The following is a 48,294-nucleotide window of genomic DNA, read 5'->3' on the forward strand; positions in this document are numbered from 1 at the left end:
ACCTCTGCGAGAGCACCGTGAAGGTTCATATCCGCAACATCATGAAGAAGCTCAATGCGACGAACCGCACGGAAGTTGCCTACAAGATCCGGGAACTCGTGCAGTAACGCTTTTCATCGCGCCGGCGAGCTTTGGTTGCGCCCACCATGTGGCATCGCCAAAGATAGCGATCGTCGGCGTGAACTTGATATGGCGACAGACGAAGCGGCCTCAGCCAAGGCATGCGTCATCGCCAACGCCGGATTTTGCGGCTTGAAAAGATTTGAGCCGCTGGGCAGGTCGACGCCGGCCCGCTAGCGCAGCGCTACAATTTCATGACATTCCGGCGCTTGTCGGTTTCATTCTATGCGGCATTCAGGTGAATGCAGCCTAGGAATTTCAAATGGACACCCGACTGCGGCGGAGACTTGAGCTTGCCCGTGACAAAGGTCAGCCTCTGCGATTTTCTCTTCTTACAGTTCTTTTTGAAGCGGAGAGCGCATGGGCGGTTTTCGTTGCGCCAACGCGGTCTTGCTCTGGATCATAGAAGCATATTTGCTGTCTGTCAGATCGCTTCCGGGCATTGAGGGCGACGTCAGCTTTTCGGATCAGCTCAGTGTAGTCCATGGGAGAAGAGCGCCTCGACCCTGCGCAGGTCCGGGCTGCGCGCGTGCCGGGTTGGTCCAGGTCACAATTGGCAAGGAAAGCCGACATCTCGTTCCCGGCGATCCGCCGAATGGAAATTTCCACTGCAAAGGATCGAAACGAAGCGCCGGCACCTGTCCGCCAAGCCTTCGAGCTTCAGGGAATACGTTTCCTTCGCGACGGCAAAGGACGAATCTCCGTCGGATTGGGCGTAAATCACAGCCATGAATGGGATGGATTTTTCCACACACCGGCGAACGACTATGATGGCCTCGCCGCCCGAGCAGGATGCGTATCCGGTTCAATACTGATCTGGTCGCGCCCCTTCATTTTGGCGGCGTAAAGTGCGAGATCGGCTCTTCGGTAGAGCTCACCGACGTCGTCGCCACGCACGGCACAGGCAATACCGGCGGAAAACGTATAGCGAAAGCCAGCGTGCTCAGGTAGCGGCCGTGACTGCCGCACCGCGAGCAGCATACGATGGACGATCACCTCCGCCTCGTCCGGGGTCGTGTTCGGAAGAATGAGGACGAACTCTTCGCCACCGACCCGCCCGAAAATATCCGTCCTGCGGACCAGTCTTTGCAGCGTGATGGCGAAATCCTTCAGGATCACGTCGCCAAAAGCGTGGCCGAAGCGGTCGTTGATGTATTTGAAATTGTCGAGGTCCAGCACGGCAAGACATCCAACCGGCTCCGCAACACCGCCATGACTGCGCACCAGCTCGTCAAGCTTGGACATGACGAACCGCCGGCTGGGAATCCCTGTCAATTCGTCTGTCTGTGAAGCCTTGAGCGCGAAGTCGCGATCTTGCCGGAGTGTTCTTTCATCGGACCGGATGGAGGTGATGTCGCTTGCAACACACAACATCCAGCCGCTGGGCTGCATGGTCTCCGTCATCCAAAGCCAGCGGCCGTCATGGAGATCCGTCTCGAATGCCCGAAACCCGCTCTTGCCGCGCCTGGCCAGCGTTGTCAGCAACCAGCTCTCGAAATCGTCGGTCTTGATGATCGTCCCGCGACCAGCATGGAAGTTGCGCCGCATGAGCTCTGGCCATAGCGGATACTCATCCTCCTCTATGAACCACGCCGAGCGAAACGCGCGGTTGGTAAAGCGAACACGGTCATCCTGGTCGTAGACCGCAACCAGCACCCCCGCAGCTTCCATCAACTGCGCAACCTGTAGCATCGTTTCATTATCGACCAAGGCCGTCATGCCCTCAGAATGGATCGTCTCCGCCCAAGCTTTAATCGCGAGCGATGAAAAAACAAATAGGCCGGCCATGCAAAACCAAACAAGCGCCCAAGACCGGGCGGGAAACTTCCCACGCTCATCGTGATCTGCACAAGGCCTGTGGGCGAAAGTCATACCGCAAACGTCAAATTGGCGAAGCTCGATTGAACGCTTCCCCTGTCTCAATCGTGACATCGTCGAGCGGGCAATCGCACCCAAAGAGGCTGGATTGCCGGGTGCTAGTCAACGATCGCCGGCCCGGCTCTCGCGGCTGCCTGTATGAGATCGGCATGGCCTGGTGCCGGCGTCGCGATCAGGATCGCATCGACATTTGGGGACTTGATGACGTCGGCAACCTCGGCGCCCGTGCGGTCGTGAGGCGGCCAACCTCGCCTCGATGCACGAACGAATGCGGCCGGGCTGAGACACGTTTCAGCCCGGCCGCATGATCGAAGGCTCTTGGCGCCGACGTTAGGATGCCAATGCGTAGAGACGGGACCCGGGGACCGCGGCACTGCGTGTCTTGAACCGCTGCACGAGGTCCGCGAGGTTTTCCGTCTCCTGCGTCAGGCTCTGGGCAGCCGCCGTGGTTTCCTCCACCATGGCTGCATTCTGCTGAGTGACCTTGTCCATCTGATCGCCGGCGGCCGAGACCTCTCTCAGGCTGGCAGCCTGTTCACGCGCGGCAACCGCGATTTCCGCAACCGTGCTGCTCATCGCGCTGACTTGCTCGACGATCTGCGCAAGCGACGTTCCGGATTCGCCGACGAGTTCCACGCCTGCCTTGACCTGCGCGGAAGAGGTCGAGATCAACGCTTTGATCTCTCTCGCGGCACTGGCCGATCGCTGGGCGAGCTCACGCACCTCCTGGGCGACAACGGCAAAACCCTTCCCCGCCTCGCCGGCTCGCGCGGCTTCCACACCCGCGTTGAGGGCAAGAAGATTGGTCTGGAAGGCGATCTCGTCGATGACGCCGATAATATTGCCGATCTTGGACGATGAACTCTGGATTTCCGTCATAGCCGCGATCGCACGGGCGACGATCGCCCCGCCGTTCTCGGCATTGGCGCGCGCGGTCGCCACCGCGTTCTGAGCATGACTTGCCCCCTCCGCCGTGCCATTGACGCCGCGCGTCACATCGCCGAGGGCAGCCACCGTTTCCTCAAGCGAGGCAGCTTGCTGTTCCGTGCGGCGGGCAAGATCGTTGGAGGCCGTCGAGATTTCCGAAAGGCCAGATTTGATCGTGCCGACTGCGCGGATGACGGAATCGAGAGCCTCTTCCAGACTGGAGACCGAGTTGTTGAAGTGATCCCGAATACGGACGTAACGACCGTCAACCTCGCCGACACGCACGGTAAGGTCGCCCTTCGAAAGTGCATCGAGACCCAGAGAGATCTGCTGGAAGGCGTGCTCCATCACCTGCGCATCGGCAAGCCGCTCGGCTTCCTGGCGCAGGCGCTCTTCTTCGGCCGCAAGGCGAGCCCGTTCGGCATTGGCTTCCGCCATGAGCTTGCCGCGTCCCGTCTCCTGGAAGACCTTCAGCGAGCGCGCCATGGCGCCGAGCTCATGACGATGCTCGGTACCGTCGACCACCATTGTGTCGTCGCCGCGAGCAAGCCGCTCCATCGTCTGCGCCATATTGCGCACGGCCGAGGAAATCAGCTGACCGACGAAATAGGCGAGCACGAGACCAATCACGATCAGCAGGCCACTGAACATGAGCGTCGAGCGCGTGGCGGAGGCAACCGTCGTCTCGACCGAGCCATCGAGCGTCTTCTGTCCATCGATGATTGTGGCCTGCAGATTCTGGAAACCCGTTGCGATTTTCGGTGCCAGAACATCAAGCTCGCTCGCACGGATCTTGTTGGTCTGCAGCAAGATATCCCTCACGTCGCCAAGACGGCTCGTGTAGTTCTGCATCAACTGACCAGCGCCCAGAACGCGCTTATGCTGCAGTTCACCCTTTGCCACCTTGGCGGCGGTGTCGTTCAAAGCCATCGCGTCGTTCAGCGCCGATTGCGCAATGTCGTAAGATGCTAGATCACCGGAGTAGATGAAGCGCTCCGAGAAATAGAGGCTGCGATTCAAGGCCTCGAGTGTTGCGGCGGTCGCATGCAGGAGAGCGACGTCGTTCTGTCGCCAGGCGCTACGCATGACGTCATTGAGCGCGATACTGGTCCAGGGGCCGAACTCGGTAACCTTGGAGATCAAGGCTTCGCGCCTTGCATGCAGGGAGACGATCTGCTCGAAGGCCGTGCCATAGGCCGCAACATCCTGGCGGATGCTTGCCATTCCTGTCTGCAGAGCGTTGTTTTCGGCAAAGCGCTGGTCGTCGGCGGCAAATGCCTTAACCCCGGCACGGAACCGGCTCACGACATCCTGCGTCGGGGTGGATCGGAAAGCTTCCACCGACATCTGGATTTCGTGCAGCTGATTGCTGTAGTCGGAAATAGCAAGGCTCTGGCCGGCGGTGCTGCGGTAGGAAGAGAAGATGGACGAAAGTCCGTCCATGCCGGAAATCGCACTGACCGAGAGTAGGCTCATGAGCAGGATCAGCGGCAGGAAGCCGGCCGTTATCTGCGCGCGGATGCCAAGTTTATTCCAAAAGCGCAACATCATAATCCTCGTTTGCTCACTGGGTCTTCGGCAAGTATTGGGCGATGTTCTGGGGCGTGACGAGCTCGAAGGGCACGTTGTTTTCTCGTGGCACCTTTTGCCCGCTTATGAGCTTGATTGCAGCATCGACCGCTGCAGCGCCCTGCCCGGAGGCACTCTGAAGGATGGTGACATCCAGATCGCCCGCTTGCATCGCCGCCAGCGCATCATCGGTCGCATCGACGCCTGCGACGACGATGTCCTTCATCGACATGCCGTTTCGCTTCATGGCACGGATCGCGCCGACCGCCATCTCGTCGTTATTGGCGATAACAGCGTCGAACTTCACGCCAGCCGACAGCCATTCCTGCATTTGCTGATCGGCGTAGTCGCTCGACCAATAGGCCGCCTGCCGCTCCACGATCTGGAGACCTTTGCAATCAGGCGTGGCGATGACATTGTCGATGTCCTGAGTGCGTGCCCGCGCGGCTGCGTGGAAGGGTTCGCCCATCAGCACCACGACGCGTCCCTTGCCTTTCAGGAGCGAGCAGACTTCCTTCGTCTGCATGGTTCCCGATTCCGCTTCGTTTGACGCGACCACGACCTGGTTTTCCGGGAGATCCGACAGGTTCGAGGGGACGTTGTTGATATAGACCAGCGGAATATGGGCATCGGCGGCAAGCTTGGTCATCTGCGGGCCGAGGTCGCCATCGGAAACGGCCAGGATGATGGCGTCGACCTTATCGGCTATGAACTGCTGGATCTGCGCCTTCTGAGCCTCGTTGTCGCCCTTGGCGTTCTGCACGACAAGTTTCAGCCCAGGAATCGTCTTTCCCTGCGAAAGGACTCCGTTGAGCAATGCGGTTCTGAATTTATCCAGACCGGACATCGACACGCCGATCGTCTGTGCGCTTGCAGTCGAGGCGGATATCGCCATCACGAAAGCAGCAAGTATGGCTTTTCTCATTATCCATCTCCATAAGACGCGCACCGCGTTGAAGATTTATAATGAGTTTTTAGTTAAATTTTACTTTACGATAACCAATCTAATTAAGAATATCATAATGTATTCAATGCAATCAGCACAATATGTTATTTGCAAAAAGCTTTTCTTTGGTTGTATTATTCGCAGGCAATATTCTCCATTAGAGAAAGATTGCGTATTGGCCCACTCTATTTAATCTTCGAGGTCTTCGTTGCTTTGGACTGGAGCTGGACAGCCAAGCTTCGAGAGCGCAGCCGTTCGAGGCGCCTTACAGGTAGCTTCCGCAGTATGGCCGTAAGTTTCCCTCAATTCCAAAGTCCCCCCACTTTCGTCGTTGCCGACAGAGGTGAACCTCTTCGTCACAAACAGTCGTATCTGAGGCGCATCCTCCAAACGGATGATGCGAAGATCAAGCGTCCCTTTTCCCATTCAGCTCTCCCTGATTGCAGCCTTGCAACGCCTGTATGATTCAACAATGTCAATAGACCCCGGAGTTCGCGGGTTGCCCGAAGAGCGGACAGGATTTTCGTGGTCGCCAAAATGACCATTTCCTAAGTCTGAGAGCCTGAAGCCGCTCTATCCCATGGCAGACCGGATGATTTTCGAAAGGCGCAAAAGGAACTTAGGTCTCGACGAGGCGACAAGCTTCCAGGACAGAACGGCTTTCGCCATGCGGCGAGGCAGGATGCCTGCTGAGAGAAACCAGGCTGCCTGCATCGCACGACGTCGTAGGGATGTCTTCATTTCCAGACTTGCGACCGCCCCGGCAGTCGCCAAGGAGAACCTGGAATCATCGGTTATGGGGTGCTGGTCCCGATCGATGCAAAGGGATGCCAAACGCTCTTCCAAATGAACGGGATCGCGGAGCCCGATATCCGGCGGCACCTCCAAGCCGATCTCCGTTGCCTGATCCGACAAGGCTTCCAGCCGATGAAAATCATGCTGTATGCGCCAGCGCGCGCGTTGGCCGAGCTTTTCGGCGAAGACCGAATGATTGGCTCCATGTATGCGGTAGGCGCCAAGGCAGTCGTCGATCGATGTGACGTCCCCATGCAGCGGCGCGACGGTTGCCAGATACCCGTCGGCCCCTTGCCTGAAATCCTGCTCCGGAACCGGCATGATCCTGTCCAGGACCGAGCGCTTGAACGCCAAACCGCTCGTGACGGTCGTCTGATAGCGCCCCTTCCGCAGCAGCTTCGGGGTGACGTCACCGGAATCAAACGGCAGCTCCGAAGGCGGAAACACATCCTTCACGTGCATATGTTCATCGACGATATGCAGCCTGAACTGCATCTGGGCAGTCTTCTCTTCCCAAGCGTCGACGACCTCGGATATGGCGTTTGGATAGAGATAATCATCGGCATCGAGAAACAGCACGATCTTGCCGCTGCTCGATGCAAAGCCGGTGTTGAACGCAGCGGCATGCCCGCCGTTCACTTCCCGCAGACGAGTCTTGATTCGCGGGCCATAGGACGCAACGACATCGGCCGTGTCGTCCGTTGAAGCATCATCGACGACAATGACTTCCGTATCGTCGTAATTCTGCTCCAGCGCACTATCGATGCTGCGCCGGAGAAAGCGGGCGTAATTGTAGTTCGCAATAACAATGGAAACTGGAACACGGTCTTGGATGGAATACATCGCATTGAACCTCGCAGATTTGCTTTGGTTGCGGCGAACCTTCTCATTCAGGTCCTTATGGATAGGTAGGTTCCCGGCAAGCGCAGCTTTTGGGGCGCAAATGCTGTCTCAGAGACATGCCGAGCAACAGGTGCCAGGGATCATGCTCGATCCGTTTGCACCTCTGCGAGCCTCTTCAGTTTTGTGGCTTTTGAATGACTGGCCAAGAAATAGGACTGCCTTGACGATGCATTCTTCGAATAGGCGGGTGTTGCGACGACTGCGCGCGTTTGATTAGCGTGGACACAACGACTGGATGCAATTCTACTCGCAACACGACAGGTGCATCCTGCCCATGGGTAGCTAGGATGGCCTCATGACTGCCCGTTCGGGTGGGTTAAATAAACTTCTAGTAGATGGTAGAATAAACGCTACCGGGTCGGATGCCACCCCCAACCCGGCCAGTGCCGCGTCCGACGAGACTACACCCCCAGCAGTGTCGTCGGACGCACCCATGCACAGGCGATGGGTCATCCAAGCTCTTGAAAACAATTATGCCGTCTTTGGGAAGGGCCAAGCGGGGACACTCCGCAATACCGGCCCTTTGTATTTTGCGCGAACACTTAGATCGCAGATCGCGTAACCCCAGCTGACCAGTTCGTTCGATACGTCGTCACCGAGATTGCTTAACCGGGTAGGTGCGCCCGTAGGGGGCGAGACTTGCAATCGCCCCTCGGTGGAAAGGGGCAACGCATCAATAAGGTTCATGGACCATCGCCTCGTTGTCGGGGCAGGCAATTGCCGCGACCAGGATCATCAAGTCTTCAATGCGAGAAGAGAAGACGATCCTTTGCGGCTTGAGAACCCGCCGTGTAGAAGCGACGAAACCAGGCATCTTGCCCGGCAGCCGGGGGTCGCGCGAGCGTCAAGCTGTTGGGCGCGCCCGAACCCTGCATTGCGGCACGAAAATGCAGATGGTCGAATATCCGCAGGGCCTCGATGGCGTAGGATGTCGCAACCCGCTGATCCTCGATCATGACAAGATTGTCGCCATTGCCCGTTTCGCCGCTCGGCGACAGATTGGACGATCCGGTGAACACCTTGGCGGTCGGCAGGTTGAAATCCGTCACGACGAACTTGTCATGCTGATGAATGCCGTTTCCACCACCCCATTCGGTCTTGAAGGGCTCCGGCGCGTGGCTTGCGAGATAGCTGAAATCCACCAGGCCGACAGTGCCGTCGGGCTTGCGGATTTCGAGCCCCCCTTCCTTATCGGAAATGCCATAACTGAACACGTCCTTGCCCATCAGCCGATCGACCGCCTGGCGCACCGAGCCCGAGCGAATCTGATTGAGGAAGGCGATCGCATAGAACACCGACGACGACGCCTGGTCGATCGCCGCACCCACGGGACTGAGCGACAGATCGCTCGACTTGTGCGGCGAGAAGCAGAAATGCGCGGCAGGCATGCCGGCGGCCTGAACGAGGTTCCACTTGCTGCTTATGCTGTCCTGGCTGAAGGCCGCCAATCCCTGGAAGGTCAGATCGAAAGCACGGCCAAACAGCTCGGCCGCGTCGCTCGAATGAAAGACGAGGGCATTGTTTGCCTGTATGTAGAGACCGCGGTAACTGAAATTGGTGGAGCCGAACAGCACCTTGATGGGTTGGCTGCCGCGCCGGACGACAAAAACCTTGTTGTGCTGCAAGGTCTTGAAATGCATCCGTTTTACGGCATTCGACCCGGCCGAGGCGGCGAGGCGCGCAGCCGCCTGCGATTCAGCGCTGCCTGCTGGCTTGTGTGATCCCGAATCGTCTATGATGGCGCGAACCCGGGCACCGCAACTCTCAAGTTTGGCAACGATGTCGCGTTCGTTGAAATCATAGGCGAAGACATCAATGGCGAGATTGGGATCGTTCACCACCTCGTCCAACAGACCGAATATGAGGTCATAGGCTTCGAAGCCGAGCCATTGGTAGACGTCGCCCTGCAGCTTCGTAAATGTCAGGCCCTGATCAGGATCGCTCGGGATTACATTCGGATTGTTGCCGAATTTATCGGCATAGGCCTGCGAGGAGGCGAAGTTGCGGGTGAAACCGACGTCGAGATAATCGCTGTACGTCATGTGGTCGAGCGAGATCGGAAGGTCGGCGACCTGATCGCCACTGCGCAATGCGCCGGCGGCGTTCATGTGCATCTTGGTCACCCTATAAAGATAGTCGCCATCCGTTGGATCATAGGGAAAATCGATCCAGCGGAACTTCTGGAAGGGCGCAGAGGTCGACGGAAAATTGCGGAAGCCGTCCACGCCCTTCCCTCCAGGGGTATTGTAGTCAAAATTCAAGCGGTTCTTCAGGGCAGCATAATCGGCCGAACCCGGACTCTTCACTTCGATCGCGAAGCCGACGAAATCGTCCTCGGGGTCGGTAACGTCCATCCCGATGAGACACATGCGTTCGCCTCGCCAGAGCTTTACCGCAAGGCTGCCGTTGGTACCTGTGTTCGCAAAAGCCATCTCAATCCCCTCGTTTCGTTGTAAAGAAGGTGATGCTCGTCTCACATGCGCGGCTGCTGAAGGCTGCGAAGGCCTGTTAAGATCAGACTAGAATGGTTCGGACACGTCCGAGACAGTGGGCACGCCATCGCGGAAATCAGCGACAAGAACCAGATTGAACACGGTCGGCACCCATGGATCGGGATAGCTTCCCTCGGGCGCGCCAAGCGCCTGCATCAATCCGGGAATATGACCATGATGCCAACAGATCAGGATCGTGCCGCCGTCAAATTTACGCTCGGAAAGCAGCGCCTCGGCCAAGGCAGCATAGTTCTCATCGGCATAAGGCGTGTACAATTCGCGGCCCAAGGCATCGGCGAAAGGCTGCACCGTCTGAACGGGTCGCTCGCTGTGTTTCGATATGGCTGCGGCGAATATGAAATCGGGGGGACCAAAGGTTTCAGGATACCAGGTGACAAGGGCTTTAGCCCGATCCTGACCTTCAGGCGCCAGATTTGGATCGGCCTGGTCGCCGGGCTTTTCGGCATGCCGCATGATCAATATTTTGACAGGCGCCATTTCATCCCTCCTTGGCTGCTGTCACCCTCCATCACTACCTTAGACTGGATTTACGATATTCGCTCTGCAACCAAGAGCAATGGCAATTGTTGGGTTTAACAAAAGTTTCATCTGGCTGCAGTCTTTGCAGCAGCCAACTGACTTGCTGCCTTGGACGTCGCCGCGCCCGTAGGGACCAAAGCTCCGGCTCATGGTGGCGTGGCTCCCGGCACATTGGGAACCGGCGCAGGCTTTTGAGGACTTCCAGGCGTGTTGGCAGCGCCGGAACCTGTTTGCGTCGACCCGGTTGCGGTCGAGGTCTGCGATTGGCCCTGCTTTGCATTCGTTGCGCCGACGCTCGGCGATGCCTTCATGGTTGCCGCCGTATAGAACTGAAAACCACCGAAAATGATAAGGATGACAACAAGCACGCCGTAGACTGTGCCGACAATTTTCCGAACCCGATTATAGTCCGACACGCTCTTCTGGATCGGCGTCTCGCTGAACTCCTCGATTTCAGAGGCCGTGAGCACCTGGTTCAATCGCAGGGTCCATATTGTACGGGCCTTGTCCTGGCCTGCGAAGTAGCTGCCGTTCACGAATGTCTGGACGCGAAACGACAAGATCAGGAACACAGCGGCGCCAATGGCAAATAGGCCAGCAATCCAGGCGTTGGGTGTCCTCGAGGCGTCGGAGAGAATCTTGATCACGAAGGGCGTTGTCGCAACGGCTAGATCCTTCCACAATGCGCCCGTCATATCCTGCGCTCGCTGGGTCGCTTTCTGCGCTTCGTCCACGACTGTCTTGCGCAAGTCGGCAAGCGCCTTCAACGTTTCCTTGCTGCCGGCCTTCACATAGGCCGCGTAGGCTGCCTTCGCGGATTCAAGACTCCCGTCTCCGAACGCGGCGAGTACCCCTTGACGATAGCTGCGCGCCCACTCCGCCGCGAGCAGCACGTGACGGGTTTCCGTGTCCCTTTCACCGCCTGTAAACACCCAAAGCACACCGTCACTAAGCCGCTCAAACAGCACAACCAACTCGGCAGCGGAGGCGCTGACCTTTCGGCTGGGCGGACCGGAAAGCTGATAGACCGTGCTGGCAGCGTCCTTGTAAACCTGGTCTGAAAGCGCCGCCATCAGTCGGGGAGCCGCCAACAAGCGCCAGGCCGCGAAGGTGGGCGAGGATTGCTGCGGATGATCCTGAAGCAGCCACGGGCGTATGTCCCCGGGCACGAGCCCTACGCTGCTGGCATCATGACTTATACTTCGAGGATTGGGAAATTCCGTCGCCCGATCGAATGGGATTGGAGGCTGCTCGGTCCAAGGCTGAAACCTCGCACCATAGGAGGTGAATGCCTGATCCGCGGTCAGGTCTGCAGCGCACACATGAAGGCAGCTATCCAGGTTTTTTGCCGGGCTGATCAAGGATTTTCCGTAGAAAAGCCGGAGAACGGCAGCATCCATGGCCTTGTTGAGCGTAATGGCGAAAACCGCGTTCGCAAGCGGCACCTCGTCGTCATTGAGGGCGGTGTCCGTCCCCTCTCGCCTGATGGTGACGGAGCTGAGAAAGGCAGGCATATTGGCGCGCAACCTCTGCCACTCTGCACGCAAACCCGCATCATCAAGTCTTGCCCTGATGGTGATCAGCTCCGCGTGCTCTTCGACCTCCTTCGTCGGACGCGTGCGAAGAATAAGATCGAGGATCTCAGTTGGGGTCATCGGTTTCAACCACCAGCTTGTCGTGGATGACAATCATGCCGTCGTCGGTCTTTTCGATCAGCGCGCGGAATTCGTTCGGAACCCGGATCTCGATACCGTTTGCGGTCTTGTAGTACAGGGTCTTTGGTCCCTTCACCTGATCGGGAACAAGCTTCATCGGTACCCCTGAGATTCGCTCGACACTGAGGGCACGGTTGAACTTGCCGAGCAAGGCGTTGTCGTCCGCAAGCTTGTGCCCGACGACTGTCTCGAGAAACGACCGCTGGTCTTCGCTATCGATCCTGCCGCCACCCGAAGCAGCGTCGTAGGTCCGCTTGGTCAATTCCTTGACCACCTCGCCATCGACGAGTTCGGGATTATCGCCGATCACCTTGCGCGTCACATCCACGAGCTTCTTCGTCAGCTCCGCATCGCTTAACGTCTGGCGCGCGCCAAGAAAGGCTTCGAAATATTGCGCGACCTTTTGCTGGTTGCGCCTGTCCAGCACCGTTAGCTCGCCACCCTTGTCCGTGAGTTTGATGAGGGCCGCCTTTTGCAGCGCCGCCTTGTTCTGGACGAAAGTTCGCTGAATGGCTTCAAGGCTGACCGTCTTTCGACCGCCACTGCCATCCTTCAGGTCGTAGGCGACAACTGTTTCATCGTCATATTTGAGAAGCGCGAACGATCGCGTTGCTTTTGCCTTCAGGACAAATAGTAAAATCGCACCTTCAGCCGCGGTCCCGCCATGATGGCTTTGAAAATCCTCGGCCAGCTTTTCGCTTTCCTCCTGGAAGAGCCCGCCGTTCGATGCGATGCGGCCAAGACGCTCGCGCGTCGAAGATGCATCCGAAAAAGCATAGGGCAAGCCACCATTCACAGACCTGATGCGGTCGACGAAGAAACTCTCGAACTCGCCGGGATTGACTTCCTCCAGTTTGACCAGGCCGTTCTTCGGCCCGACCAGGTGGAAGATCATCCTTTCGATCTTGAGCTCATTCAATTCGCTGTCATCGAAAAAAGCCAAGCGCCCCTCCCAAACCTACCGGTGAACACTCAGAAAACAGGATCAAAGTGATATAAGGCGATCATCAAGCCTGGATGACGTTGCTCGTGCAGCCATGCTTTGTGCCACATGCCGAGACACATGGTACGGTGCTCAATGGTACTGCCGGCGCAGCCGTCCAGCCGGCGACGGCGCTTTCAAGATGCACTGCCAAATTCGCCCCGTTCGAGTGAGACGCCGTTGCCAGAACATCGCCGCCCGCGACGACCTGCGCCGGTGTGGTGAGCGACCATGCTCCGTGTCTCCATCCGGCACCGTCGTGTGCGGTGACCGCGACCGCCGTCGGGTGGCTGATCGACGTCTTTCCGTGCTTGTTGTCCGGCCCAAAGCTGTAGAACAGCCTTGCATGCAGAGCCATCGCAGCGGGAGGCGCCCCCTTATGGCTCATATCGGCGCCATGATGAGGGACCGTCAGCGCCGTCAAGGTATAAGCCGGGCCGGCGCCGATCTCGCCATAGCCTGCGTCGCCCGTCAAAAGCCAGCTGGCCTGACAGTTATCGTCGTCAAGGTAGCAGGCGATCCCGCTGCCGTTTCGCGAGGTGCCGCTGCAGCGCTTGATCGATAGGGTCTGCCCAGGGCCGTTGCTGATCGACCGTACCTTCCCCGGCGCTCCGGACCAGATATGGAGCGTGCCACCATTCTTGAGGATGCGGTGAGCAAATGCGTGATGGCGCGGCCCCAGATTATATTGGCGCGGCGCAAGCCATTTTCTTGCCCTTGCTCCATGATCGCTGTTTTCCCCGGCCCAATGATCGGTATCCCAGTGCGACAGGACAATCGAAGGAGAACCGCGCCAGCAAAACCGAAGCGGCCTTGGTCGTGTTTGACGATTGCCATAGGCGCCCGCGCCGAGGTCGAAATACAGCCGGGCGGTCTCGGAACTATCAAGCAGACCGATAGCGCTGCCCTGCCCGATATCATACATCGCAAGCATGTCGATCGTACCGACACCGGACAGAATAGCGTCAACGTCCCCATCGGCAGCGTCAGGCCACGCATCCACGTCGAATGCATTCGACAGTGCCGCCGCCGTATCGCCCGTAACCTGCAACAAAGAGAGCAGGTACGCTATAACCGGGGCTGCCAGTAGCGATCCATAGACATCGACGGGAAAACGTCCTGTGTCACCGAGCTCGATATCGAGCCAATCCTCTTCCCCGAAAGCGATCAGGACGTCCCAATATCGATCACCCTTCTTCGACGTTACCTCGATGTTGTATATCGGCATTTCATCGAAGGGGTCTTTAGGGGGACCAAGGTAACCTTTAAACAATTGTGACCAGAAATCACGCATCTCGTCGCGCGTATCAACGGGCTTTCCCAAATCCATCCGTTCATTGAGCGGAAATCCGAACCAGCCAGCATCGACGGCGTCAAACGAGAAAACAGCCTCTTGCGCCGTCGTTAAGTCGTCCGGCTCGTGATGGTCGAGGCGAGCGTAAGATCTCAGCGGAAAGTCCGGCCACGCATCCTCGGGATTGATTGAGAAGATCCGATTCATTGCCCTTCTCCTGCAATGCCGAAATCCGCCCTATATTTGCTCGTCATGCAAGAATAAGCAAGTTTATATTTCGCGCGGAAATAATTATCTTACCTGCCGATAGTATCTAATTTTCAAAATTCAGTTGTGTTCGCAGCATCCTACACAGGCTGATTGGCCTGATCGGATGACAGCCGGCAAGCCGGCCTGGAGATTGCCTTGGCGCACGCTTTCTGAGTTTCCGGAAGTCACACCAATTCACCTGCGATCTATCTTCGGTCGACTTCGCCATGAACTCGCAGGCAATACACTCTGCGCCTAGGGGCGCAGGTCATTCGACGGATCACAAACCTGTAACTGGCATTGGCGTCCGCCAGCGGAGTTCAGGGCAAGGCGCTCGGTAAGCTTGCTTGGGCAGCGATCCGGGCCATCGACAAATCGGTCAAACAATGGGACGCCGCGTGGAGATGAGTAGTGAATAACCACAGCTCCACGCTGACGAATGGCCGTTTGAAGTGACTCACAGCTTGCGGCAACGGAGGGAGCCCCTGCCTCCGCAACGGCAGGCGCAATACATATCGCGAAGACGAGCATGCCAATCGAATGTTTCATGTTGATCTCACAATTGTCGTTCGAGAAAGTTGCAGACAACAAAGCATATGGAGAACCATGGAGCACTCCGTTTATTGCTGCGAAACCGATATTGGCCGGATAATACTCGAATAAATTACAGCTCACATTGGAATGTCAAATTTTGACGAACCGGTCTGCCGCGCCCGGGATACCCAGGCGCGGCGTCCTCGATCATTTAACCTGAGTGACGACGAGCTTGCCGTTCACGCGCTCGGCAACGAACTCGATGGCTGCACCTTCCTTGAGCTTTTGCAGCAGCGCGGGGTCTTCAACGCGGAAGACCATCGTCATTGCCGGCATATCGAGGTTCTTCAGATCCTCATGCTTGATGGTAACCTTCTTCGCCTTGGCATCGACCTTGTTGACCACGCCCTTGGTGAATTCCTGAGCAAATGTCCCAAAGGCTGTGCTCAGCAAGAGCAAGGTGGCAATAGCGGTCGTGATTGCGATTCTCATATCTTCGTTCCTCCGTTCAATTGTTATTTCGCCGCGACCATGACATCGCCATGCATGCCGGCCTCGTAGTGACCCGGCACGAGGCAAGCGAACTTGAACTGGCCATCCGTTGTAAACTTCCAGATGATGTCACCGGATTGACCGGGAGAGAGCCGGATCGAATTGGCGTCGGCGTGTTCCATTTCCGGGAATTTCTCCATCTGCACCTTGTGCTCGAGAATCTTGCCCTGCTGATCAAGCACGAACTCGTGGTCGACGGTTCCGGCATTCTTGAGCGAGATTCTGACGGTCTGATCCTTGCGCACCTTGATGACATCAGGGGTGAAGATCATTCTGCCGTCGTCCGTCTCTTTCATGGTGACGCGGATAGTCTGTGTCGCCTTGGCTTTATCTCCGGCCTCGCCGACGGCCATCTTTTCGTCATGGCCGCCGGCGTGACTGCCAGAGGCGACTGCAGGGCCGGCCAAGGCGGCGAACACGAGCGCGAATGCATATTTCTTCATGGTAGATCCTTATGTGTGTGATGGGAGATAGCAGCGCTCAGCCCTTTGTGGGCTTGGGCGTGATCTGCATTTTGGCGTCTTTGATCTTGGTCGCGTCCGGCACTTCGCCGGTCCATTCCCAAGCCTGCGTTCCGGGTGGGTTTTCGTACCAGCCCGGATCGGAGTAATCGTCCGCGGAGACGCCCTCGCGGACCTTAACGACGGAGAACATTCCGCCCATCTCGATGGGGCCATGCGGACCCCAACCGGTCATCATGGGGATGGTGTTTTCAGGGATGGGCATTTCCATTGCACCCATGTCGGCCATGCCCTTGGTGCCCATGGGCATGTATTCGGGCTGGAGCTTGCGGATCTTCTCCGCCACTCCCCTTTTGTCGACGCCGATGAAGGTCGGGATGTCGTGGCCCATCGCATTCATCGTGTGATGCGATTTATGGCAATGGATCGCCCAGTCGCCGAGATATTTGGCGTCGAATTCGTAGGCCCGCATCGCACCGACGGGGATGTCGATGCTGACCTCCGGCCAGCGTGCCTCGGGCCTGACCCAACCGCCATCCGTGCAGGTGACCTCGAAATCGTAGCCGTGCATGTGGATCGGATGATTGGTCATCGTCAGATTGCCGACGCGGACGCGAACACGGTCGTCTTTGGAAACCACCAGCGGGCTGATGCCGGGAAAGACCCGGCTATTCCAGCACCACATGTTGAAATCGGTCATTTCCATGACCCGGGGCACATAGGAGCCTGGATCGATGTCGTAGGCATTGAGCAAGAATACGAAGTCACGGTCGACCGGCATGAACTTCGGGTCTTTGGGGTGGATCACGAAGAAACCCATCATGCCCATGGCCATCTGGACCATCTCATCCGAATGCGGGTGATACATGAACGTCCCTGACTTCACGAGATCGAACTCGTAGACGAATGTTTTGCCGACGGGGATGTGGGGCTGCGTGAGGCCGCCGACGCCGTCCATTCCGGACGGCAGGATCATGCCGTGCCAGTGGACGGTCGTGTGTTCCGGCAGCTTGTTGGTGACGAAGATGCGAACCCGGTCACCTTCGACCGCCTCGATCGTCGGTCCCGGCGATTGACCGTTGTAGCCCCAGAGATAGGCTGTCATGCCGTCCGCCATCTCGCGTTCCACCGGCTCGGCAACCAGATGGAATTCCTTGACGCCGTTGTTCATGCGGTGAGGAAGCGTCCAGCCGTTCAAGGTGACCACCGGCTGATAATCCGGGCCTGAGTTGGGATGAATTGGCGGCTGCATCTCGGCCGACCCCATTGTCGGGGCATCCGGCAGGCCCATTGCCGATGTTTTCGTCCATGCTGCGGTTGAAAGCAGGGCGGCACCTGCTCCGATGATCTGTCTTCTGTTGAACATGTTCGGGATCCCTAGTGTCCTGCGCTGCCGGCATTCGGTGTCGACGCGGTTTCGCCCGGCCCGGCCGCCTCGCCGGAGCCGCCGCCATAAATCGCCGGCATGAGATTGGCGTCCGCCAGCCAGAAGTCGCGCTTGGCGTTGACGGAGAGCAGGATGGAGTTGATCTTGTCGCGCGTGTCGGTCAGCAGCTCGAAAGTGTTCGAGATCATCCCGTTGTAGGTCAGGAGCGATTCTTCCTCGATCTTCGTTCTGAGCGGTACGACGTTGTTGCGATAGTGCTTGGCAATCTCGTAGTTCGATCGATAGGCCTCATAGGCTGACCGAGCTTCCGAGCGAACGTTGACGGCCTTTTCCGCAAGCTGGTTTGCGGCGCGCATGTAGGCCAGCTCGGCTTTTCGCGAGCGGGCCTTGCCGGTATCGAAGATCGGTATCGCGAAGTCCAGTTCGACCTGGCCGGACGTCTCGACCTTCTTCTTGCCGTCCTCGATTGCCCGCTCCGTCTCAAATCCGGTCAGGATTTCGAGGTCCGTCACATATCGGGTGGCCTCCGTCAGGCCGTAGGATTTGGCGGTGGCATCGAGCTCCCATTTTGCCATCTGAAGGTCGATGCGTTTTTGAAGCGCTTCGGCTTCGATAGTGTCTCGTTTAATCAGCGTCGTCGGAAGAGCAGGAAGCCTGTTGGGTATCTGATAGTCGGTCGAAGGGCCCCATAGCCCCATCAGCCGCGCCAGCTCTTCCTTGCTCAGCCTGGCCGCCAGTCGAGCCTGAGCCGTCTGCCCCGCAAGTTCCGCTGCGAACACATGCTCGCGGGCTTGCGAGCCCTTGGTCATCGCGCCGGTTTCGCCAAGCTTGGATGCCAGCTCGGAGGACGCATCCGCGGCAAGCTGAGCACGCTGGAGCTGCCCCACATTCTCTGCCGCGGCGACGGCGTTGATCCAAGCGCGGCGGGTATCCGCAGCCAGTTTTAAGGTCGCGACTGCAGCTCCCAGCCTCGCCTGCCGGAACCGAGTGCCGGCAATCTCGACATTCTTCTTATGGGTAGCCAAAGCCAGAATGTTCGTGGCGATCATGCCTTCAATGGTCTTGAAGGCCTCCAGTTCCGGGGCTCCCAAACCACTGGTTCCAATCGAGACCTTGGGATTGATCAGCATGGTCGATTGCCAGGCGTCGGCGGCGCTGTCGCCAAGATCCGCATAGGCTGCCTGCAGCCCCTTGTTGTTAAGCAGGGCGATCTGGACGGCGGTCTCGGCATCCAGGGGCCGCTTGCCGATCAAGCCCTTTACCTCGTCGGAAACGGCCTGCGCCTGAAGCTTGTTCTGTATCCACACGGCATGCTTGGCAGTCGCGGCGCCTGCGGTATTGGCGACCGTCTCGAAACCCGCATCCCGTTTTGCATATTCGGTGGATATGCATCCGCCGAGAATAATCGGGAGCATGAGGAGGGCCGCGTTCTTGAGGCTGAGCGTCATGATGCATCTCCTTTTGAAGGAGACTGCAACTCGTTTTGCCTTTTCCACTGTTTCGGATCGGCGGGTTGGCGTGCGACATATCCTGTGAGCGGAGTGCGATATTGGATCGACCGTGCCGTCGAGAGAAGGTCTTCGTCCGGCGTGGGAACGTCAGTGGGAGGCATGGATGAGCAGCCGCCGACGATCAACGGCAGTGCCACCACCAGAATGATAGGTCTCATGTTCTTTTCCGAATAGGAGTGTGTGTCCGGAAGGTCGTCGGCTCAACGAAGCCGATAACGATCCGATGCAGTGCCCAAGACAGGCAGTCTCGCTATTCAGATAGTCGGGGGGCGGTGAAGCGTCGGCAGTTCGCCAAACGAGCGCTGGTCGTTCATGAACTCGCGGATGAAGGAAACGACAGGGCCGCCGAGCCTGGGCTCGTCGCACATGATCGCGAAGCCGCCGCAGAAGTCCTTGCAGCATTCCTTCTTGACGAGTTTCGCAGCGCCCTCATCATCCGAGGAGGCAGAACCATGACGATGGTCGTCAGCGGATGCATGCTCCATATGATGGCCGTCGCTCGGCGGCGTCACATCGGACATGGTCTTTTGGATTTCAGGAAAAGCCGAACCGTGCATTGCAGCGTTGGCGCTGGACATGGTGTATCCCGCCAGCGATACGATGATCGCCAGCCGCACAAAAACCAGTATTGCGCTCTGTGCAATTCTGTAGGTTCTGTCCATGCCGCGACGATTACTATTAAAACCCCCCAATTACAAGAACAGCGACGGCGATGTCACATTGTTTTAATGACCGAAATTGGCATCGGTTCGTAAAGCCAGGCGGGCACAGCGCCTAGGACAAGGCTGCCACCTCATCCTTCACCTTGGGAGAATTCCAGCTTTCAGCCTTTACAATCGGCTTTGTCGGCTTTTGGGGCGATAGGGAGACGATTGCTATCGCCGCGCAAGCCTACGCGTCCTTCCATCTGGAAAACGTCGCTGCCTGTCCGCACCTGATCCCATCACGATCGACGAGCTGCCAGACAATACCGTCCTCGATCCAGAAACGCCGCCCGGATTTCGCAATCCTCAGCCCACGATAGTCGGAAATAAAGCCATTGCGCGTCACCGCATCCAACAACCGCTGGCGTTCCGCGCGATTGGGAAGCTCCGCCGAAAGACGTGAAGGCAGGGTCACAAACTCGTCCCATGGATACTCAAAGCAATTTTGCCCGGCTTTGTTGGCATAGATGAAGCGCGGATCGGCGTCCGTATTGTGGGCCACGACCACGAAAGGAGCCTCGTGGTAGAGCCAATCCGGTCCGAACTCCTCGTTGACCAGAGAAACCCCAACGATGCGGTGAAAGCTCTCCGTCAACAGTTTGAAGAATGCGTGATCAATCGATAAATTCACGCCACTCACTTTGGGCTCGCTAACCATTCATTCCCTTCCTGTCATCATGGGCATCGCTGGTGAATACACCCCTCTCCTGCCCTATCGGCAAGCATGATTGCGGCCGGCGGCAGAAGGCCGCACCGCTCAGGCCATCCATTTGCGGTGCTCGGCAAAGCGTTCCACGAGGAGGTCGATGAACAGCCGCACCTTGGTCGGCAGGTGGCTGCGGTTGGGGTAGATGGCATTGATGGTGAACTCCACGGGGCGGTAGTCCGGCAACATGCGAACGAGCCGGCCTGCTGCGATCTCCTCGAAGACGATGAAACTCGGAGCAAGGAAGATCCCCTGGCCGTTCGCCAGCAGATAGCGCAGCATCTCGGGGCTGTTGGAGACGACATTGCCGGAAACTTTGACACTTTGCTGCCTGCCGTCGGCATCCTCGAAACGCCATTCGTCACCATAGGGATAATAGGCGTATTGCAAGCAGTTGTGTTCGGCGATCTCGGCCGGTGTCTTCGGCATGGGATGTGCATCGCGATAGGCCGGCGAGCAGACGAGCATATGACGCCAGGGCGTGAGCTTGCGCACGACCAGCGTGGAATCCGGCGGCGACACAGCGCGGATTGCAAGATCGTAACCCTCCTCGATCATGTCGACCATACGTTCGCTAACACTGAAATCGAGCGAGATCAGCGGGTAGAGCGCCATGAATTCGCTGACGACAGGTAAGAGGAAGCGGACAACCGCCGTGCTGGAATGGATCTTCAACGTACCGCGCGGCGTGGTGGCGAGTGCGCCGGCCGCCTGGTCGGCCTCCTCGAGATCGGCGAGAATCTGCGAGGAGCGCTCGTAATAATATTTGCCGGTTTCCGTCAGGCTGACCTTGCGCGTGGTGCGGTTCAAAAGCCGCACGCCGAGGCGATCCTCCAGCGATTGCACATGGTTGCCCACCATTGTGACGGACATGTTGAGCCGGCGGGCGGCGGCGGAAAAACCGCCGCATTCCACCACCCGGCCAAAGACTGCGAGGCTGGTCAGCCGATCCATATTGCCCTCGGATTATCCGCTGAGAGTTGATGATCCTTCCAGATTTAAGGAGATTATCAGAAGGACCGTTCGGACGCATCTTCATCGCATCAAACAGGACCCCATGCAAATGGGGCGCGATATCGAAGGAGAAGGACAATGGTCGAACTACCCCGCAACGAGGCGTTCAGAAACGCAAGCCAGGCCGAGGCCGCTCCGGCGGGCGAAGCGGCAAAGTCTCCCGTCGCCGAGGCTCCGCATGCACCGGTTGCCGAGGCGCCCGCCTCTGCCGCTGCTACGACCCCCAAGACCGGCCGCAAGCTCATCAAGCGCGGCGTGCTTGTCGCCGCACTGCTGGCCGGCGTCGCCTTCGGTGCCGACTTCGGCTACCACTACTGGACGGTCGGCCGCTTCATCGAATCCACCGACGATGCCTATGTGAAGGCCGATTACACCACGATCGCCCCGAAAATCGCCGGCTACATCAAGGAGGTGCTCGTCAACGACAATGACACCGTCAAGACCGGCCAGGTGCTTGCCCGCATCGACGACCGTGACTTCCAGGCCGCTCTTTCCCAGGCGAGGGCCGATCTCAAGGCCACCGAGGCCGCGATCGCCAACATCGATGCGCAGATATCGCTGCAGCAATCGCTGATCAACCAGGCGAAGGCGACGGTTGACGCTTCGCAGGCCTCGCTCGATTTCGCGCAATCGGATGCCGCCCGCTCGGCCCGGCTGATCAGCAATGGCGCCGGCACGCAATCGCGCGTCGAACAGACGCAATCGACCCGCGATCAGGCTACCGCCGCCGTCGAGCGTGATCAGGCCGCCCTGGTGGCGGCTCAGAACAAGGTGCCGGTGCTGCAGACCCAGCGCGACCAGGCCGCCGCCCAGCGCGACCGCGCCGCCGCGGCGGTCCAGCAGGCGGAGCTCAACCTTTCCTATACGGACATTGTCGCCGCCGTCGACGGCACGGTCGGCGCCCGCTCGATCCGTCTGGGACAGTACGTCACGTCAGGCACGCAGCTGATGGCGGTCGTCCCGCTGCATTCGGTCTATGTCATCGCCAATTTCAAGGAGACGCAGTTGACCTATGTGCGTCCCGGCCAGTCGGTCGAGATCAAGGTCGACAGCTTCCCCGATGTCGCCATCAAAGGCCACGTCGACAGCCTCTCGCCGGCGAGCGGGCTGGAATTCTCGCTGCTGCCGCCGGACAATGCCACCGGCAACTTCACCAAGATCGTCCAGCGCATCCCGGTGAAGATCGTCATCGACGACGAACACCCGGCAGGGCTGCTGCGTTCCGGCATGTCGGTCGAGCCGGAAATCGATACCAAGGCTGCGCAAACCGCGCCTGCCAACGCCGAAGGATTATCCAGTCACGCTGGATGATCCTTCCCATTCTTCGCCGATTATCATCTCAATATCGTCGTGAGATTATTTCCGCATCAGTCGGAAGGAGAAGCATCATGGCCACTCTTCAGATCGCCGCAAACAACAATTCCACCGCGGCAGCCGCCCCGGTCGCCCGACCCGTCATGAGCCCGCTGCGCATGTGGACCGCCGTGATCGGCTCCACGCTCGGCGCCTTCATGGCCGTACTGAACATCCAGATTGTCAATGCCTCGCTTGCCGACATCCAGGGCGCTATCGGCGCTGGAACGGATGATGGCGGCTGGATCTCGACATCCTATCTGATTGCCGAGATCGTCGTCATTCCGCTCAGTGCCTGGCTCGCCCGCGTCTTTTCGGTCCGCATCTATCTACTGACCAATGCCATCCTCTTCCTCCTCTTCTCGGTCGCCTGCGCCTTTGCGGCAAACCTGCAGCAGATGATTGTCCTGCGTGCCATACAAGGCTTCTCCGGCGGCGTCCTGATCCCGATGGCGTTCACCATCATCATCACGATGCTGCCGAAACCCAAACAGCCGATAGGCCTTGCCCTTTTCGCCCTTTCCGCGACCTTCGCGCCGGCCATCGGCCCGACTATCGGGGGCTACCTCACCGAAAACTGGGGCTGGGAATATATCTTCTACGTCAATCTGGTGCCCGGCGTTCTGATGGTCGGCATGCTCTGGGCGTCGCTCGACCGTGCGCCGATGAACCTTTCCCTGCTCGCCAGGGGCGATTGGCCGGGTATCATCACCATGGCGATCGGCCTTGCCGCGCTGCAGACCGTGCTTGAGGAAGGCAACAAGGACGACTGGTTTGGGTCGCCGTTCATCGTGCGCCTGTCCGTCATCGCCGCGATCTCGCTGACACTCTTTCTCATCATCGAGCTCCGGGCCGCCCATCCGCTGCTCAATCTGCGCCTGCTGGTACGTCGCAATTTCGGCTTCGGCATCGTCGCCAATTTCCTGCTCGGCATCGCGCTCTATGGTTCGGTCTTCATCCTGCCGATCTACCTCACACGCATCCAGGGCTACAATTCCGAGCAGATCGGCATGGTGCTTGCCTGGACCGGCATTCCGCAGCTGATCCTGATCCCGCTGGTGCCGCGGCTGATGAAGCGCTTCGATGCCCGCCTGTTGATCCTCGTCGGCTTCGCGCTCTTTGCCGCTTCGAACTTCATGAATGTCTACATGACCGGCGACTATGCCAGCGATCAGCTCTTCTGGCCGAACATCGTGCGCGCAGTCGGCCAGGCGCTGGCCTTCACCCCGCTCACCGCGATCGCCACCGCCGGCATCGAACAGGAGAATGCCGGCTCGGCCTCGGCGCTCTTCAACATGATGCGCAATCTCGGCGGCGCAGTCGGCATCGCGGCGCTGCAGACCTTTCTGACCAAACGCGAGCAGTTCCACTCGAATATCCTGACGAATTCGGTCTCGGTTTTCGAAGACGCCACCCGCGACCGCGTCGCCAGGCTCACCGGCTATTTCCTGAACCATGGCGTCAGCGACCAGGCGCTTGCCACCCACAAGGCAGTCGTCGCCATCGCTTCCAGCCTGCGCAAACAGGCCAACATCATGGCCTTCAGCGACACTTTCTTCCTGCTCGGCGTAGCACTCGGTGTCGCCCTGCTTGCCAGCCTGTTCCTCAAGAAACCCGGTCACCTCTCCGGTGCCGGCGCGCACTGAGCGCCGCACCTGAAACCGGAGGAGATAGTCATGACCATGCTGCTAGACATGCCCGAAACCGCAATTCTAAATTCCAGGGTCACACGCGCCGGCGTCAATACGGCAGCGACACTGAGCCTCATCGAGTGGCTGACCGGCGACGAGTGCCACGCTCTCGATGAGCCCGATCTCGTCTCCGGGCTGGGACGCCGTTTGCAGGCGCTCGGCGTTCCTGTCGATCGACTGACACTGCACCTGATGACGCTGCACCCTGAATTCATCGGCCGCACCATCGCCTGGGCACCGGGCGCGCCGATCGAGATCCACGACCGCGAACACGGGATGCGCCTGGCGCTCGCCAATACACCGCTCCAGAAAGCGCTGGAGACCCGCGAACCACTGATTGTCGGTCCAGGCGAGAGCCCGCATGGCCACTGGCAGCACATTGACATCTTCTCCGGCCGCGGGCTGGTACAACTGATGATAGCGCCGCTGTGCAACGCCGATGGGCCGATCAGCTGCGCGGCGTTCGGCACGAAGCGGCCCGGCGGCTTTACATCTGCCGAACAGCAGGTGATCGAGCGCATCCTGCCGGCACTGCGCAACACCAGCGAACTGCGCGTCCTGCGACAGTGCGAACTTAGCCTGCTCGACACCTATATCGGCCCCATGACGGCAAGCCGGATCCTTGCCGGACACATCCGCCGCGGCGAGATCGAATCCATGGAAGCAGCGCTTCTGCTCTGCGACCTTCGCGGCTTCACGGAATTGTCCAATCAACTCCCCGGCAGCACCGTCCTCGGACTGCTGAACGCTTATTTTGACAAGGTCGTGCCCGCGATCACCCGGGAAGGCGGCGAGGTGCTGAAGTTCATGGGCGATGCCGTTCTCGCCTTCTTTCCGGGCATCGATCCGCTCGGAGCCTGCCAAGCCGCATTGGTGGCCGCAAAAGCCATCCTCGATGAAGTGGACGACTTCCAATATGACGGTATCCGCGTCAAGGTCGGCATCGCGCTGCACTACGGCGAAGTCAGCTACGGCAATGTCGGCTCCGGCAACCGGCTGGATTTCACACTGATCGGCCCCGACGTCAATGTCGTCAGCCGCATCCAAAGCATCTGCAGCGAAAGGGGCGACGCGCTCTTGATGTCTCTCTCCTTCCGCGAAAAAGCGCGCATTGGAGACTCGGTCCCGATCGGGCCGCAGCGGCTGAAAGGGTTCGCCGATGCAATGGAGCTGTTTACGATTGCGCATTAAGGAAGCGTGTCAGAGGAACGCTATATATCCGACCGATCTCCTTGGTTCATACCATGGACCGTCGCATGCCGCAGTTTATGGCATTCTTCCAAGTCGGATCAGACCTCTGCTAAACTTTGACTCTCCCCGGTATTTTCTACCGGGGATTCAAGGCGGCAACGCGATCGAGGGCTGCCGAGAACCCATGTAGCGACACCTGAAAGCTCAGCGGCTTGTCCGCATCGGCGGTAACCTTGAAGTTTAGGCGCGAGCCCGTCCGCAACTTTGCAAGTGTCGCGGAATCGATCGCCAACAAGGCAATGCATCCTGTCGGCAAACAGGTGCGGAAACGCATCGGCTTTAAAGGCGGCTGATCATCGACATTCGGCGTTACGCCGGAGTCGAGGACGATGCCGAACGGGAGGAGAAACGTTGCGATCGCACTGCCATCGGGGCGCATCTGCATCTCGACGGCAAGCAGCCTCTGACCGTTCTGCTGGGTCTGATCCTGCGAAATCACGCATGCCGGCGCCTTGTCGCGCAGGTTGCATGCAACCCGCCAGTCCTGGTAGGTTTCCTGCACGGTCGATGCGCCGTTTGGCATAGCTGACTGGGCAAAGGCTGCCGGAGCAAGCATGAATATGAGGCTCGAACAAAGAAGGGCAAACCCCGAACGAGACATGCTATCGATCGTCCTGTGGGGTCGGGTAGATGTCGCGATGAGCAAGGGAGCACGTCTTTCTGTTACAAGGAGGACACCATCCTCGATTGGGTCTATAGGGCGGTGAAGGACGAAGGGCTGAGGTCCGCGCGACCGCTCGAAGCATGGCCTCCGTGGCTTCCATCCCGGTGGCCGCACCCGGTCACGATCGGGTCATGTACACACCCACTCGCGAACCTTGCATTGCGACCCTGAGCGCCCGCATGCTTTGAGAGCAAGGTCCTCGGCTTCTTGGCGCGTCGGTGCCGAATTTGCGCTCCACGGCGTGATGCGATTGTTTTCCTGCTTGCCGATGGCGAGCACGCCGCAGTGATAATACGGAAATCCAGTGTTGTCGTCGTCATCCCAATGCCGGTGATTGCGGAACACGCTGACCACGACACACTTGCTGCCGCCGTCCCGCTCGCAATGCTTGAGGGCGATATCCATGGCTTCCTGTCGCTTGTCGGCACCCCAGAAGAAACCGTGCTTCTCGTCTGGCGTGGAGTAGGCGATTGCGGCCCATATGCCGCGCTCGGGCGGCGGAACGGGAACCTCCGCCTCCGTGGAGAGGTCAGCCGCGCTCGGGTGCCCTGTGGAGGCGAGCAGCATGCCGATCGCCGCAATGCTGGACCTGAATCTCATTTGGCACCTCCTTGCTTCCCTGCGGCCGACGCCACGGAGATAACGATGCAGCCGTTTCCGGCCGGCAGGAGCATCGCGTCGCCTCCGCTATTGCCAAGTTCGTAGACGCCGACCTGTCCAAGAGTGTTGATGAGCTTGCTGCCGTTGGAAAACTTTGCCGAAATATCCGCGCAGGAGGCCGTGAACGGCGCCACGCGGACCATTGAGCCTTCGCAACCGGATGCGACCGGCGCAGCGAAGACGACGCCCGCGGCCGGGCCGCTATAGCCCTGCGTGGCATAGTTCATGCCCACGAGTGCCTGCACCGCATGCTTGTCGGCGGCCCCGTTATTCCAGACCGACTGGACATTGTATTGGGTGCCGTTTGTCAACAATTCGCCGAGCGCGGGAAAGACGGTGGAGCAGGATTGCAAGCCCGCCTGTTTGGCGTGCTGCAGAAACGGCGTGTCGGCCAGGGCTTGATTGGCTTCGTTGGTCGCCGCAACAGCCGGCTGCGATATGAAATTCTCGACCGCATCATAGTGCATGACGATGGCGGCGGCGGCACCGACAACGGCAATTCCGAGCAGCGAGAAAATGACTGCTTTCCGCCAGTCGCGCCTCGGCTTCCCCTGGTCGCTGACCGTGCTTTGGCTCTCAGTGCCGTTCTGGTTCCGGGATATTATTCGATCATGGATTGATTGCTGATTCATTGAATATGGATCCGTCAATTTATCGCCTTAACGGCTGTGGAAAGGCCCTTGAGGGTGGCGGTCACGCTGATCGTCGTCCCATCCGTCGTCAAATAGGAGATCATTGGCGCCGCGTTTTTCGAAATCTGTTCACGCAGTACAGGCCCCACCGGCAGCATGCCGACGCAAACCGCTTTGTTGCATCCTTCGAGTTGGACTTGTATCGGTTCCTTGCGTCCCTCGAACCTCAGCGAGACAAGGCCGTTGCTCGCGGCAACCGGGGCGGTGCGCAAGATCATGTAAGGATTGCCTGTCTTGTTGGCCGCAAGCGACCAACTGAACGCAACCTGTCCTGCCTGGTTCTCGATGATCTGGGTAACATTGCAAACCCGTTGGCGGATCTTCAGGTTTTCGTCGCAAATCAGTGTCCAGTTTTCGAACGGACGAATGGTCCTCTGATAGTCACCAAGCTTCAGTTCCGGAGGCACGACGACTTCGGAAGGCTTTATTCGATAGTCGGAAGAGGCCGCCTCCTGTCCGGCCGCGGGCGGACCGAACAGGAGCACACAGGCGATGAAAGCCACAACGCCGGAAAGCGTTCCCTTGACCATATCGGACTCAATTCAAAGTGACGCTGAGACCGGCGCCGATACCGACTTGCCCGCCGGCTGCCGTACCAGACAAATTCCCTCGAACTCGACCGTTTTCACTGGTGTAGCCTGCGCCGAAGGCCAGGGCACCTTCTCCCCGCCACAGGCCGCCGCCGACCGCCACGCTTACCTTGCCCGGACGATCGTCATAACGAAGCGATGCCGCGGCAAGCCCTATCGCGGCCGCCTGCCTCGCCTCCGAGCGTACGTCGCCAAGCTCCTGGTTCAGCCGACCGAATTTCTGGTCCGTATAGTTGTTGGCCGCAGTCAACGTGTTGGCGGCAGCGGTGTCCGCATACGATTTGACCTGAGTGACGCTATCGCCCAATTGGGCAACATTCACGGCATCCGTGGGGGCGACGCCCTTGCCGACGTTGGAGATAACCACCGGCGCATTCACGTCACCACCCTGCAGCGTGATGCTGTTCTTCTTGCTGCCGTCGGGATTGAGGTCATACGTGACGGCATTTTTGGTGATAGTTCCAACACCGGTCTGCAGACTTTCAACCGCGGAATTGGTGGCATAAAGCTGCGATCCGTTTATGGCGTCCGTACTGTCAGCCGAAATGCGGCCTGCCGCGACATTGGTTATGGTCCGCTCCGCGCCTTGAGCACCAACGCTGACGGTACCGACAGGCGTGGTCCCGGCAAAATCGTAATGCTGTCCTTGAATGGTCGTTCCGGACGTGCCGACAGCCGCTTGTGTTACGGAACCGGAGCCCAACGCCACATCACTGGCATTGTTGGCCTGCGCGCCCTGGCCGAGGGCAACAGCCCCCTGTCCCACGGCGGTGGCTCCATGTCCGGCCGCCAGGCTGTTCGTTCCGCTGGCGACGCTTTCCGGGCCTATCGAGACGCTATCAGTGCCGGAGGCCTGAGAGTCCGCCAGCGTCGAATTGGCATGGAAATACTTGATCCCGCCGCCATTGGTAATGTTGGTCAGCGTGCTATCGACCGCACCGAAGGCGTCATAGACGGTCGAATAGCTGTTGCCCTGGACGTTGTAAGTCGGACCGGTGATCGAGCCATCGGGATTGACCACTGTGGTGCCACCGAAGAGATTGGCGACATTCTGCGAGACGCCTCGCAACTGCGAGACGTTGACCGCATCCGTATTTGCCGAACCGGCGGCAAGATTCGTCAACTTGCGCTCCGCTCCCGCCGAGCCGATCGATACCTCGCCGACCGAGGTCTGCGGGCTCGCAACAGCGTAAGCCGTGTAGTTCGTCTCGGCGCCGACGGTGGTTATCGATTGCGCGCCGAGCGCAACGCTATTGATGTTGTTGCTTTGCGCACCAGCGCCGAGCGCGACCGATTGAATGCCCGCTGCCGTCGAATTCGTGCCGAGTGCCACGCCGTCAGCCAGCATGACGTGGGCGTTCTGGCCGATTGCCGTTCCGCCGGGTGCCACCTGATCAACGATGGCACCGTTGCCGATACCGATGCCGTTGTCCCCATTGACCACCGTGGTCGGGCCTACCGCCACCGACTCGGCGCCGACGGCGAGGGAATCGCCGGCGGCCGAGTTCGCATGGAAGTATTTGCTCGGCGTCGTTGCGACCGAAGCGATGGCGCCTTGGAGCTGTCGAACCGTGACGGCATCCTGAGCGTTGGTGCCGTCAGCGACGTTGATGATTTGCCTGTAGGACGTGCTCGAGCCGACCGATACTGCGCCCAAAAGTGTTTTATCGGTCGTATTGTATTGAATGAAGTTCGTGGGACCAGCCGCGATCTGGCCAGTGGTCGGCGCCAGGGTGCGATCGGAAATCGATCCGGAGCCGAGGGCGACCCCACCGTCGATGGTCGCCTGGCTGGCCCGTCCAAGCGCGAGCGAACTGTCGGCTACAGCGGTAGCGTTATATCCGACCGCGGTGGAGCCGACGCCCTGAGCGGAGGAATCGCTGACGGCAAGCGTGCTGTCATTGGTGCGCACATATCGGATGCCCTTACCATTCGCATCCGTATAGGTCGTCGATGTGTCACCGGCGATATTGTTGATCGTATTGCCGAGATTGGTCAGATTGCCGTTGATGGTCGTAATGTCGGTTGTGTTCTGCGTCACCTGCTGGTTGGTGGCAAAGAGCTGCGAACCGTTGATCGCATCTGTCGAACCATTGTTGAGGCGGCCCGCCGCAACATTGGTGATGGTGCGCTCAGCGCCCACCGCCCCGATACTCACTGTCGAGGAGGGTGTCGTACCGGCGAAATTATAGGTAGTGGTGCCGATCACGGTGCTGGCCGTGCCGACCGCTACGGCGGTCACCGAGCCGGAACCCAGCGCGACATCGCCGGCGTTGCCGGCGGTCGCGGCGGTGCCGAGAGCAATCGAATCACGACCGGATGCCTTCGGACCGCCGCCAAAGGCGTTGCCGATCGCGATGGCACCATCATTCGTGGCCTGTCCCGCACCAATGGCAACCGCCCCGGTCTGCGGCGAATTGCTGAGCGACGCGGCAAGCGCGCCCGAACCGAGCGCCGTGTCGGATGACGCCCGTGCCGCGGCACCGGTGCCGACCGCAACACCGTTCGCGCCGGCGGCACTCGCACTGACGCCAGCAGCAAGCGCGTTGGCGCCGGTGGCCCCGGCGTTGTTGTAGTTGGTGTCGGTTCCCGGCGCCGTGCTGTTGACGCTATAGTCGTGAGTCGCACTTGCGGTGATCTGGTCCGAGAGCGTATTGGCAACGCTGTAGAGCTGCGAGCCGTTGATCGCATCGGTCGAGCTGTTGTTGATCCGCCCGGCCGCGACGTTGGTGATGGTCCGTTCCGCCCCGACCGCGCCGACGCTGATCGTCGAGCCCGGCGTGGTACCTGCGAAGCCCGAATAGGTGACGCCGTTGATCACTGCATTGGGCGTGCCGACCGCGACGGCGGTCACCGAGCCCGAGCCGAGCGCCACGTCGCCGGAGCTCGCGGCCGCCGTCGCGCCATTGCCCAATGCGATGTTGCCGACGAAACCGGATGCGCCTGCGGTGGAGCCATTGCCCAGCGCCACGGAGCCCTGGCCGATCGCCTTGTTGTTGTTGCCGATCGCGACTGCGCCGGCCGCCTGGTTGGCGGCGCTGGCACTTGCCGTTCCATCGCTGTTGGCGATGTTGTTGGCGCCGCCGGTGAAGGCGCCGGTGCCGCTGGCATAGCTCGGATCGCCGATCGCGACCGCGCCGTCACCGTAAGCGGAATTGCCCGCGCCGATGGCGACGGCCTTGCCGCCGGCTGCGGTTGCGCTGGTGCCCATGGCGATGGCATCGGCGGAAGAGGCCTTAGCATTGTTACCGACGGCGATGGCGCTCGTCGCCGATGCATTGGCGCCGATGCCGAGTGCAGTACTGGCGACTCCGCTGGCATTGGCGCTGACGCCGGCAGCCAGAGAATTGTCTCCCGCTGCAACCGTTCCGGATCCGTACGCGGCGGCATTTGTACCACTGGCGAGAGCCGTCCGTCCTGTAGCAACGGCATTGTCGCCGCTGGCGTTGGCCCCGGCGCCCGAAGCAACCGACACGGCGCCACTGGCACTCGCATTGTTGCCAAGCGCGACGCTGGACGTCCCGGTGGCGGCAACGGTTGCGCCCGAACCTATCGCAACAGCGCCGCCAGCAGCGAGCGTCTGCGCCTGGTTACCCAAGGCAACACCGAAAGCCCCCGATGCAACGGTAGTAGGACCGATGGCGAGCGAATTGGTCCCCGAAGCGGCGGCTGATTGGCCGAGAGCGATGGTACTGGTTGCGGTCGCCTTGCTTGCGCGCCCCACTGCAACAGCGTCGGTTTGGGACGCTGTCACATCCGTGCCGATGCCTATGGCACTCTGAGCCGTGGCACCTGTTCCTGCGGCGGTGCGCGAGCCGAGATAGATCGAGTTCAGCCCGCTCGCAGTGGCCCCGGCTCCAATCGCCGCCGCATTGATCCCTGTCGCCATGGCGTTGTGGCCGATCGACGTCGTATCATTGGCGCTGACGCCAATACCGGCGTTGGTTCCAAGCGCGATATTGTCGTTGCCCGTGACGAGGCTGCCCGCGGAGGCCTTTAGGGTGGCGTCGTAAGCGACAGTACCGTCGCCGCTTCCGAACGCGAGGTTGCGCGTCCCGGAGACGCCGGAGCCGGCGCCTCTCATGACGCTGGCGATACCGCCGCCGATCGCGCTGTTCTGGGCGCCGCTCACGAGCGTGCCGGCGGCGATGCCCACCGCAAGGGAATTCGTATTGGCGGTGGTTGAGCCGGCGCCGGCGCCCTGTCCGACGGCAACCGTGCCGTCGCCGCTGGCCAGCGTCTGCCCGCCGAGCGCGAGCGCGGTGTTCCCCGTCGCGCGAGCCAAATTGCCGACAGCAGTCGCTGCGGGACCGGATGCGCTGGCCTGAGAGCCCGCGGCGTAAGCATAATCGGCGGTAGCGCTGGCCGCATAGCCCACAGCGGTAGCGGTAAAGCCGCTGGACACCGAGTTGTCACCGAGCGCGGTGCCGGCTTGCGCCGCGCTGAGGACGTTTGCACCCGTTCCCACCGCCGTACCGCCTTGCGCCAGCACCTTCGTCCCGAAGCCCAACGCCGTTCCATTATTTCCCTGCGCGCTGGCCCCGGAGCCCAACGCGGTAGCGGAACCGCCGCTTGCGGTAGCGCTGACGCCGACGGCAGTGGCGTCGGAGGCGGTGGCACTGGCCGTGGAGCCGATGGCAGTCGCGTTTTGCCCGTTTGCAGTGGTGTTGACACCGTAGGCCGAAGCCCCATCCGCCAATGCGCGGGCGTTTCCGCCTACGGCTAGAGCATTGACTCCAGTCGCGTTCGCGAAGACACCCATGCCTATGGCGTTGAGGCCATTGACACCCATCGCGTAGCCGATGGCGATCGAAGCATCGCCTGTTGCGCTGTTGGAGGTGCCCAACGCCACGCTGTTCGCACCATTCGCTTGGGTAACGTTGCCGATGGCGACGGCGTTGCCGCCTGTCGCGGTTCCACCGCCGGCGGCATACTGCGCCAGAGCCGGTGTGGCAATGCCCCCGAATGCGATCGCAACCAGTGCCACCGCTCCACCAATACCCAGCATCCCGTGCCCCAGACGGCTCCGCTTGAAGCCGAGCACGCGAGATGCCATCCGCAGCACCGCCATCAGTCGGCGGCGACCCATGCGATTGCCATCACCGCCCGAAATCCAGCTTCGTGCAAATCCGTTACGCGATTTGGTCTGCAGATGTTCCCCAACGCACTTGCTCATGCTGCTTTCTCCTCGCTGCTATCTGGACGACCAAGCACGCGTGAACCCGCATCGGCGGCTGCATCGTCGTTGAAATTATGCGCTTGCAGAAGCGCGCGACCCATTTTGGCGGCCTGACTTTCGAGCTGTTCACGGACAGTATCGGCCCATGGCTGCGTCAGCTCCGGAACGGAATACAAGGCAGCCTCGGCCCGATCGGGCGGAAGCTTCATCGTCACCAGGGCGCGGCAGACATCGAAATGGAATAGCGGCTCCCCTTCCCCATAGGCCGGAGAGGTCAAACCGAAGACGAGGCAGGCAAATAGATAATCGACCTCCGCGCCGGTCAGGCGGCTGGCATATCGATCTTGCAAGGCAGTCCAGGCTACCTCGATCTTCGGAGCAAAGATTTCAAATTCAGGGAATTGAATGTCCATAAACCCACCGAATTAATACCATAGCGAGTTTGGCCATATTTGCGGTGTTGGTATTTTAGAAAACTACGGACTGTTTATAAGAAATTCCGGTCTTTACTCGGCGAACAGTAAGTGTGTCCGCTTTGCCACACTCAATTCGGCCTGTTCCGCTTTTCATTGGACCATAGCGCACCGGTGTCGAGCGTCGGCCGACGAACCACAAGCACGCCACCAGATGAATGATTTTTCAGTGTAGACGCGGGCGGAACGAATGGCGTCGCGCCCATATAGCCATGAGCGGACCTGCTCAAAATAGCAAATTCCACCAGAGCCAGGACCGATTACCGTGCAAATCGTAGCTCGGTCGGCGTTCTTCCCCTGTACTTCTTCATGGTGGCGGCCAAATGGCTTTGATCCGAAAATCCGGCCATGTAGGCAACTTCGGTAATCGCGAACCCACTATCGACAAGCAGTTTTTCCGCAAAATCCAAGCGCAGGTTAATCAGGTAGCGATGCGGCGGCACTCCAAACGTCTTGGCGAACCTCACTATGAAGTGATTCGGTGAAATTCCCGCTACCGACGCGAGCTCGGCGATATGTACCTTTTGCGTAAGATGTTCCATGAGGTATTCTTGAACACGTCGAGCGCTATGGGCGGAGAGCCCGCCCTTGGGTGACGCAGACTGCTTCTTGCGGCGTGTATAAGTGCGAAGCAGATGAATACCGAACAGCGTCACCAACGAGTCCAGATAGAGCTCATTCGGACGTGCTTTCTCAGTCAGCTCGCCGGAGACCCTCTGGGCTATATTGAGCGCCCAGAGATCGACTGTACCGAAAGCAGGCGGCTCAAGCTCTACATCGGCGAGATCGAACTCATGAAGAGCTAACTCGGACAGCACTTCGGGAGGTATAGCTACGACGAGATTTTTTCTGGTCGCCAACCAGGAGAGGCTACTATCGACGCCCGCAGGATTAATGGCGATACAGCCGACCGGCGCATCGTACTCCGTAATTTTGTCGCTACCGAGCGAGGCTCTCAACTTGCGCGCGGGCGCCAGCACAATTCCAACAGAATGCTCCTTGGCCAGGAACTTCTGCGATCCGGGGCTGCGAATGGAGTGTATCACGCTCCCTCGCATGGTGGCCTTTCTCGGACCTGCGCTTTCCGGAATTATATCGAAGACATATCGTTCCGCCAGCCCACGATCAACATCACCGTAAGCGCCTCGCTCCCGAGGCTCTTGCGTATCTCTCATTCTGTATCGCCCCGCCCGAACGAAATCATCTATGCACGAACCAGCAGGCAGGACTCCAAGCGTTGCTTGACGTCCCTTCTTTTCCCAACCCCACTTGCCGCACAGCGCCGCCAAAAATCAGCTGAACGCGCGCAGTTTAGATAGGACAGAACAGTTAATTGTGAAGGCGGAAATGTGTGTGACGCAAAAGAAAGAACCGGTTGCTTGCACCTTTCGTCGATCAGTGCCTGGACGTGGTGCCAGCCGGCCGATCGCTCTCCAGATTGAGATCGAGCTTCCTATCTTACCGCAAGAGCCTCTGGTTACAGATCACCGCGACGGTCCTCATAGAGATCCCATGCCAGGTCCGCCAAGGCCAAAAGAACATCTTTCTGATTCCACCCGGCCGCAACCGCTGCTTGGATAATTTCATCGACGAGAGGCCGCAATTGGCGCTGGCACTCGGTCGAGATGTCGGCAGCGGCTTCATCCGCCGGAGGTTCACCGAAGTTGAACTTAACCATCAATGCTCCCACGCAATCAATATGTCGGTTACCATATTCACTACACAAGATAAATAAAGCAAGAAACGTAGAATCCTTGAAGGGTGGCTCCAGATCACCGCAGTTCTATGCTTCACCGCAGCAACATGGGTCAGGGCCGCCTTAAAGTATGACTTAACGCTTCATGGGGTGGCTTGTTTTAAGTACTGTTATGATAGCATTTTTGCTGAACGTTCTACGAATCAACAAAACGGCCTTGATCCCGATCACATCACACTTGTCTAGGTTGTTTTCGGCGTGCCTGCGCTGAACGCACGCGAAAGCGACCGGCATGAATGACGAGCAGGCGCGACCAAGAGCCTGCGGCTTCCCTTCCGGACGGATCTTTATGATTGTTACGACCTATGAGGGCCGCCTTGGGAGAGCCTGACGCGTCCAAGGGGCCTTAATACTGCGCCAATCCACATTGCTGCAAAGAGGCTGTCGCTGCGGCTCTGTCCCGAAAGTCCGATACCACGGTTGCGCCCGCGCTTGCGAGGATTTCCGCCTTCGGGCCTGTTCCTACGCCGAGGAAGTGCAACCCCAGGGCCGCGGCAGTCTTCAGGTCCCAAATTCCGTCACCGATCGAGACAACCCGGCCTGGGGTGAAGGCGTAATGTATTCGAGCTGCTTCGATCGCCTGCACGACCAGTTCTTCCCGCGTCACATATTCGGAAGCGGTCACGAGCAAATCATCCGCAAACTTGACACCGATCGCGGTCAGTTTTCTTCGTGACATTTTGCGCAGCCCACCTGTCGCGAAGGCAACAGCCCAACCCGCATTTCTCAGATGTTCGACAAAGGCGGCCGCACCAGCAATTTCGGCAATGATCCGCCCCTGGGCGCGATCACCGTTTGGCCAGCCTTGTCGCCTTCAGGCTCGACGGCATCCGTTACGACAGATGGTTGAACAGGCAGTTGTCGCGCAACACCCGGATTGTCCGCAGCGGCTGCCCGCTTGGAAATGCTGTTCGAGATTCGCACCGTCGTCCCGTCCTGGCTCACCACCAGCTCGGAAATTCGCGACCGACCGACGAATTCGATCAGCATTTTGATCTTTTGCAGATCCATGATCTCTCCACCATACACGGCGTTCGAACTGCCTCCCCGCGCCAGGCTGGAAGCGAGCGCAAGGCACGGCCGGCCAGTCGAAGCGATCAGGATAGTTACACAACGCCCCGCATGATGGGGGCAAACAAAGTTTCAATGGAGCGTCATCTCCGGCTAAGGACCGGCGGTACAGCCGGCAGCCGGCAATGAGAAGAATTCGGCTATGCAGCCAACCCGCTGAACAAACAAAAACCCGCGCCGGAAGGGCGCGGGGTGCTGAAGATAGTAGCGAGCCTAACGGCGCGAACCGAAGGGGCGGAGCGTCATGTGGCGGTTGACGTCCTTGTAGAGCAGGTAGCGGAACGGGCCGGGGCCTCCGGCATAGCAAGCCTGCGGGCAGAAGGCGCGCAGCCACATGAAGTCGCCGGCTTCCACTTCCACCCAGTCCTGGTTCAGGCGGTAGACGGCCTTGCCTTCCAGCACGTAGAGGCCATGCTCCATGACATGGGTCTCCGCGAAGGGAATGACGGCACCGGGCTGAAGGGTGACGATCGTCACATGCATATCGTGGCGGAGATCGGAAGGATCTACGAAACGGGTCGTCGCCCAGCGCCCTTCCGTGCCGGGCATGGTGGACGGCGTGATATCCTTCTCGTTGAGGATAAGCGGTTCGGGATGATCCAGCCCTTCGACGGCCTCATAGGCCTTGCGGATCCAGTGGAAGCGGGCATGGGCGGTGCTGCGGTTGTGCAGCGACCAGGTCAGGCCCGGCGGCAGGAAGGCATAACCGCCCGGCTGGAGAATGTGCTTGCCGGCCGGCAGCGTCAGTTCAACCTCGCCATCAACGACGAAGAGCACGCCTTCGGCTTCCGGATCCTGCTCCGGCCGGTCGCTACCGCCGCCCGGCGCCACTTCCATGACATATTGGGAAAAGGTCTCGGCGAAGCCGGAGAGCGGGCGGGCAATCACCCAACAGCGCGTGTCGTTCCAGAAGGGCAGGAAGCTGGTGACGATGTCCTGCATCACCCCCTTGGGGATGACCGCATAGGCCTCCGTGAATACAGCTCTTCCTGTCAGGAGATCACTTTGCGGCGGATGGCCGCCAAGGGAAGAGTAGTAGTTTCTTTGCATCGTCTGGGCCCTTCGTTCTCAGAGTTCCGGGAGGCTGCGGCATTCGCCTCCATATTAGATGGTGTCAAAGCCTTAACAAGGATATCCGGGGACACCTGCAAGCTTCCATGCGCAAGACTACTCCGGATGTGGGACAATATCCTCCCTTCGTTCCACCGGATCTTTCGTGCTGCCGCGCTCAATCAGGAACTGAAGGTGGTGAATCGCCGTACTTCGAAGTCGGCGGAAATATTTATCAAGATTCTCACAGGCGTCGAGGTCGGCGAATTCGTTTTCGCCAACCCGCCTTTTCAGAACATCGGATGGAAGGCGTATCGAAGTAGATCGCCTCCTGGGGGTTCGGTACAAAGCAAGCCTCGGGCTCAGCGCCAATTGACGCCGCTGCTCATCGTCGGTGCGGGAGCATCCCCCGCCAGCCGCCCTGCCTTAAATCGCCTCCCTCGGATGCGGTGTATCTTCATAGGCGCCCCAGATCGATTGATCCAGATTGATGGCAGCGCCGGTCATCAGACCGGATTCCCTGGAAGACAGATAGGCGACAGCGCGTGCAACCTCGGCCGGCTCGACAAGCCGGCCGAATGGTTGATTGGCAGCCGCCTTCGCCAACCAGTCGTCGCCAGCGCCATGATACTCCCGTTGGATGCGGTCCTCGCCATCGCTTGCCATCCAGCCGATATTGAGCGCATTGACCCTGATCCGGTTTCTCAAAAGGGCGAAGGCAGTGTTGCGGGTCAGCGTGTCGAGCGCCCCCTTGGACGAGCAATAGGCACTGATGAAGGGCTGCCCGGCCATCGACGACATCGAGGAGATGTTGACGATCGTGCCCTCGATGCCATTGGCGATCATGTTCTTGATCGCGTCCTGCATCAAAAAGAACGGCGCACGCACATTGACTGCGAAGATCCGGTCGAACAGCTCCGGATCGGTATCGAGAATCGTGCCCCGGTCGGTGATCGCGGCAACGTTGACTAGGGCGTCGATCCGGCCGAACCGCTCGGCCGCTGTGTCTATGACCTTGCGGCAATCCTCAACCCGGCCGAGATCAGCTGCGACGAAGACGACCGGCGTGCCATATCGGTCACCGATCTCCCGTGCCTTGGCCTCGCCCTTGGCGGTGCTGCGGCCGCAGATCGTAATCCCTGCGGCGCCGCGCTCGGCAAAAAGACGTGCGACTTCCGCACCCAGCCCCTGCGTGCCGCCGGTGACGACGGCAAATTTTCCATCCAGGCGATTCATCGGACCTTCACGCCTCCCTGCGTGTTGCGTGAGCCGCGATCAGCTCCGCAAAGCGCCCAGCATCCACCTTGGCGTCGATCGCCTCGGCCATGATCTGGGCCTGCGTTTTCGGTGCAAGGCCTCCGACCGGCGGATCGCTGTCGAGATTGGTGGGGAAGGCATAGCCTTCGGCCGTCGATGCGATCACATTGGCCGCCTCGGCGCGGTTCAGCGCGCCTGCCTCAAGCGCGGCGAGCAGCGCAGGATAGACTGTGACCGACATCCGGTTCCGATTGATGCTTTCCATTGCCCGTCCGAATGCCGATGACACCTGCAGGAGATTTGCCATGCGGTAGATGTCCTTTGAGACATTGTTGCCGGCGCCATGCATGACCGCCGGATTGAAGAAGACGGCATCGCCCTTCTTCAGCGGCAGCTGCACATGGTGCTCCGCGAAGTGCGCCTGAAACTCCGGACGGCCGAAGGCGATGTAGCCTTCGAAGAACGTCTGAGAATAGGGCAGAAACAGCGTCGGTCCGCTTTCGAGCGGCATGTCGCAATGCGCGACGGCTCCTTGCAGGGTGAGCAGAGGCGAAACGGCGTGGATATGTCCGGGATAGGCCTGCATCTGCTGGGGCGTCATGAAGCCGAGGTGGTAGTCGCGATGCGGCTTCTGCGCGGTGCCGGCTGGATTGACCCGGTTCATCTGCGCGGTCATCTGGTAGCCGGCGCCCAGCCAGGCTTCCGATACCATGGCGACGGCGGTGGAGGCATAGTAGCGGGTGAAATTCTCCGGATCCGCCAGGCAGTGCTTCTCAAGCGAGTTCCAAATGCGGTCATTAGCGCCGGGCTTGGCAAAGTGGTCGCCCGCGCCTTTGCCTTTCTCGCGCTCGTCGCGGACGATTGCATCGAACACGGCAGTGGCACGATCGACAACCGCACCGTCGGGCATGGCATTCTTGATGGCGATGATGCCGGGACCGGAGGTGAATGCTTCGACCCATTCAGCCATCAGCGCGCGGCGATCATGTTCATCTCCTGCGGCGTTCCGGACCTTCTCGCCATCATAGATGAGGATGTTCTTCTCGATTCCGTCGGCAAAGGGCCAGTCTGCCGGGTCAGCAGTCTTTTCGACCAAAGTCCTGAAATGATCGAAGCTGCCGCAATCGGCCGAAAGCCAAACTTTCCGGCTGCGCCGGCTGGCGAGCGTCTGAGTGTCCATGGTGATCTGCTCCCGAAGTGGTGTTGGACTTATGCATTGATCGTAATATCCGCCCGGCCTATGAGAAAGGCAGAAAAGCCCTCAAAAACACCTCAAAAGGAAAACCGGTGACATCACGCTTTCCGCTGAAGGATATCGCCTTGCAGGCCGGCCTCAGTCTGGCGACCGTCGACCGGGTGATGCATGAACGAGCGGGCGTTCGCGCCGTCACGCGAGCGCGGGTCGCGGCGGCAATTTCCGAACTGGAACGGCAGTATCTACAATCGGGCCTCGCCGGGCGGCGCTTCGTCATCGATGTCGTGATGGACACGCCTCAGCGCTTTTCCACGGCGGTACGCGAAGCATTCGAGGCCGAACTACCCGGCATGCGTCCCGCTTCGTTTTCCGCACGATTTCACGTCGCCGAGACGATGAGCGAGCAGGAATTGCTGTCCATCCTGCACGCCATACGCCGGCGCGGGAGCCATGGTGTCATCCTGAAGGCCGCTTCGACGCCGGCGATTGCCGAGCTTGCTGCCCAGCTCATGGCGGCAAAAATTCCGGTCGTCACGCTGGTGACCGATCTGCCGGCAAGCTCCCGGATTGGCTATGTCGGCATGGACAACCGGGTGGCGGGTGCGACGGCGGCCTATCTGCTCGGGCGCATGGCGGGAGGGCGGACGGGCAAGGTGCTGGTGACACTGTCGAGCAGGCTCTTTGCCGGTGAAGACGAGCGCGAACAGGGATTCCGCAATGTGCTCGCCGAGCGATTTCCCTGGCTTTCCGTCGCGCGGATCTCCGAAGGTTTCGGCGTCGATCGCACGACAGAACTGCTCGTTCGCGATGCGCTGGAACAGGAACCGGACATTCGCGCAGTTTACTCGATCGGCGGCGGCAATCGCGCCATATTGAAAGCCTTCACCGAGGCCCGGCGCGAATGCACGGTCTTTGCGGCTCATGATCTCGATCAAGATAATATCAAGCTTCTGGCCGCAGGCGACATTGCCTTCGTCATTCATCACGATCTGCGGCACGACGCGCGCAGCGCTTGCCAGCTCGTGCTTGCCTATCACCGGATGCTGCCGGCCGATTTCCAGGTGGCGCAGTCGCGGGTTGCGATCGCAACACCCTTTGATCCCTCGCACTGACACGCAGATTGACGAAGACACGATGACTTCGTTAGCTGATCGGCACGGGAAAGAAAGAGCGCGCGGATTGGCGAGGTGTTGGTCCGAATTCTGCAACTGTCATTTCGTGCGCGGGCCGCCTCTGCGCGATGCGCGTTCGCCACGACTATAGGCGCCCTTAACGGCTGCTCAAAGACGCAGACGAAGCGGTGTACCCAACGTGACCAATTTGCCATCGATACAAATAAGCAAGCATGTGCAGAAACGCCGCAGCATATCCCTCAACGCGGGCGGCGGATCGCTCGCACCTTGCCGCTGCCGCCGCCACCGGCGAAAAAGAGGTCGCCGCCGTTGGATTCGAGGCCAGAGACGCCGGTGCCCTCAGGCATTTCCAGCCGTTCCAGCACTTCGCCCGTCATCGGATCGATGCGGCGAACGTCGCTTTCGTCGCCGTCCCAGGTGCCGTGCCACAACTCGCCATCAACCCATGTGACACCCGTAACGATACGGTTGGATTCGATGGTGCGCCTGATAGCACCGGTTTCGGGGTCGATTTCGTGGATCTTGCGGCCGCGGTGCTGGCCCACCCACAGGCTTCCCTCGCACCAGGCGAGACCCGAATCGCCGCCGTTGCCGGGCGCGGGAATGGTGGAGAGCACCTTTCCGCTCTCGGGATCGATTTTGTGAATCCGGTCCTCGGCGATCTGGTAGAGATAGCGCCCGTCGAAAGCGGTGCCCGCATGCGAGGCGACGTCGATCGAGCGCACCTGCGCTCCGCTTTCTGGGTCCAGGGCGTGCAGCTTTTCGCCAGAGGCGAACCAGACATGCCGGCCGTCGAAGGTAACGCCGTTTACGCGGGGCGCATTCTCGAAGGGGCCATATTCGCGAATGACCTCAGCTTGAGACTTTTTCATAGTATCCATCCTCCGGTCAGCATCTGTTGAATTCGGCAGCTCCAACCCTAGTCGCTCGGCAGCGGTCCCGGGAGTAACAATGTTGTCGGGAAGCCGACGACCGGCGGCATCATCCAGCGACAAGCGCGGCCATTGCCGATGCTTTGCACCCGCCCGGTGGCCGCCAGTGCATCGAGCGCCCGCTGCACCGTGCGCGGACTTGTGGCCAGCGCGATCGCCAGCGCCGAACTCGACCAGGATTCGCCGTCGGCGAGCAGCGCAAGCAGAGAGGCGTGCTCCGCCTCGACAGGTGGCGCCAGCACAACGATATCGCGTTTTCCATGCGGCGTCAGCGCAAAGCCGTGCGTCGTCGCGCCAATATCGGCAAAAGGTTCCAACGCAGTGCGCAGCCTGCCGATCTCGACTCTGAGCCGTGCCCGGTGGGATTCGTCGGCATGGCGGGCGTGGAAAGCGCGGGAAAGCAGCACGGCGCGCGACGCGTCCGCGGGAGCAGCCTCGGCAAGCACCCGCGCCAGTGTAAACAGCACCGGCCGACTCGCCAAAGACACGACTTCACCGCCGCTGCGCACGACATTGCGGCAGGCGTCGATGACCAGCGCTCCGGAGGACAGCAGAGCCTCCACCTCGCCGAGCGAAAGCAGGCGCTCCCTGCCGTGTGCGATTAGCCGGGCCGCCGGTGCGTCGAGAACGCGCGCGGCGTCGCGCACTTCGATCGTGAGCGCGGGAATGCCGGCCTTGCGTGCTGCCTCCGCCGCTCGCGCCAGGGCACCACGGGCCTGCTCGGTACGAAGGCGGCGGATAGCGATACCGGCAACCGCAAGCTCATGGCTTGCCCTTGCGGCCGGCGGTAGCGGCGAGGGATCAAGTTTCGCGAGCATCCGTTCGGCCTCGTCGAGATGACCGATAAGCAGCAGGCGGCGTATCTGCAGGTTGCGGGCGTGAGCGGCATTGATGCGGTCGCCATGCTTGTCGAGGACGGCCCGCGCCGTCTCCAGCGTCTTTTCCGGCCAACCGAGATCTCGCGAAACGAGGGCAATCTCCGCCTCGGCCACGACGCAACGGGCGCGGGCCACCGCCTCGCGGGGGCCGAAGGCGCGCGCGGCGCTCTTCAGCAGCGTCTTGGCGCGGACTAGGTCGCCGAGCTGCGCCATCGCAATGCCGCGAAGCGCCAGCGCCGGTGCATCGTCGCGTAGCGCCACGCGTTTCATCGCGCCCAGCGGATCGCCTGACGCAAGCGCCTGTGCGGCGGCGATGATCAGCGAGTCCATCGAAATCCCGTCACACTTGTAACTCCCACCCGTCCTGCTTCCAGCCGTAAGTTATTCCCCATCGGCCTGCAAGATGCCGCGCCGGATAGACAAACCTAGCAGACACAGGAGATCAACCATGACGATGCACAGGACAGGAACGCGTAAGGAGTGGCTTTCGGCGCGGCTTTCCCTGCTGGAAGAGGAAAAGGAGCTGACGAGGCGCAGCGATGAAATTGCCGCGAGCCGCCAGCAGTTGCCCTGGGTAAGGGTGGAAAAGGACTATCGGCTCGAAACAGGGGATGGCACGGTTCCGCTCTCGGCGCTCTTCAAGGGGCGCTCCCAGCTTCTCGTCTACCACTTCATGTTCGGACCGGACTACACGGCCGGCTGCCCATCCTGCTCGTCGATCGCCGATGGCTTCAACGGCTTTGCCGTGCATCTTGAAAACCATGACGTCGCCTTTTCCGCGGTATCCCGGGCGCCGCTTGCGAAACTGCAGGAATTCAAACGTCGCATGGGCTGGACCTTCGACTGGGCCTCGTCGGCCAACAGCGACTTCAACCACGATTTCAACGTCTGGTTCACACCGGAGGAGCAGCGCGACGGCAACATCGAATACAACTACCGCCGCGAGCCGCCGATGCCCGAGCCGCTGGCGGGCAAGACGGTGCAGCAATGGGAGTTGCGCGGCAGCGAAGGCCCGGTCGCGCAGATCGCCTCGATGACAGGAACGGATGTCGCGACTTACACGCGCGACCGGCCGGGTGTCAGCGCCTTCGCTATGCAGGATGGCGAGATCTATCACACCTATTCGTCCTATGCCCGCGGACTAGACGGCCTCTGGGGCATGTATCAGTGGCTCGACCGGGCGCCGCTCGGCCGCAACGAAACCGGTGTCTGGTGGCGTCATCACGACCGCTATGGAGCCTAGCCGATGTCCAGATTGTCTGAAATCCACGAAAGGGCCGGCGCGCGTGCCGCCGGCCTGCTGCAATATGCGGGCATCGGCCGCTGGCTTCAGCTGGCCGCGGCGCCAACCTTCGCCGCAATGGCGCTGCTGACCGCCCGCGATGGCGCAGCCGACATGATCTGCTCGGTGCAAGGCGGCTCGCTGTTTGGCGGAATGGCGCCGATGTATCTCCTAATGAGCCTGTTCCATGCCGGAGCCTGGCTGAGGCTTCTTGCAGGAGAAGAGAGTGCGCGAGGCCCTTGAGCGACCCTCTGCCTTGCTGCTCGAGCCAATCAATCCGACTATCGGAACATGGTCACCGCAGCGGAATCCAGAGCGGGCTCTTCCAGGCCTTCAACGCATCGAGAAAGACTTGCAGCTTCGATGGCAGGAAGCGCCGTGTCTGATAAACCGCGTGCACGAAGATTTCGGGCGAGGACCAATCCGGCAGGAGGCGGACGAGTTCGCCGCGTTCGATCCGGTCGTCACAATAATTCGAAGGCAACAGGCCTACGCCGTGGCCCTTGTAGGTAAATGCGCTTACCGACTGGAAATCGCGGCTCGCGATCGGTCCCGAAACCTGCACCTTCGCCGATTTGCGGCCGTTGACCAGATGCCATTCGGTTTCATTGTTGCGGCCATTCAACAGGACGCATTGATGCTCCCGCAAATCCTCGGGTTTGGTGGGTAGGGCACGACCCTGCAGATAGGTCGGCGTCGCGACTACATAACGGACGCTCTTGCCGACGCGCTGCGCAATGATCGTCGAATCCTGCAATTCTCCGAAACGGATGGCGAGATCGACATTCTCGGCGATCAGATCGAGAAACGTATTGGTGATGAAGAGATCGACCTGGATGCGCGGATAGTTTTTCAGAAACGCAGAAATGAAATCATAGAAGGGTTCCTGCCCCAGGACCACCGGCACGGAAATCCGAAGCAGGCCCTCCGGCTTTCTCTGTGCGTGAATGAGCACCCGCTCGGCATCATAGAGGTGGTTGAGCGGCTCGTTGCACTGATTGAAATAGGCGCGTCCCTGTGCGGTGAGGTTCAATTTGCGTGTCGTGCGCTGCAGGAGCGTCACACCCAGCTGCTCTTCGAGCGCTGTTACTCTGCGGCTCACCGTCGAGACCGGCATGCCGAGCGCATGGGCGGCCCGGCTGAAGCTCTCGAGCTGCGCTACTTTCACGAAAACAGCGATGTCGTTCAGATCAGTCATCTTCTGATTTTTGCATAGATGGAAAATTGATTCCATATATTTCCATCTAATCACGTAAAGCCCAAGTGGGCATATTCCTCCCACGAGAGCAAACCAACCACCTCATCCTCTCTCGATCGGTCCGGCCTTCCGGGCCGATGCATGGCGGTGAGGTCGCTTCGTGAAATGGAGAACGACAATGCAAACAGAAAAAACAGTAGTGATTACCGGTGCTTCGCAGGGCATTGGTGCCGGCCTTGCCAATGCCTTCCTCGACCGAGGCTATAATGTTGTCGCGACATCGCGGCGCGTCAGTCAAACCAACGAGATCAAGGCCTCCGACAGGCTGGCTCGCATCGACGGCGACATCGCCGATCCCGCCACGGCTGAGCGCGTCGTCGAGACCGCGCTCGCCCGCTTCGGGACGATCGACGCTCTGGTCAACAATGCCGGGATTTTCTTCACCAAGCCGTTCATCGACTACACCCTGGAAGATTACCGCAAACTATCCTCGACGAATCTGGAGGGTTTTCTGCATCTGACCCAATTGGTCGTGCGCCAGATGTTGATGCAGAAGACCGGCGGCAGTATCGTCAGCATCACCACGCCTCTGGTTGATCACCCGATCGCCGGCGTCAACGCTTCCGTCGCGATGGCCACCAAGGGTGGTATCGAGGCACTCTCCAAGAACATCGCCCTCGAATACGCAAAGGAAGGAATTCGTGTGAACACGGTAGCGCCCGGCGTCGTCGACACGCCGCTTCACAAGGATAATCCGAGGGATTTCCTTAACACGCTGTCGCCGATGCACAGCATTTCCAGCGTCCGGGAGATCGCCGACGCCGTCCTCTTCCTGACAGAGGCTCCGCGTATAACCGGGGAGGTGCTGCACGTCGACGGCGGCGCACATTTGGGAAAATGGTAAGCGCTGGCGAAGCGCCGGCCGCTGGCGCAGAACAGCGGCTGAAGGATCTTGGTATCGCGCTTCCTCCGCCTCCCACGCCGTTCGGCGCCTATGTGGAGGCGGTGAAGATCGGAAAGCTGCTGTTCCTGAGCGGAATGCTCCCGGTCGTTGACCGCAAGCCGCAATATGTTGGACGCGTTGGCGGCGAACTATCCGCAGAGGACGGACGCAAGGCGGCCGAGATCGCCACCTTGAGCGCGCTTGCCGCCATCAAGGAATATCTTGGTTCATTCGACAAGGTGGCAGGCATCGCCAAGCTCGGCGTCTATATTGCGACGGAAGGCGATTTCCGGGATCATCCGAAAGTGGCCGATGGCGCATCCGAGCTCCTCCTCAAGGTCTTCGGCACGGAGATGCTGTCGGGCCGGATCGTCCTCGGAGTGGTCAGCCTGCCCCTCGGCATGCCGGTTGAAGTCGAACTCGTGCTCGAGCTCGCAGAGTGAAACACCGCGCCCCGGTCCGGTCGGGGCGCTTCACATCCGTCCGCGCCACGCCCCCTGTGGTTGCTTCCTGCAGGGGGAAAGCTCGCGGGACGATGATGGAACAAGCTGTGGTGACTTCGGCGTCCAACCCGCCCGCTTCCCAGGCTCGCCGCGCGCCAAGCTGAACCCTGTCGCTCTGCGGCATGCTTGATGCAATTTGACGTTACGGTTTAGGGGCGATTGATTCATACGAAATACGGTGAGCGAATACCAATTAAGGCTTATAGTAGTATATCCACAGATTACATACATTTATCAAATATTTCTCTATTAATACTTATAATATTCGAGCATATATTATGTTTATACATTTTGTTTCTGCGTGATGCAGTTGCGCATCTACTACCTATTGATATGAAGAAATTACAAAGCATGACCGAAATATTGGATTTCGGCACGTGCATTTCCTTCTCTATCGTATGCGCGGGGGGCCGTCGGCTTCCAATCAAGGGGGAACAGCCGGATCAATGAACGTAGCGGGTGGTCGTCAGCGTCGTTCCGATCAGGCATATCGATTGGAGAAACTAATGAATATCAAGAGCCTTCTTCTCGGCTCCGCTGCTTCACTGGCAGTAGTTTCCGGCGCTCATGCGGCCGACGCTGTCGTCGCTGCTGAGCCGGAGCAGCTTGAGTACGTCCGTATCTGCGATGCTTACGGCGCCGGCTACTTCTTCATCCCGGGCACCGAAACCTGCCTCAAGATTGGCGGCAAGGTTCGTACCGAAGGTCAGTGGTACAGCGCGTATGATCCGAACGCCCGTTTCGGTACGCTCTGGCACACCCGCGCTGAGCTGCAGCTGCAGACCGCGACGGACACCGAATACGGTCCGCTGAAGACCAACACCGAGCTGCGTTGGGACTGGGACGACGGCGGCTCGACGTTCACCAACCTGCTGCATGCCAGCATCAGCCTCGGTGGCTTCACCGTTGGTAAGGAAGACTCGCAGTTCAACGTCTTCACCGGTTATGCCGGCGACGTCATCAACGACGACGTGGTTTATGACGGTCCGTACGAGCTGAACCAGATCACCTACAACTACGATGCAGGCAACGGCTTCACGGCTGTGATCTCCGTCGAAGATACCAATTCCGGTACGGGCGCTACTGGCGCTAACGGCGAAGACAGCTCCGACCATTACGCTCCCGACGTTGTTGCCGGTGCCGGCTTCAAGTCTGGCGCATGGGGCTTCAAGGTTGTTGGCGGCTACGACTCGATCGTCGAAGAAGGCGCCATCAAGGCTCGTGTCGATGCTGACTTCGGTGTCTTCTCGGCCTTCTTGATGGG

At 59.7% G+C, this 48,294-nt stretch carries 43 protein-coding genes and 1 pseudogene; 10 read left to right on the plus strand and 34 right to left on the minus strand.

Annotation, left to right across the window (positions count from 1 at the left end; genetic code table 11):
* The coding region (locus GA0061101_RS34355) for a LuxR C-terminal-related transcriptional regulator (protein ID WP_141694154.1) at positions 1 to 107 on the plus strand (107 nt) is incomplete at its 5' end.
* Positions 108 to 885: 778 nt separating this feature from the next.
* Here the strand turns inward: GA0061101_RS34355 and GA0061101_RS34365 are convergent.
* The 18 genes and pseudogenes from GA0061101_RS34365 to GA0061101_RS34455 all read right to left on the minus strand — a co-directional run bounded on the left by GA0061101_RS34365 (position 886) and on the right by GA0061101_RS34455 (position 21,219).
* Positions 886 to 1,839 (minus strand): GGDEF domain-containing protein, encoded by a 954-nt coding sequence (locus tag GA0061101_RS34365; RefSeq protein WP_376774278.1) that lies wholly within the window; start codon positions 1,837 to 1,839, stop codon positions 886 to 888.
* 263 nt (positions 1,840 to 2,102) lie between these two features.
* Positions 2,103 to 2,228 (minus strand): annotated as a pseudogene (locus tag GA0061101_RS40575) (Gfo/Idh/MocA family oxidoreductase); the annotation flags it as partial.
* Between the two features lie 100 nt (positions 2,229 to 2,328).
* The gene (locus GA0061101_RS34375) at positions 2,329 to 4,473 is read right to left on the minus strand and encodes a methyl-accepting chemotaxis protein (protein ID WP_047639138.1); all 2,145 of its coding nucleotides are present in this window, start codon (positions 4,471 to 4,473) and stop codon (positions 2,329 to 2,331) included.
* A 16-nt stretch (positions 4,474 to 4,489) separates the two neighbouring features.
* Positions 4,490 to 5,419: a substrate-binding domain-containing protein gene (locus tag GA0061101_RS34380; RefSeq protein ID WP_037196948.1), complete on the minus strand. Its 930-nt coding sequence runs from the start codon at positions 5,417 to 5,419 to the stop codon at positions 4,490 to 4,492.
* A gap of 594 nt (positions 5,420 to 6,013) precedes the next feature.
* Positions 6,014 to 7,078 carry a glycosyltransferase family 2 protein gene (locus GA0061101_RS34390; protein ID WP_037196950.1) on the minus strand — a complete coding sequence of 355 codons (1,065 nt, stop codon included), beginning with the start codon at positions 7,076 to 7,078 and terminating at the stop codon, positions 6,014 to 6,016.
* An 803-nt stretch (positions 7,079 to 7,881) separates the two neighbouring features.
* On the minus strand, positions 7,882 to 9,570 hold the full coding sequence (locus GA0061101_RS34395; RefSeq protein WP_052224194.1) for a phospholipase D-like domain-containing protein: 1,689 nt from the start codon (positions 9,568 to 9,570) through the stop codon (positions 7,882 to 7,884).
* Positions 9,571 to 9,657: 87 nt separating this feature from the next.
* Positions 9,658 to 10,128, minus strand: coding sequence for a SixA phosphatase family protein (locus tag GA0061101_RS34400; RefSeq protein ID WP_051963479.1), 471 nt, complete (start codon positions 10,126 to 10,128; stop codon positions 9,658 to 9,660).
* Between the two features lie 188 nt (positions 10,129 to 10,316).
* Entirely contained in the window at positions 10,317 to 11,825 is a 1,509-nt protein-coding gene (locus tag GA0061101_RS34405; RefSeq protein ID WP_092576916.1) for a hypothetical protein, read from the minus strand.
* Positions 11,812 to 12,828: a nucleoid-associated protein gene (locus GA0061101_RS34410; protein ID WP_037196952.1), complete on the minus strand. Its 1,017-nt coding sequence runs from the start codon at positions 12,826 to 12,828 to the stop codon at positions 11,812 to 11,814. Before GA0061101_RS34410 ends, GA0061101_RS34405 begins: the two co-directional genes overlap by 14 nt.
* A gap of 64 nt (positions 12,829 to 12,892) precedes the next feature.
* On the minus strand, positions 12,893 to 14,368 hold the full coding sequence (locus GA0061101_RS34415; RefSeq protein WP_092576919.1) for a hypothetical protein: 1,476 nt from the start codon (positions 14,366 to 14,368) through the stop codon (positions 12,893 to 12,895).
* A gap of 783 nt (positions 14,369 to 15,151) precedes the next feature.
* Complete coding sequence (locus GA0061101_RS34420) at positions 15,152 to 15,436, minus strand: copper-binding protein (protein ID WP_047552444.1); 285 nt, start codon at positions 15,434 to 15,436, stop codon at positions 15,152 to 15,154.
* Between the two features lie 23 nt (positions 15,437 to 15,459).
* Positions 15,460 to 15,939, minus strand: a complete 480-nt coding sequence (locus GA0061101_RS34425; protein WP_092576921.1) for a cupredoxin domain-containing protein — start codon at positions 15,937 to 15,939, stop codon at positions 15,460 to 15,462.
* A 37-nt stretch (positions 15,940 to 15,976) separates the two neighbouring features.
* The gene (locus GA0061101_RS34430; protein WP_037196955.1) at positions 15,977 to 17,323 is read right to left on the minus strand and encodes a multicopper oxidase family protein; all 1,347 of its coding nucleotides are present in this window, start codon (positions 17,321 to 17,323) and stop codon (positions 15,977 to 15,979) included.
* An 11-nt stretch (positions 17,324 to 17,334) separates the two neighbouring features.
* The gene (locus tag GA0061101_RS34435) at positions 17,335 to 18,792 is read right to left on the minus strand and encodes a TolC family protein (RefSeq protein ID WP_092576924.1); all 1,458 of its coding nucleotides are present in this window, start codon (positions 18,790 to 18,792) and stop codon (positions 17,335 to 17,337) included.
* Complete coding sequence (locus tag GA0061101_RS34440) at positions 18,789 to 19,013, minus strand: hypothetical protein (RefSeq protein ID WP_092576927.1); 225 nt, start codon at positions 19,011 to 19,013, stop codon at positions 18,789 to 18,791. The genes GA0061101_RS34435 and GA0061101_RS34440 overlap by 4 nt, the downstream gene beginning before the upstream one ends.
* A 96-nt stretch (positions 19,014 to 19,109) precedes the next feature.
* Positions 19,110 to 19,517: a hypothetical protein gene (locus tag GA0061101_RS34445; protein WP_047639072.1), complete on the minus strand. Its 408-nt coding sequence runs from the start codon at positions 19,515 to 19,517 to the stop codon at positions 19,110 to 19,112.
* A 229-nt stretch (positions 19,518 to 19,746) separates the two neighbouring features.
* Complete coding sequence (locus GA0061101_RS34450) at positions 19,747 to 20,217, minus strand: MEKHLA domain-containing protein (RefSeq protein WP_092576929.1); 471 nt, start codon at positions 20,215 to 20,217, stop codon at positions 19,747 to 19,749.
* Positions 20,218 to 20,316: 99 nt separating this feature from the next.
* Positions 20,317 to 21,219 (minus strand): LysR family transcriptional regulator, encoded by a 903-nt coding sequence (locus GA0061101_RS34455; protein WP_037196961.1) that lies wholly within the window; start codon positions 21,217 to 21,219, stop codon positions 20,317 to 20,319.
* A gap of 138 nt (positions 21,220 to 21,357) precedes the next feature.
* Between GA0061101_RS34455 and GA0061101_RS34460 the strand changes: the two genes are divergently transcribed.
* From GA0061101_RS34460 to GA0061101_RS34470, 3 genes are all read left to right on the plus strand, one after another.
* The gene (locus tag GA0061101_RS34460; RefSeq protein ID WP_092576932.1) at positions 21,358 to 22,590 is read left to right on the plus strand and encodes an HlyD family secretion protein; all 1,233 of its coding nucleotides are present in this window, start codon (positions 21,358 to 21,360) and stop codon (positions 22,588 to 22,590) included.
* A gap of 77 nt (positions 22,591 to 22,667) precedes the next feature.
* Positions 22,668 to 24,278 (plus strand): MDR family MFS transporter, encoded by a 1,611-nt coding sequence (locus tag GA0061101_RS34465; RefSeq protein ID WP_092576935.1) that lies wholly within the window; start codon positions 22,668 to 22,670, stop codon positions 24,276 to 24,278.
* A gap of 48 nt (positions 24,279 to 24,326) precedes the next feature.
* Positions 24,327 to 25,514, plus strand: coding sequence for an adenylate/guanylate cyclase domain-containing protein (locus GA0061101_RS34470; RefSeq protein ID WP_425350047.1), 1,188 nt, complete (start codon positions 24,327 to 24,329; stop codon positions 25,512 to 25,514).
* Positions 25,515 to 25,650: 136 nt separating this feature from the next.
* Here GA0061101_RS34470 and GA0061101_RS34475 read toward each other — a convergent pair whose 3' ends face one another.
* The 13 genes from GA0061101_RS34475 to GA0061101_RS34535 form a co-directional block, all read right to left on the minus strand.
* A complete protein-coding gene (locus tag GA0061101_RS34475; RefSeq protein WP_244655275.1) occupies positions 25,651 to 26,130 on the minus strand; it encodes an invasion associated locus B family protein in 480 nt (159 codons plus the stop codon).
* A 237-nt stretch (positions 26,131 to 26,367) separates the two neighbouring features.
* Positions 26,368 to 26,838, minus strand: coding sequence for a DUF4189 domain-containing protein (locus GA0061101_RS34480; protein WP_047552477.1), 471 nt, complete (start codon positions 26,836 to 26,838; stop codon positions 26,368 to 26,370).
* Positions 26,835 to 27,530, minus strand: coding sequence for a hypothetical protein (locus tag GA0061101_RS34485; RefSeq protein WP_092576943.1), 696 nt, complete (start codon positions 27,528 to 27,530; stop codon positions 26,835 to 26,837). The genes GA0061101_RS34480 and GA0061101_RS34485 overlap by 4 nt, the downstream gene beginning before the upstream one ends.
* 14 nt (positions 27,531 to 27,544) lie before the next feature.
* Positions 27,545 to 28,120, minus strand: coding sequence for an invasion associated locus B family protein (locus GA0061101_RS34490; RefSeq protein WP_047552483.1), 576 nt, complete (start codon positions 28,118 to 28,120; stop codon positions 27,545 to 27,547).
* 7 nt (positions 28,121 to 28,127) lie between these two features.
* Positions 28,128 to 33,356: a beta strand repeat-containing protein gene (locus GA0061101_RS34495; RefSeq protein WP_092576946.1), complete on the minus strand. Its 5,229-nt coding sequence runs from the start codon at positions 33,354 to 33,356 to the stop codon at positions 28,128 to 28,130.
* Entirely contained in the window at positions 33,353 to 33,772 is a 420-nt protein-coding gene (locus tag GA0061101_RS34500) for a hypothetical protein (protein WP_047552489.1), read from the minus strand. The genes GA0061101_RS34495 and GA0061101_RS34500 overlap by 4 nt, the downstream gene beginning before the upstream one ends.
* Positions 33,773 to 34,092: 320 nt before the next feature.
* The gene (locus GA0061101_RS34505; protein WP_092576949.1) at positions 34,093 to 35,007 is read right to left on the minus strand and encodes a helix-turn-helix domain-containing protein; all 915 of its coding nucleotides are present in this window, start codon (positions 35,005 to 35,007) and stop codon (positions 34,093 to 34,095) included.
* Positions 35,008 to 35,309: 302 nt separating this feature from the next.
* Positions 35,310 to 35,510: a hypothetical protein gene (locus GA0061101_RS34510; RefSeq protein WP_047552495.1), complete on the minus strand. Its 201-nt coding sequence runs from the start codon at positions 35,508 to 35,510 to the stop codon at positions 35,310 to 35,312.
* A gap of 424 nt (positions 35,511 to 35,934) precedes the next feature.
* The gene (locus GA0061101_RS34515) at positions 35,935 to 36,360 is read right to left on the minus strand and encodes an HAD family hydrolase (RefSeq protein ID WP_092576953.1); all 426 of its coding nucleotides are present in this window, start codon (positions 36,358 to 36,360) and stop codon (positions 35,935 to 35,937) included.
* Positions 36,315 to 36,599, minus strand: coding sequence for a hypothetical protein (locus tag GA0061101_RS41205; RefSeq protein ID WP_376774275.1), 285 nt, complete (start codon positions 36,597 to 36,599; stop codon positions 36,315 to 36,317). Before GA0061101_RS41205 ends, GA0061101_RS34515 begins: the two co-directional genes overlap by 46 nt.
* Positions 36,600 to 36,872: 273 nt before the next feature.
* Positions 36,873 to 37,709 (minus strand): bifunctional allantoicase/(S)-ureidoglycine aminohydrolase, encoded by an 837-nt coding sequence (locus GA0061101_RS34525; RefSeq protein WP_047552498.1) that lies wholly within the window; start codon positions 37,707 to 37,709, stop codon positions 36,873 to 36,875.
* A gap of 426 nt (positions 37,710 to 38,135) precedes the next feature.
* Positions 38,136 to 38,945, minus strand: coding sequence for an SDR family oxidoreductase (locus GA0061101_RS34530; RefSeq protein WP_092576956.1), 810 nt, complete (start codon positions 38,943 to 38,945; stop codon positions 38,136 to 38,138).
* Between the two features lie 7 nt (positions 38,946 to 38,952).
* Positions 38,953 to 40,146, minus strand: a complete 1,194-nt coding sequence (locus GA0061101_RS34535) for a phytanoyl-CoA dioxygenase family protein (protein ID WP_092576958.1) — start codon at positions 40,144 to 40,146, stop codon at positions 38,953 to 38,955.
* Between the two features lie 107 nt (positions 40,147 to 40,253).
* On the opposite strand from GA0061101_RS34535, the gene GA0061101_RS34540 reads away from it, so the two are divergent.
* Entirely contained in the window at positions 40,254 to 41,273 is a 1,020-nt protein-coding gene (locus tag GA0061101_RS34540) for a substrate-binding domain-containing protein (protein ID WP_162734475.1), read from the plus strand.
* A 260-nt stretch (positions 41,274 to 41,533) separates the two neighbouring features.
* On the opposite strand, the gene GA0061101_RS34545 is transcribed toward GA0061101_RS34540, so the two are convergent.
* Positions 41,534 to 42,166 (minus strand): Vgb family protein, encoded by a 633-nt coding sequence (locus GA0061101_RS34545; protein ID WP_047553244.1) that lies wholly within the window; start codon positions 42,164 to 42,166, stop codon positions 41,534 to 41,536.
* Positions 42,167 to 42,213: 47 nt separating this feature from the next.
* Positions 42,214 to 43,434 carry a DNA-binding protein gene (locus GA0061101_RS34550; RefSeq protein WP_037196978.1) on the minus strand — a complete coding sequence of 407 codons (1,221 nt, stop codon included), beginning with the start codon at positions 43,432 to 43,434 and terminating at the stop codon, positions 42,214 to 42,216.
* Positions 43,435 to 43,552: 118 nt separating this feature from the next.
* On the opposite strand from GA0061101_RS34550, the gene GA0061101_RS34555 reads away from it, so the two are divergent.
* Complete coding sequence (locus GA0061101_RS34555; protein WP_037196979.1) at positions 43,553 to 44,347, plus strand: DUF899 domain-containing protein; 795 nt, start codon at positions 43,553 to 43,555, stop codon at positions 44,345 to 44,347.
* 3 nt (positions 44,348 to 44,350) lie between these two features.
* Positions 44,351 to 44,629, plus strand: a complete 279-nt coding sequence (locus tag GA0061101_RS34560; protein WP_092576963.1) for a hypothetical protein — start codon at positions 44,351 to 44,353, stop codon at positions 44,627 to 44,629.
* Between the two features lie 52 nt (positions 44,630 to 44,681).
* On the opposite strand, the gene GA0061101_RS34565 is transcribed toward GA0061101_RS34560, so the two are convergent.
* Positions 44,682 to 45,584, minus strand: a complete 903-nt coding sequence (locus GA0061101_RS34565) for a LysR family transcriptional regulator (protein ID WP_092576975.1) — start codon at positions 45,582 to 45,584, stop codon at positions 44,682 to 44,684.
* 178 nt (positions 45,585 to 45,762) lie between these two features.
* Here GA0061101_RS34565 and GA0061101_RS34570 point away from each other — a divergent pair, with 178 nt between their 5' ends.
* The 3 genes from GA0061101_RS34570 to GA0061101_RS34580 all read left to right on the plus strand — a co-directional run.
* Positions 45,763 to 46,488: an SDR family NAD(P)-dependent oxidoreductase gene (locus tag GA0061101_RS34570; RefSeq protein WP_092576966.1), complete on the plus strand. Its 726-nt coding sequence runs from the start codon at positions 45,763 to 45,765 to the stop codon at positions 46,486 to 46,488.
* A complete protein-coding gene (locus GA0061101_RS34575) occupies positions 46,482 to 46,970 on the plus strand; it encodes a RidA family protein (RefSeq protein ID WP_092576968.1) in 489 nt (162 codons plus the stop codon). Before GA0061101_RS34570 ends, GA0061101_RS34575 begins: the two co-directional genes overlap by 7 nt.
* A gap of 566 nt (positions 46,971 to 47,536) precedes the next feature.
* On the plus strand, positions 47,537 to 48,294 hold a 758-nt coding region (locus GA0061101_RS34580), incomplete at its 3' end, for a porin (protein WP_092576970.1).

Source organism: Martinezella lusitana, assembly GCF_900094565.1.
In the GTDB taxonomy this organism is placed as follows: Bacteria; Pseudomonadota; Alphaproteobacteria; order Rhizobiales; family Rhizobiaceae; genus Rhizobium; species Rhizobium lusitanum.

Bases quoted from the DNA above. Each gene is read 5' to 3' on its own strand.
- GA0061101_RS34395 (WP_052224194.1), bottom strand. From the start codon at position 9,570: ATGGCTTTTGCGAACACAGGTACCAACGGCAGCCTTGCGGTAAAGCTC.
- GA0061101_RS34480 (WP_047552477.1), bottom strand. From the start codon at position 26,838: ATGAGATTCAGGTCCAGCATTGCGGCGATCGGCATGCTGCTCGCCTCC.
- GA0061101_RS34505 (WP_092576949.1), bottom strand. From the start codon at position 35,007: ATGAGAGATACGCAAGAGCCTCGGGAGCGAGGCGCTTACGGTGATGTT.
- GA0061101_RS34465 (WP_092576935.1), top strand. From the start codon at position 22,668: ATGGCCACTCTTCAGATCGCCGCAAACAACAATTCCACCGCGGCAGCC.
- GA0061101_RS34570 (WP_092576966.1), top strand. From the start codon at position 45,763: ATGCAAACAGAAAAAACAGTAGTGATTACCGGTGCTTCGCAGGGCATT.
- GA0061101_RS34525 (WP_047552498.1), bottom strand. From the start codon at position 37,709: ATGCAAAGAAACTACTACTCTTCCCTTGGCGGCCATCCGCCGCAAAGT.
- GA0061101_RS34575 (WP_092576968.1), top strand. From the start codon at position 46,482: ATGGTAAGCGCTGGCGAAGCGCCGGCCGCTGGCGCAGAACAGCGGCTG.
- GA0061101_RS34430 (WP_037196955.1), bottom strand. From the start codon at position 17,323: ATGTTCAACAGAAGACAGATCATCGGAGCAGGTGCCGCCCTGCTTTCA.
- GA0061101_RS34450 (WP_092576929.1), bottom strand. From the start codon at position 20,217: ATGGTTAGCGAGCCCAAAGTGAGTGGCGTGAATTTATCGATTGATCAC.
- GA0061101_RS34545 (WP_047553244.1), bottom strand. From the start codon at position 42,166: ATGAAAAAGTCTCAAGCTGAGGTCATTCGCGAATATGGCCCCTTCGAG.
- GA0061101_RS34560 (WP_092576963.1), top strand. From the start codon at position 44,351: ATGTCCAGATTGTCTGAAATCCACGAAAGGGCCGGCGCGCGTGCCGCC.
- GA0061101_RS34550 (WP_037196978.1), bottom strand. From the start codon at position 43,434: ATGGACTCGCTGATCATCGCCGCCGCACAGGCGCTTGCGTCAGGCGAT.
- GA0061101_RS34460 (WP_092576932.1), top strand. From the start codon at position 21,358: ATGGTCGAACTACCCCGCAACGAGGCGTTCAGAAACGCAAGCCAGGCC.
- GA0061101_RS34455 (WP_037196961.1), bottom strand. From the start codon at position 21,219: ATGGATCGGCTGACCAGCCTCGCAGTCTTTGGCCGGGTGGTGGAATGC.
- GA0061101_RS34500 (WP_047552489.1), bottom strand. From the start codon at position 33,772: ATGGACATTCAATTCCCTGAATTTGAAATCTTTGCTCCGAAGATCGAG.
- GA0061101_RS34425 (WP_092576921.1), bottom strand. From the start codon at position 15,939: ATGAAGAAATATGCATTCGCGCTCGTGTTCGCCGCCTTGGCCGGCCCT.
- GA0061101_RS34420 (WP_047552444.1), bottom strand. From the start codon at position 15,436: ATGAGAATCGCAATCACGACCGCTATTGCCACCTTGCTCTTGCTGAGC.
- GA0061101_RS34530 (WP_092576956.1), bottom strand. From the start codon at position 38,945: ATGAATCGCCTGGATGGAAAATTTGCCGTCGTCACCGGCGGCACGCAG.
- GA0061101_RS34400 (WP_051963479.1), bottom strand. From the start codon at position 10,128: ATGGCGCCTGTCAAAATATTGATCATGCGGCATGCCGAAAAGCCCGGC.
- GA0061101_RS34365 (WP_376774278.1), bottom strand. From the start codon at position 1,839: ATGACGGCCTTGGTCGATAATGAAACGATGCTACAGGTTGCGCAGTTG.
- GA0061101_RS34445 (WP_047639072.1), bottom strand. From the start codon at position 19,517: ATGGACAGAACCTACAGAATTGCACAGAGCGCAATACTGGTTTTTGTG.
- GA0061101_RS34375 (WP_047639138.1), bottom strand. From the start codon at position 4,473: ATGTTGCGCTTTTGGAATAAACTTGGCATCCGCGCGCAGATAACGGCC.
- GA0061101_RS34390 (WP_037196950.1), bottom strand. From the start codon at position 7,078: ATGTATTCCATCCAAGACCGTGTTCCAGTTTCCATTGTTATTGCGAAC.
- GA0061101_RS34490 (WP_047552483.1), bottom strand. From the start codon at position 28,120: ATGGTCAAGGGAACGCTTTCCGGCGTTGTGGCTTTCATCGCCTGTGTG.
- GA0061101_RS34565 (WP_092576975.1), bottom strand. From the start codon at position 45,584: ATGACTGATCTGAACGACATCGCTGTTTTCGTGAAAGTAGCGCAGCTC.
- GA0061101_RS34485 (WP_092576943.1), bottom strand. From the start codon at position 27,530: ATGAATCAGCAATCAATCCATGATCGAATAATATCCCGGAACCAGAAC.
- GA0061101_RS34380 (WP_037196948.1), bottom strand. From the start codon at position 5,419: ATGAGAAAAGCCATACTTGCTGCTTTCGTGATGGCGATATCCGCCTCG.
- GA0061101_RS34475 (WP_244655275.1), bottom strand. From the start codon at position 26,130: ATGCTTGCTCCGGCAGCCTTTGCCCAGTCAGCTATGCCAAACGGCGCA.
- GA0061101_RS34555 (WP_037196979.1), top strand. From the start codon at position 43,553: ATGACGATGCACAGGACAGGAACGCGTAAGGAGTGGCTTTCGGCGCGG.
- GA0061101_RS34440 (WP_092576927.1), bottom strand. From the start codon at position 19,013: ATGAGACCTATCATTCTGGTGGTGGCACTGCCGTTGATCGTCGGCGGC.
- GA0061101_RS34415 (WP_092576919.1), bottom strand. From the start codon at position 14,368: ATGAATCGGATCTTCTCAATCAATCCCGAGGATGCGTGGCCGGACTTT.
- GA0061101_RS34510 (WP_047552495.1), bottom strand. From the start codon at position 35,510: ATGGTTAAGTTCAACTTCGGTGAACCTCCGGCGGATGAAGCCGCTGCC.
- GA0061101_RS34470 (WP_425350047.1), top strand. From the start codon at position 24,327: ATGCCCGAAACCGCAATTCTAAATTCCAGGGTCACACGCGCCGGCGTC.
- GA0061101_RS34435 (WP_092576924.1), bottom strand. From the start codon at position 18,792: ATGACGCTCAGCCTCAAGAACGCGGCCCTCCTCATGCTCCCGATTATT.
- GA0061101_RS34535 (WP_092576958.1), bottom strand. From the start codon at position 40,146: ATGGACACTCAGACGCTCGCCAGCCGGCGCAGCCGGAAAGTTTGGCTT.
- GA0061101_RS34405 (WP_092576916.1), bottom strand. From the start codon at position 11,825: ATGACCCCAACTGAGATCCTCGATCTTATTCTTCGCACGCGTCCGACG.
- GA0061101_RS41205 (WP_376774275.1), bottom strand. From the start codon at position 36,599: ATGGATCTGCAAAAGATCAAAATGCTGATCGAATTCGTCGGTCGGTCG.
- GA0061101_RS34495 (WP_092576946.1), bottom strand. From the start codon at position 33,356: ATGAGCAAGTGCGTTGGGGAACATCTGCAGACCAAATCGCGTAACGGA.